This window comes from Streptomyces sp. NRRL F-5126 (genome assembly GCF_000721265.1).
Classification (GTDB): Bacteria; Actinomycetota; Actinomycetes; order Streptomycetales; family Streptomycetaceae; genus Streptomyces.
The window spans coordinates 170,334-226,722 of the sequence record NZ_JOFZ01000006.1 but is presented as its reverse complement, the minus strand read 5'-3'; the positions used below and the strand labels follow the sequence as shown (position 1 = coordinate 226,722).

At 72.4% G+C, this 56,389-nt stretch carries 48 protein-coding genes and 1 pseudogene (2 of these 49 only partly in view); 26 read left to right on the top strand and 23 right to left on the bottom strand.

The genetic code is table 11. The features are described 5' to 3' along the window. Both IH48_RS0113840 and IH48_RS0113835 read left to right on the top strand, forming a co-directional pair. A protein-coding gene (locus IH48_RS0113840; RefSeq protein WP_030903426.1) for an ABC transporter permease crosses the window boundary here: on the top strand, positions 1-448 show its 3' portion. Its footprint begins 398 nt before the window's first position; the window shows 448 of its 846 coding nt (coding positions 399-846); its start codon lies off the left edge, out of view; the stop codon is at positions 446-448. Continuing rightward, positions 448-1,005, top strand: coding sequence for a helix-turn-helix domain-containing protein (locus IH48_RS0113835; protein WP_030903424.1), 558 nt, complete (start codon positions 448-450; stop codon positions 1,003-1,005). Before IH48_RS0113840 ends, IH48_RS0113835 begins: the two co-directional genes overlap by 1 nt. A 412-nt stretch (positions 1,006-1,417) precedes the next feature. On the opposite strand, the gene IH48_RS0113830 is transcribed toward IH48_RS0113835, so the two are convergent. Then, entirely contained in the window at positions 1,418-2,410 is a 993-nt protein-coding gene (locus tag IH48_RS0113830) for an aldo/keto reductase (protein WP_030903423.1), read from the bottom strand. A gap of 252 nt (positions 2,411-2,662) precedes the next feature. Here IH48_RS0113830 and IH48_RS0113825 point away from each other — a divergent pair, with 252 nt between their 5' ends. After that, positions 2,663-4,216 (top strand): FMN-binding glutamate synthase family protein, encoded by a 1,554-nt coding sequence (locus tag IH48_RS0113825; RefSeq protein ID WP_030903422.1) that lies wholly within the window; start codon positions 2,663-2,665, stop codon positions 4,214-4,216. A gap of 76 nt (positions 4,217-4,292) precedes the next feature. On the opposite strand, the gene IH48_RS0113820 is transcribed toward IH48_RS0113825, so the two are convergent. The 3 genes from IH48_RS0113820 to IH48_RS0113810 all read right to left on the bottom strand — a co-directional run bounded on the left by IH48_RS0113820 (position 4,293) and on the right by IH48_RS0113810 (position 7,825). Beyond that, entirely contained in the window at positions 4,293-6,377 is a 2,085-nt protein-coding gene (locus IH48_RS0113820) for a putative Ig domain-containing protein (RefSeq protein ID WP_030903421.1), read from the bottom strand. Between the two features lie 345 nt (positions 6,378-6,722). Then, positions 6,723-7,220 carry a transcription elongation factor GreA gene (gene greA / locus IH48_RS0113815; RefSeq protein ID WP_030903420.1) on the bottom strand — a complete coding sequence of 166 codons (498 nt, stop codon included), beginning with the start codon at positions 7,218-7,220 and terminating at the stop codon, positions 6,723-6,725. Between the two features lie 203 nt (positions 7,221-7,423). Continuing rightward, on the bottom strand, positions 7,424-7,825 hold the full coding sequence (locus tag IH48_RS0113810) for a DUF4307 domain-containing protein (RefSeq protein WP_030903419.1): 402 nt from the start codon (positions 7,823-7,825) through the stop codon (positions 7,424-7,426). A gap of 105 nt (positions 7,826-7,930) precedes the next feature. Between IH48_RS0113810 and mca the strand changes: the two genes are divergently transcribed. Together mca and IH48_RS0113800 are read left to right on the top strand one after the other, a co-directional pair. Beyond that, positions 7,931-8,812, top strand: a complete 882-nt coding sequence (gene mca / locus IH48_RS0113805) for a mycothiol conjugate amidase Mca (protein ID WP_030903418.1) — start codon at positions 7,931-7,933, stop codon at positions 8,810-8,812. Position 8,813: 1 nt separating this feature from the next. Beyond that, positions 8,814-9,047, top strand: a complete 234-nt coding sequence (locus IH48_RS0113800; RefSeq protein WP_030903417.1) for a hypothetical protein — start codon at positions 8,814-8,816, stop codon at positions 9,045-9,047. Between the two features lie 749 nt (positions 9,048-9,796). Here the strand turns inward: IH48_RS0113800 and IH48_RS0113795 are convergent. Further along, positions 9,797-13,027, bottom strand: a complete 3,231-nt coding sequence (locus tag IH48_RS0113795; protein ID WP_030903416.1) for a tetratricopeptide repeat protein — start codon at positions 13,025-13,027, stop codon at positions 9,797-9,799. Between the two features lie 290 nt (positions 13,028-13,317). Here IH48_RS0113795 and IH48_RS0113790 point away from each other — a divergent pair, with 290 nt between their 5' ends. From IH48_RS0113790 to IH48_RS35785, 3 genes are all read left to right on the top strand, one after another. Beyond that, on the top strand, positions 13,318-15,027 hold the full coding sequence (locus IH48_RS0113790; protein WP_030903415.1) for a PucR family transcriptional regulator: 1,710 nt from the start codon (positions 13,318-13,320) through the stop codon (positions 15,025-15,027). A gap of 179 nt (positions 15,028-15,206) precedes the next feature. Then, positions 15,207-16,586 (top strand): diaminopimelate decarboxylase, encoded by a 1,380-nt coding sequence (locus IH48_RS0113785; protein ID WP_030903414.1) that lies wholly within the window; start codon positions 15,207-15,209, stop codon positions 16,584-16,586. A 102-nt stretch (positions 16,587-16,688) separates the two neighbouring features. Continuing rightward, entirely contained in the window at positions 16,689-17,480 is a 792-nt protein-coding gene (locus tag IH48_RS35785) for a hypothetical protein (RefSeq protein ID WP_158710293.1), read from the top strand. Positions 17,481-17,504: 24 nt separating this feature from the next. Here the strand turns inward: IH48_RS35785 and IH48_RS0113775 are convergent, their stop codons facing one another. Beyond that, positions 17,505-18,077 (bottom strand): TetR/AcrR family transcriptional regulator, encoded by a 573-nt coding sequence (locus IH48_RS0113775; RefSeq protein ID WP_030903413.1) that lies wholly within the window; start codon positions 18,075-18,077, stop codon positions 17,505-17,507. A gap of 93 nt (positions 18,078-18,170) precedes the next feature. Here IH48_RS0113775 and IH48_RS0113770 point away from each other — a divergent pair, with 93 nt between their 5' ends. The 4 genes from IH48_RS0113770 to gdhA all read left to right on the top strand — a co-directional run bounded on the left by IH48_RS0113770 (position 18,171) and on the right by gdhA (position 23,023). After that, entirely contained in the window at positions 18,171-19,655 is a 1,485-nt protein-coding gene (locus tag IH48_RS0113770; protein ID WP_030903412.1) for an MFS transporter, read from the top strand. 89 nt (positions 19,656-19,744) lie between these two features. Beyond that, entirely contained in the window at positions 19,745-20,638 is an 894-nt protein-coding gene (locus tag IH48_RS0113765) for an SDR family oxidoreductase (RefSeq protein WP_030903410.1), read from the top strand. 73 nt (positions 20,639-20,711) lie between these two features. Next, on the top strand, positions 20,712-21,377 hold the full coding sequence (locus IH48_RS0113760; protein ID WP_030903408.1) for an O-methyltransferase: 666 nt from the start codon (positions 20,712-20,714) through the stop codon (positions 21,375-21,377). Positions 21,378-21,685: 308 nt separating this feature from the next. Continuing rightward, a complete protein-coding gene (gene gdhA / locus IH48_RS0113755) occupies positions 21,686-23,023 on the top strand; it encodes an NADP-specific glutamate dehydrogenase (protein ID WP_051839737.1) in 1,338 nt (445 codons plus the stop codon). A 90-nt stretch (positions 23,024-23,113) separates the two neighbouring features. Here the strand turns inward: gdhA and IH48_RS0113750 are convergent, their stop codons facing one another. Next, positions 23,114-23,509 (bottom strand): Rid family hydrolase, encoded by a 396-nt coding sequence (locus IH48_RS0113750; protein ID WP_030903405.1) that lies wholly within the window; start codon positions 23,507-23,509, stop codon positions 23,114-23,116. Positions 23,510-23,632: 123 nt separating this feature from the next. On the opposite strand from IH48_RS0113750, the gene IH48_RS0113745 reads away from it, so the two are divergent. Beyond that, positions 23,633-25,705, top strand: coding sequence for a thioredoxin domain-containing protein (locus IH48_RS0113745; protein WP_051839736.1), 2,073 nt, complete (start codon positions 23,633-23,635; stop codon positions 25,703-25,705). Here IH48_RS0113745 and IH48_RS0113740 read toward each other — a convergent pair. Beyond that, on the bottom strand, positions 25,671-26,300 hold the full coding sequence (locus IH48_RS0113740) for a TetR/AcrR family transcriptional regulator (RefSeq protein ID WP_037841889.1): 630 nt from the start codon (positions 26,298-26,300) through the stop codon (positions 25,671-25,673). The two genes, IH48_RS0113745 and IH48_RS0113740, sit on opposite strands and share 35 nt — an antisense overlap. A 5-nt stretch (positions 26,301-26,305) precedes the next feature. Continuing rightward, on the bottom strand, positions 26,306-27,952 hold the full coding sequence (locus tag IH48_RS0113735; RefSeq protein ID WP_107059297.1) for an MFS transporter: 1,647 nt from the start codon (positions 27,950-27,952) through the stop codon (positions 26,306-26,308). Between the two features lie 256 nt (positions 27,953-28,208). Here IH48_RS0113735 and IH48_RS0113730 point away from each other — a divergent pair, with 256 nt between their 5' ends. Then, entirely contained in the window at positions 28,209-30,068 is a 1,860-nt protein-coding gene (locus IH48_RS0113730; RefSeq protein ID WP_420705481.1) for a phosphoenolpyruvate carboxykinase (GTP), read from the top strand. A gap of 271 nt (positions 30,069-30,339) precedes the next feature. On the opposite strand, the gene IH48_RS0113725 is transcribed toward IH48_RS0113730, so the two are convergent. Genes IH48_RS0113725 through IH48_RS0113710 form a run of 4 tightly spaced genes read right to left on the bottom strand, consistent with a single transcriptional unit; the run spans position 30,340 to position 35,424 of the window. Further along, positions 30,340-31,806 (bottom strand): dihydroorotase, encoded by a 1,467-nt coding sequence (locus IH48_RS0113725; RefSeq protein ID WP_030903400.1) that lies wholly within the window; start codon positions 31,804-31,806, stop codon positions 30,340-30,342. Further along, positions 31,803-33,290, bottom strand: coding sequence for an FAD-binding protein (locus IH48_RS0113720; RefSeq protein WP_051839860.1), 1,488 nt, complete (start codon positions 33,288-33,290; stop codon positions 31,803-31,805). The genes IH48_RS0113725 and IH48_RS0113720 overlap by 4 nt, the downstream gene beginning before the upstream one ends. An 8-nt stretch (positions 33,291-33,298) precedes the next feature. Further along, positions 33,299-34,003, bottom strand: coding sequence for an aspartate/glutamate racemase family protein (locus tag IH48_RS0113715; RefSeq protein WP_051839732.1), 705 nt, complete (start codon positions 34,001-34,003; stop codon positions 33,299-33,301). Continuing rightward, complete coding sequence (locus IH48_RS0113710; protein ID WP_051839859.1) at positions 34,000-35,424, bottom strand: MmgE/PrpD family protein; 1,425 nt, start codon at positions 35,422-35,424, stop codon at positions 34,000-34,002. The genes IH48_RS0113715 and IH48_RS0113710 overlap by 4 nt, the downstream gene beginning before the upstream one ends. Before the next feature lie 252 nt (positions 35,425-35,676). Here IH48_RS0113710 and IH48_RS0113705 point away from each other — a divergent pair, with 252 nt between their 5' ends. The 6 genes from IH48_RS0113705 (at position 35,677) to IH48_RS0113680 (ending at position 42,452) form a co-directional block, all read left to right on the top strand. Further along, positions 35,677-36,552 carry an IclR family transcriptional regulator gene (locus tag IH48_RS0113705; RefSeq protein WP_078849702.1) on the top strand — a complete coding sequence of 292 codons (876 nt, stop codon included), beginning with the start codon at positions 35,677-35,679 and terminating at the stop codon, positions 36,550-36,552. Continuing rightward, entirely contained in the window at positions 36,545-37,819 is a 1,275-nt protein-coding gene (locus tag IH48_RS0113700; RefSeq protein ID WP_030903395.1) for a CaiB/BaiF CoA transferase family protein, read from the top strand. The genes IH48_RS0113705 and IH48_RS0113700 overlap by 8 nt, the downstream gene beginning before the upstream one ends. Beyond that, positions 37,816-38,625, top strand: a complete 810-nt coding sequence (locus IH48_RS0113695) for an HpcH/HpaI aldolase/citrate lyase family protein (protein WP_030903394.1) — start codon at positions 37,816-37,818, stop codon at positions 38,623-38,625. The genes IH48_RS0113700 and IH48_RS0113695 overlap by 4 nt, the downstream gene beginning before the upstream one ends. Before the next feature lie 161 nt (positions 38,626-38,786). After that, positions 38,787-39,614, top strand: coding sequence for a cyclase family protein (locus tag IH48_RS0113690; protein WP_030903393.1), 828 nt, complete (start codon positions 38,787-38,789; stop codon positions 39,612-39,614). Continuing rightward, a complete protein-coding gene (locus tag IH48_RS0113685) occupies positions 39,614-41,080 on the top strand; it encodes an MmgE/PrpD family protein (protein ID WP_030903392.1) in 1,467 nt (488 codons plus the stop codon). The genes IH48_RS0113690 and IH48_RS0113685 overlap by 1 nt, the downstream gene beginning before the upstream one ends. A 43-nt stretch (positions 41,081-41,123) precedes the next feature. Then, the gene (locus IH48_RS0113680) at positions 41,124-42,452 is read left to right on the top strand and encodes an MFS transporter (protein WP_030903391.1); all 1,329 of its coding nucleotides are present in this window, start codon (positions 41,124-41,126) and stop codon (positions 42,450-42,452) included. 47 nt (positions 42,453-42,499) lie between these two features. Here IH48_RS0113680 and IH48_RS0113675 read toward each other — a convergent pair whose 3' ends face one another. From IH48_RS0113675 to IH48_RS0113665, 3 genes are read right to left on the bottom strand one after another with little or no spacing between them, the layout of a single operon-like run. Then, positions 42,500-42,961, bottom strand: coding sequence for a MarR family winged helix-turn-helix transcriptional regulator (locus IH48_RS0113675; RefSeq protein ID WP_030903389.1), 462 nt, complete (start codon positions 42,959-42,961; stop codon positions 42,500-42,502). A gap of 8 nt (positions 42,962-42,969) precedes the next feature. After that, the gene (locus IH48_RS0113670; protein WP_420705479.1) at positions 42,970-44,073 is read right to left on the bottom strand and encodes an alkene reductase; all 1,104 of its coding nucleotides are present in this window, start codon (positions 44,071-44,073) and stop codon (positions 42,970-42,972) included. A gap of 42 nt (positions 44,074-44,115) precedes the next feature. Then, on the bottom strand, positions 44,116-45,030 hold the full coding sequence (locus tag IH48_RS0113665) for an NADP-dependent oxidoreductase (protein ID WP_030903385.1): 915 nt from the start codon (positions 45,028-45,030) through the stop codon (positions 44,116-44,118). Positions 45,031-45,207: 177 nt separating this feature from the next. On the opposite strand from IH48_RS0113665, the gene IH48_RS0113660 reads away from it, so the two are divergent. Together IH48_RS0113660 and IH48_RS0113655 are read left to right on the top strand one after the other, a co-directional pair. After that, entirely contained in the window at positions 45,208-45,915 is a 708-nt protein-coding gene (locus IH48_RS0113660; RefSeq protein ID WP_030903384.1) for an ABC transporter ATP-binding protein, read from the top strand. A 13-nt stretch (positions 45,916-45,928) separates the two neighbouring features. Beyond that, the gene (locus tag IH48_RS0113655; protein WP_030903382.1) at positions 45,929-47,590 is read left to right on the top strand and encodes a hypothetical protein; all 1,662 of its coding nucleotides are present in this window, start codon (positions 45,929-45,931) and stop codon (positions 47,588-47,590) included. 21 nt (positions 47,591-47,611) lie between these two features. Here IH48_RS0113655 and IH48_RS0113650 read toward each other — a convergent pair whose 3' ends face one another. The 3 genes and pseudogenes from IH48_RS0113650 to IH48_RS0113635 all read right to left on the bottom strand — a co-directional run bounded on the left by IH48_RS0113650 (position 47,612) and on the right by IH48_RS0113635 (position 49,504). After that, entirely contained in the window at positions 47,612-47,878 is a 267-nt protein-coding gene (locus IH48_RS0113650) for a hypothetical protein (protein WP_420705478.1), read from the bottom strand. A 151-nt stretch (positions 47,879-48,029) separates the two neighbouring features. Continuing rightward, positions 48,030-48,916, bottom strand: a pseudogene (locus tag IH48_RS34990) (hypothetical protein). Positions 48,917-48,970: 54 nt separating this feature from the next. After that, the gene (locus IH48_RS0113635; protein ID WP_234434241.1) at positions 48,971-49,504 is read right to left on the bottom strand and encodes an ATP-binding protein; all 534 of its coding nucleotides are present in this window, start codon (positions 49,502-49,504) and stop codon (positions 48,971-48,973) included. Positions 49,505-49,656: 152 nt separating this feature from the next. Here IH48_RS0113635 and IH48_RS0113630 point away from each other — a divergent pair, with 152 nt between their 5' ends. The 3 genes from IH48_RS0113630 to IH48_RS0113620 are packed head-to-tail and all read left to right on the top strand — an operon-like array spanning position 49,657 to position 50,992. Further along, entirely contained in the window at positions 49,657-50,532 is an 876-nt protein-coding gene (locus IH48_RS0113630; RefSeq protein ID WP_030903370.1) for a helix-turn-helix domain-containing protein, read from the top strand. After that, positions 50,529-50,738, top strand: coding sequence for a DUF397 domain-containing protein (locus IH48_RS0113625; protein WP_030903368.1), 210 nt, complete (start codon positions 50,529-50,531; stop codon positions 50,736-50,738). Before IH48_RS0113630 ends, IH48_RS0113625 begins: the two co-directional genes overlap by 4 nt. Before the next feature lie 44 nt (positions 50,739-50,782). Continuing rightward, on the top strand, positions 50,783-50,992 hold the full coding sequence (locus IH48_RS0113620; protein ID WP_030903367.1) for a DUF397 domain-containing protein: 210 nt from the start codon (positions 50,783-50,785) through the stop codon (positions 50,990-50,992). A gap of 25 nt (positions 50,993-51,017) precedes the next feature. Here the strand turns inward: IH48_RS0113620 and IH48_RS0113615 are convergent, their stop codons facing one another. The 3 genes from IH48_RS0113615 to IH48_RS0113605 all read right to left on the bottom strand — a co-directional run bounded on the left by IH48_RS0113615 (position 51,018) and on the right by IH48_RS0113605 (position 53,695). After that, positions 51,018-51,410: a hypothetical protein gene (locus IH48_RS0113615; RefSeq protein WP_030903366.1), complete on the bottom strand. Its 393-nt coding sequence runs from the start codon at positions 51,408-51,410 to the stop codon at positions 51,018-51,020. Positions 51,411-51,512: 102 nt separating this feature from the next. Further along, positions 51,513-52,724, bottom strand: coding sequence for a pyridoxal phosphate-dependent aminotransferase (locus IH48_RS0113610; protein WP_030903365.1), 1,212 nt, complete (start codon positions 52,722-52,724; stop codon positions 51,513-51,515). Positions 52,725-52,849: 125 nt separating this feature from the next. After that, the gene (locus IH48_RS0113605) at positions 52,850-53,695 is read right to left on the bottom strand and encodes a polysaccharide deacetylase family protein (protein ID WP_078849700.1); all 846 of its coding nucleotides are present in this window, start codon (positions 53,693-53,695) and stop codon (positions 52,850-52,852) included. A 293-nt stretch (positions 53,696-53,988) separates the two neighbouring features. Here IH48_RS0113605 and IH48_RS0113600 point away from each other — a divergent pair, with 293 nt between their 5' ends. Continuing rightward, on the top strand, positions 53,989-54,579 hold the full coding sequence (locus IH48_RS0113600; RefSeq protein WP_158710292.1) for a hypothetical protein: 591 nt from the start codon (positions 53,989-53,991) through the stop codon (positions 54,577-54,579). 298 nt (positions 54,580-54,877) lie between these two features. Here the strand turns inward: IH48_RS0113600 and IH48_RS0113595 are convergent, their stop codons facing one another. Beyond that, positions 54,878-56,389, bottom strand: the 3' portion of a protein-coding gene (locus tag IH48_RS0113595; protein ID WP_030903362.1) for a glycoside hydrolase family 2 protein. 1,302 nt of this gene lie beyond the right edge of the window; the window shows 1,512 of its 2,814 coding nt (coding positions 1,303-2,814); the start codon falls outside the window, past its right edge; its stop codon occupies positions 54,878-54,880.

The window sequence follows — 56,389 nt, the reverse complement described above, 5'->3', positions numbered from 1 at the left end:
CGCGCTGACGGTCGTGGTCCTCGCGATCGTGGCCGTCCTGGTCGGCTGGCGGATCCACGAGGGTGTCGGCAAGATGTTCGCCGCGTTCGGGCTGCTGCTCCTGCTCGGCTACGCGTTCTCGTGGATCGGCGCCCTGATCGGCCTGTCCGTCCGCACGCCCGAGGCGGCCACGTCCGGCGGGCTGATCTGGCTCTTCCCCGTCACGTTCATCTCCAACGCGTTCGTGGACTCCAGCAGGATGCCGGGCTGGCTGCAGCCCATCGCGGAGTGGAACCCGTTCAGCGCGACGGTCCAGGCGAGCCGCGAACTCTTCGGCAACCCGGGCGTCTCGGCGTCCACGGCGTGGCCCATGGAGCACCCGGTGTGGGCGTCGCTGATCTGGTCGGCGCTGATCATCGCGGTCTTCCGCACGCTGGCGGTACGCAAGTACCGCCGTGCGGCGGGCTGATGGGTGTGAACCCCCACCTCATGCGGGTGGGGGTTCCGCGCGTTCCGCCCGCCGTGCGGACATCCTCCCCGTTTGCCCGGGCGGCGGGATTGACTCAGGAACAACTCGCCGAGGATGCCAGCCTCTCACTCAGCACCATCCGCAAGGTGGAGCAGGGCGGAAGCGTCTCCGTGGAGACGATCCACACGCTGGCCCGAGCCCTCGGCACCACGACATCGAGCCTGTTCGCGTCCGGGGTGCCGGCCCCCACGCCGGAGCCCGAGGGCGACGGCCCCAAGCTGATGGCGCTGCGACGCGCACTCATGCCTCCGGCCGGTCTGTCCGCCGTGCTCGCGGAGCCTGCCGAGGCACGGGACCTGACCGCCATTCAGCGTGACATTGATGATCAGCACGCCCCGTACCGCACGGACCGCTACGACAGTGTGGCGAAGGCCCTGCCCGGCATCCTGCGGTCCGCCGACGCGGCGGTCGCTCTCAGCGATGGGGACGCGTCTCGCGGCGCTCGGGAGGCCGACGACACCCAGTTGGCCACCAACCGGGCAGTCACGGGGCGGTAAACTCAACTCGTCCGCGAATGACAGTAGTTCGTACCACAAGAGATCGGCTTGGCAGGCGTAACCGCGAGGGGCCCTTCAGGGGCGGGCCACTCGGGTCTGCGTCGGTCTCTGTGGGAAGGAGCTATATGGAGTTGGCGGGTTGGGTGACTGTCGGAACAGCGGCAATCGTTGGGGGTTTCACGCTGGTGGGACATCTCTTCGACCAAGTTCCGACACTTGCCCAGAAGATGATCACTGCGATTCGATCCATTCGTGCCGTGTGTGACGAAGTGAAGGTCAGTCGCAAATGATCAACCGGCCCCGCCGTGGCTCCCCCTGGCTCCGGCGGGCCCGGGCCTGACGGGGACGAGGACGTCCCGCCAACCCGGGCCCGCGCTCGCAGCAGGCTGGTCGTGACCGGCGAGTCACCGGGCTAACCCCGAGCGACCTCGGCGGTGTGCGCGGGGGCGTAGCGCTCGCCCCTCACCTGGTCGCTCAGCGGATCCAGTGCGGCCAGCGCCTCGGCGTCCAGGGTGAGCTCCAGCGCGGCCGCGTTCTGCTCGAGCCGGGCCGGGCTGCGGGTGCCCGGAATGGCCGCCAACGCCACCCCGAGCCGCTCGGCCTGCGCGTACACCCAGGCCAGCGCCACCTGGGCCGGGGTGGCATCCAGCCGGTCGGCCACCTCGCGCACGGTCCGCGCGATCTTCTCGTTGGCCTCGCCCGCCTCGCCGGCGAAGCGCGGGTTGGTGCGCCTGAAGTCCTTCTCGCCCAGTGCGGAGCGGTCCAGGGTGCCGGTCAGGAACCCCCGCCCCAGCGGCGAGTACGGCACGAGGCCGACGCCCAGCTCGGCCATCACCGGGGTGACCGCCTCGACGTCGCGGGTCCACAGCGAGTACTCGCTCTGCACCGCCGTGATCGGGTGCACCGCGTGCGCCCGGCGCAGCAGCTCGCCGTCGACCTCGGACAGGCCCAGATGGCGAACCTTACCCGCCTCGACCAACTCGGCCATCGCCCCCACGGTCTCCTCGATCTCCACGTCCTGGGGCGGGCGGTGGGCGTAGTACAGGTCGATCACCTCGACGCCGAGCCGCAGCAGCGAGGCGTCGCAGGAGCGCAGCACGTAGTCCCGGGCACCGCGGATGCGGCGTGCCCGGTCACCTGCGCTGCGGTCGATGCCGAACTTGGTGGCCAGCTGCACCTGGTCCCGGCGGCCGTGGACGGCCCGGCCCACCAGCACCTCGTTGTGCCCGGTGCCGTAGGCGTCGGCGGTGTCCAGGAACGTGATGCCAAGATCAAGGGCCCGGCCGATGGTGGCCAGGCCGCCGTCCCAGTCGGCGGCGCCGTAGCTCTCGCTCATCCCCATGCACCCCAGGCCCATCGCGCTGACGGCGAGACCGGGCGGGCCGAGCGTGGTTCGGGTGATCATGCGCGGATACTCCTCCTGCCCGGCGGACCGGGCGGTACCTCGGGGGCTGACGAACGCCTCCGACGCTAGGAATTGGAGCGCGCTCCAAGTCAAGCCGGAGGACCGGCCCCCCGCCCTGTCAGGGCGGAACGGTACCCTTTGGGCCTCTTCGGCGGTCATCGACGCCTGCCCGGGCGCGGCCGCCGTTCGACTTGACACGGCGGCGTCCACCGCGTGGGCGGTGGCGTCGCGCACCCGAGGAAAGGAGCGTTCATGCGCGTCCGGAGCATAGGCGTGGCCGCCGCGGCCGCATTGGCGGTGGTGGTCGCACGCGATCTCGTCCAGAAGAAGCACGCGCTGCTCCGGACGTTCCCGCTGATCGGGCACGCCCGGTATCTGCTGGAGACGATCGGCCCCGAGCTGCGGCAGTACATCGTGACCTCCAACGACGAGGAGCGCCCCTTCACCCGCGACCAGCGGTCCTGGATCTACGCGTCGGCGAAGTCGGAGAACAACTACTTCGGGTTCGGCACCGACAACGACGTCGAGCACATGCAGGGCCACGCGTACCTGAAGCAGCGCACGTTCGCCGAGGCGCTGTCCGAGGCCCAGGGGCCGCACGACCCGCAGGCCCCGCTGCCCTGCGCGAAGGTGCTCGGCGGGCCGCGCGGACGTGCCAAGGCGTTCCGGCCGGCCAGTGTGGTCAACATCTCGGCGATGAGCTTCGGGTCGCTGTCGGGGGCGGCGATCACGGCCCTCAACAAGGGCGCCGAGCAGGCGGGCGCCATGCACAACACCGGCGAGGGCGGGCTCTCGCCGTACCACCGCAACGGCGGCGACCTCATCCTGCAGATCGGCACGGCGTACTTCGGCTGCCGCAACGAGGACGGCAGCTTCAACCTCGACAAGCTCAAGGCCGTGGTCGCGAGCGCCCCGGTCAAGGCGCTGGAGATCAAGCTCTCGCAGGGTGCCAAGCCGGGTCTCGGCGGGATGCTGCCCGGCGCGAAGGTGACCCAGGAGATCGCGGACATCCGCGGCATCCCGGTCGGCCAGGACTGCGCGTCCCCGTCGCGGCACACCGCGTTCGGCGACGTCGACTCGATGCTCGATTTCGTCGAGCTGCTCGCCGCCGAGACCGGTCTGCCGGTCGGGATCAAGAGCGCGGTGGGGGAGATGGGCTTCTGGCGCGAGCTGGCCAAGCTGATGGCGCGCGGCGACCGGGGTGTCGACTTCATCACCGTCGACGGCGGTGAGGGCGGCACCGGTGCCGCGCCGCTGACGTTCGCGGACTCGGTGTCGCTGCCGTTCCGGATGGGCTTCTCCCGCGTGTACGGCACCTTCGCCGAGCTGGGGCTGACCGATGATGTCGTGTTCATCGGGTCGGGCAAGCTGGGGCTGCCCGAGAACGCGGCGGTCGCGTTCGCCCTGGGCGCCGACATGATCAACGTGGCGCGTGAGGCGATGCTGTCGATCGGCTGCATCCAGTCGCAGAAGTGCCACACCGACAAGTGCCCGACCGGCGTCGCCACGCAGAACCAGTGGCTCGCCCGCGGCGTCGACCCGGCATCGAAGTCGACGAGGACCGCCACGTACCTGCGCACCCTGCGCAAGGAGCTGACGAAGCTGTCGTCGGCGGTCGGCGTCGCCCACCCGTCGCTGATCACGGCCACCGACATCGAGATACTCAACGGCGACTACGACGCCCGCACCCTGGCCGCCGCCTACGGCTACAAGGACGGCTGGGGCGAGCTGGGCCCGCACCTCGCCGAGGAGATCACCGCGCTGCTCGCCGCCAAGCCCGCCGCCGTGCGGGAGCCGGTCGTCTGACATCCGCCGGCAAGGCGGGAAGGGTCCCGCACGCGGACGTTCTCCGCGTGCGGGACCCGTTTTTGGGTGCCGGTACTCAGCTGATCGTCAGGGCCGTGTCGTCCACGACGAAGCTGGTGTACAGCGAGACGTCCTCGACGCCGGTGAACTTCAGCGTGACCGTCTGGCCCGCCAGCGAGGACAGGTCGAACGACTTCTTGCTGTAGCCGGAGTTCGCGTTCAGGTTCGAGTACGTCGCCAGGGTCTTCGAGCCCGCGGTCACCTTCAGGTTGTCGTACGCCGCGCCCGAGGTGGACTCGTTGGTGTCGATGTGCAGGTAGAAGGTGAGCTCGGCCGAGCAGCCCGCCGGGATCGTCACCGACTGGGACACGTTGTCGGTGTGCGAGGTGCCGTAGCCGTCCAGCCACGCCTTGTAGGAGCCGCTGTGCGCGGGCTCACCGCTCTGCGTGGTGATGACGCCGCTGGACGCGTTCCAGCCGGTGTTGCCCGACTCGAACCCCGGGTTGGCGAGCAGCTGCTGCGTGGAGCAGCCCTGGGAGCTGCCGACCGTCCAGGTGAAGGACGTCGAGCCGGTGGCGCCGGTGGAGTCCTTGGCGGTGACGGTCACCTGGTACGTGCCCGCGGTGGACGCCGTGCCCGAGACGAGGCCGCTGGAGCTGTTGATGGACAGGCCGGTGGGCAGGCCCGCGGCCGTGTAGGTCAGCGCGGCACCCGAGCTGTCGGTCGCGCGTATCTGCAGGCTGACGGAGCCGCCGGTCGTGGTGGACTGGTTGCCGGGGTCGGTGACGCTCACCGTGTTGCCGGTGGAGGATCCGGCGGTGAAGGCGGCGGTGCCGTTGGGGGTGCCCCAGCCGGTCGGCCCGTCGTAGCCGGTGCGCGCGGTGCAGAAGTACGACGTGGAGCAGGAGCCGTTGTTGCCGCTGGTGACGTCGAACAGGTTGCCGGTGTGGGCGTACGGGTACTTCGCCGGGTAGTCGCTGCCGCCCGGGTTGCCCGCGAGCGCGTAGACGCCGGCGATGAGCGGGGACGAGGCGCTGGTGCCGCCGTAGACGCCCCAGCCGGAGCCGCCGTAGGTGTCGTAGACCGCGACGCCCGTGGCCGGGTCGGCGACCGCCGAGACGTCGGCCTCCATGCGCTTCGAGCAGCCGCTGTCGGTCTGCCAGCTGGGCTTGGGGTCGTACGCGGAGCAGCCGGATCCCGTGCCCTCGGTGGAGTTGGTGTGCCACACCGACTCCGACCAGCCGCGTGAGTTGGAGGCGCTGTTGAGCGCGGTGCCGCCGACGGCGGTCACGTACTGCGAGGTCGCCGGGTACTCGGCGCCGTAGGCGGAGTCACCCGCGGAGACGGTGATCGCGACGCCCGGGTGGTCGAAGTAGGCGGCGTCGCTCGACGTGTCGGACGAGTCCTCGCCCCCGCCGTAGCTGTTGGAGACGGCCTGCGCGCCCAGTGCGACGGCCTCGTTCTCCGCGGTGCCGAGGTCGGCCATGCTCGCGGAGTCCGCCTCGACCAGGATGATGTGGCAGTTCGGGCACGCCGCGCTGACCATGTCGATGTCCAGCGCCTCCTCGCCGGCCCAACCCGAGTCGTTGGTGGGGAGGTTGGTGGTGGAGCCGGTCTGGCTGACCTGCTTGAAGCAGCCGTTGGCCTTGGTGCACGAGGACAGGCCGTACGTGGAGCGGTACGTCGCGAGGTCGGACGCGGCGTTGGGGTCGTTGTACGCGTCGACCAGGGCGACCGTCATGCCGGAACCGCCCGTCGAGGGCAGCTTGTACGCGTCGTGCAGGTTGGCCGGGGAGAGGCCGGAGGGGGTGGCGGCCGCGGCGGCGAGCGCCGAGGCGAGGTGCTGCTTGATGTCGGTGCGGCGCAGGGCGAGGCAGGACGCGTGACCGGGCTCGGCGGTGGCGCACAGGCGCTGGGTGGGCACCTTCTCGCCGGCCTTGCCGGTGGGGTGGACCGCCTGGCGCGCCGGGGCCGTCAGGGCCTTGGCGTTCTGTGCCGCGTGCGAGGTCGAGGGGGAGGTTTGGTGCGCGGTGGTGGCGGGCGAGGCGCCTGCGACCGGTGCCGCGGCGAGGCCTGCGACGGCGAGGCCGAGCGCCGGGATCGCGACGGAGACGAGCCTGCGCAGACTGGGTCTGCGCCCGCTCGTGCGTGACTCACGCATGGGTACTGCCTCCATGGAGGTGGGGAAACCGGGCGTGCATGTCATGCATGTCAGGCACATGACATACAGGGATGTGCGCTGTGTGAGCGCGACATGACAGGATGCGGGGGGAACCTACTCCCCGGTACCCGGCCCTGCGCCAGCCCGCGGAAGACTTCTTTGCCGTTGCCCGGTACGGGTTGACCACCGCATGGGGATTTACGTGCGCAGCCTTGGATCCGCCGGAGGATTGGTTCCCGCGCGGCGTGTTCGGCGGCGCTTTTCGCACGCGAAGGGGCGGGGCCGGAGAATCCTCCGGCCCCGCCCCTGGGCGGCCCCGCGGCCGCTACGCGGTGCTGACGACGGTCAGCCGGTGTACGGCTTGGCGGCGAGGATCTTCACCGTCGCCTTCTTGCCGTTCGGCAGCTCGTACTCCGCGTCGTCGCCGACCTTCTTGCCGTTCACCCCGGAGCCGAGCGGCGACTGCGGCGAGTAGGTCTCGATGTCGGCGCTCGCGTACTCGCGGGACGCCATCAGGAACGTCAGGGTGTCGTCCTCGTCGCCGTCGAAGGCGATCGTGACGACCATGCCGGGCTCCACCACGCCGTCGTCCGCGGGCGCCTCGCCGACCTTCGCGTGTTCGAGGAGCTGGGTCAGCTGGCGCACGCGGAGCTCCTGCTTGCCCTGCTCCTCCTTGGCCGCGTGGTACCCGCCGTTCTCGCGCAGGTCCCCCTCCTCGCGCGCAGCCTCGATCTTCTTGGCGATCTCGGTGCGCGCGGGACCAGACAGGTACTCCAGCTCGGCCTTCAGCTGGTTGTACGCCTCCTGGGTGAGCCAGGTGACGTTGTCGCTGGTCTGGGTCACAGGTGCTCCTCGTAGGTACTGGGAAAATACAAAGCATCGCCCTACCAGTAAGGATGTGGCCTTCCCGGTCGGGCGAAACCACGAGCCTAACAATTCCGTGGCGAAAGGGGGAGCACAAAAGCCGCCAGGATTGTGCCGTCCCAGGTCAGCGGCGTGACGTGTGCGTCCGAGAGGGCAGATCCTCGCGGCGCCGCCGTGCGCGGTCAGTCGTCCGAGCAGCCGACGAGCTCGGCCGCGACCGCGTCACCGGTCGTGCGCAACGAGATGACCTGGTCGATCTGCGACTTCGACTGGTCGTAGCGGACCGTCTTGCGGCCGACCTCCTGGTGGTCGGCGTCGACGGCGCGGACCGTGCAGGTGCCCGTCGTCGACTTCCCCTTGTTCACCTGGAGGTGGATCTGCACCTCGGAGGAGTTGACCTTCTCGTACGTGACGACCTGGCCCGATACGCTCTGGTCGGCGATCGTGTGGAACCCGTAGTAGCCGAGGCCGATCACCGCGAGGCCGCCGACGACGGCGCCGATGATCTTGAGCTTGCGGTCCGCGCGCTCGTCCGCCGAGCGTCCGTAGCGGCCCACTGGGGCCTGCGTACGCGCCTGGGCCATGGTCAGTCCTCTCGCGGCGAGCGTCGCCGGGTGCCGGAATAATCGCCCCCCGGTATCCGTCACTATAGAAGCCGCCCTTTGCGACGAATCACTGAGGATCGAGCCTTGACTGAGCAGCTGCGACTGATGGCCGTTCACGCCCACCCCGACGACGAGTCGAGCAAGGGCGCCGCCACGATGGCCAAGTACGTCTCCGAGGAGGTGGACGTGGTCGTCGTGACGTGCACGGGAGGCGAGCGCGGTGACATCCTCAACCCCAGGCTCCAGGGGGACCCGGAGATCCTTGAGCACATCCACGAGGTGCGCAAGAGGGAGATGGACCAGGCCCGGGAGATCCTCGGCGTCAAGCAGGAGTGGCTCGGCTATGTCGACTCGGGGCTGCCCGAGGGCGACCCGCTGCCGCCCCTCCCGCAGGGCTGCTTCGCCCTCGCCGACGTCGACGAGGCGGCGGGCCGGCTCGTCCGCCTGATCCGCTCGTTCAGGCCGCAGGTCGTCACGACGTACGACGAGAACGGCGGCTACCCGCACCCCGACCACATCATGACGCACAAGATCACCATGGTGGCGTTCGAGCACGCGACGGATACGGAGAAGTACCCCGAGGCGGAGTTCGGCCCGGCCTGGCAGCCGCAGAAGCTCTACTACAACCAGGGCTTCAACCGCGCGCGCACGCTCGCGCTGCACGAGGCGCTGCTTGCGCGCGGCATGGAGTCCCCGTACGCGGAGTGGCTTGAGCGGTGGAAGGACAGCAACCGCCCGGAGCGCACGCTGACGACGCATGTGCCGTGCGCGGAGTACTTCGAGACCCGCGACAAGGCGCTGCTCGCGCACGCGACGCAGATCGACCCGGACGGCGGCTGGTTCCGCGTCCCACTCGACCTCCAGAAGGAGGTCTGGCCGACCGAGGAGTACGAGCTCGCGCGCTCTCTCGTCGATACGTCCCTCCCCGAGGACGACCTCTTCGCGGGCATCCGCGACAATGCATGACATGGATGCGACTCACGCAGTGACGAACATGGTCACGCTCGCCGAGGTCAACCAGGACAAGGTGACCCCGGGCCTGCTGGGATTCGTCGTCTTCGCGGTGCTCGCGGTCGGCGTCTGGCAGCTCATGAAGTCGATGAACCGGCACATGGCCCGGGTCGACTTCACGGAGAAGCCGTCGACGACGGCGACGCGCACGGAAGCGGCGGCGAACGACGGGGAACACCCCAAGGAGTAGCCCCCGACGCGGGCCGGCTCTGCCACGGGCCCCGTGGCGGGGGCGTCGCGCCGCGTCCGACGTCGCGACGGGGCGCCTGCGCGTCGTGACCCGCGGCGGGGCCATGCTGTGCTGTCCGGGGTGGACGGCCCCGCTGCCGGGGACAGCGTCCTGCCTCATGCCGCCGGTGGCGGGCACCATGCCGCACGTCCAGCGCGGACAGTTCACGTCGTGCGGCCCGGTACCGACAGACCGCCGGATGCGCGGCGCCTCGCGGCGGCGGGGCCGGCCCGTCCGCCGCGCCGCGTGCTTGGCGCCCGCCTCTGGCGGTGGTCGGCGGTACAGGCGGCGTCCGTCATGTGCGTCCGGCCCGGTCCGGCCGTTGTGCCCGGGCCATCGCTGCACGGGTAGGTACTGGCTCCGCCGCCGAGGGGCGGGCCCGCCGCCCCGGCCCACCGGCCACTCGCGGCGCCGCGCGCTCCTGTGAGCCGGCTCTCAGGGCCCCCGGGCCGCAGGCCCGGTGTGGCTCTTCCGCGATGCCACACGGGGACAGGGTCGGCCGGGCGCCCCCGTAGGCCGGCTCACACGGGGCCCGGGCCGCAGGCCCGGTGGTGGCGTTCGCGGGTCCGGAGGGGCCGACCGCCCCGGCCACCCGAGACCCGGCCCGACGGCCACTCGCCGCGCCGCGTGCCCCCGTGGGTCGGCTCACAGTGCGGGCCCGGGCCGCAGGTCCGGCGTGGCGTTTTCGGCGATGCCATGCGGGGGCCGCGTCAGCCGCGGGCCGGTGCTGCCGTCACCCCCATGATCTCCTGCGCGTGCCTGCTCGGGACCATGCCGAGGTTCCAGGCCTGCCAGCCGTCCTCCAGCGTCACGCCGCGCGCCAGCATCACCGACAGCGCCTCCACGCAGTCGTCGAGACGCGGGTCCCGCATCGCGTGGCCCGACGACGCCAGCTCCGCGAGTTCCTGCTCCGCGACCGCCGCGCCCACGTCCGTGCCGCCCGCCGAGGCGTACGGCAGCAGCGTGCAGCGCAGGAAGCGCGACCAGTCGGCGCCGCGCTCGTCGCCGTACGAGGCGAACAGCTCCGTCGCCTCGTCGCACAGCGCGAGCGCCTGACCCGCCCGGTTGTTGCCCGCGTCGATGATCGCCAGCTCCACGCACGTCCACGCCTCGCCGAACGGGTCGCCCGCGCGGCGGAAGTCGGCGCGTGCGTCGACGAGCAGCTGGCGGGCGAAGCCCGAGTTGCGGAGGTTGCCGGTGCGGGCGGCCCGCTGGTCGCGGGTGACGCGGCCCGAGTGGTGGCGGGCGCAGGCCAGCCCGTACACGTCCCGCATGCGCGAGAACATCGTCCGGGCGCGCTCCAACTCGCGTACCGCCTGGTCGCGGTCGCCGTCGTCCTCAAGCGCCTGGCCGAGGTAGTACAGCGTCCACGCCTCGCCGCGCGCGTCCTCGTTGTCCCGGTGGCGCGTCAGCGCCTCCCGCAGGCCGTCCGCCGCCTGACCGGGCTCGCCCACGACGAGGCGCGTGCGGGCCAGCTGCGTCATCGCCCACGCCTCGCCGCGCCCGTCGCGCGTCGAGCCGTACAGGTCGAGGGCCTCGCGCAGTTCGTCCTCCGCGCGCGCCGGGTCGTTCGTGCGCAGGCACACCTGGCCGAGCTGGAAGTGCGCCCACGCCTCGCCGTGCACCGAGCCGTTCGCCTCGTGCAGTGCGAGCGCCGTCGTCAGCATGGACCGCGCCTCGGCGACACGGCCGCGGTCGCGCTCGACGGCGGCCAGCGCGTGCAGCGTCCACGCGCGGTCGCCCGCGAGCGCCTCGGGCTCCTGGAGCGCGAGTGCCTGCCCGAGCTTGTCCGCCGCGCCCGTCAGATTGCCCTGGTGGTGCAGCGTGATGCCGAGCGAGCACAGGGCCAGCGCCTCGCCCGCGACCTGACGCGCCTCGTGGTACAGCTCCACCACGGATGTGAGCGTGGTGTGCGCCTTGTCGAGCTCGCCGAGCTGCCTGGCCGCGATGCCCGTACGCCACTGCACGGACCGCACAAGCAGCCCCTGGCCCACCGCGTTCGCCAGCTCGTTGATCTCGCCGAGCCGGTAGAGGTCGCCGCGCAGCAGGCAGTAGTCGCACAGCGCGCCGAGCAGGCCGAGCACCGTGTCCTGGTCCACGCCCTCCGCGTGCCGCAGCGCGGCCGTGATGAAGCTCGACTCGTCGTCCAGCCAGCGCAGCGCCGCGTCGGGCGACGAGAAGCCGTGTGCGCCCGCCGTGGTGCGGAACAGGTCGGCGCGCGTCGACATGTTGCCGTCGACCAGCCGGATCACCGTGTCGGCGAGCTCGCTGTAGTCGCGTACGAGCCGTTCCTGCGCGGCCGTGCGCTCCTCGGCGGGCTCCTCGTCGAGGAGCCGTGCAAGCGCGAACACCCGCACCTCGTCGTGGAGCCGGTAACGGCGGCCGCGCACATGGTCGATGAGGCCCGCACCCGCGAGCGCCGTCAGCAGACCCTGCGCCTCCTGCTCCTCGGACGCGAGCAGCGCGGCCGCGGCGGACGCGCCGAGCGAGGCGCGGCCCGCGAGCGCGAGGCGCCGCAGCAGCCTGCGGGCCTGCTCGTCCTGGTCGGTGTAGCGCAGCCACAGCGCGCGGTCCACCGGCGCGACGGGACCGTACGCGCCGAGGTCGGCGGCGAGCGCCTGCGCGGAGCGCACGCCGAGCGACGAGCCCGCGATGCGCAGCGCGAGCGGCAGCCCGCCGCACAGCTCCGCGACGAGGTCCACCGCCTGCGCGTCGTAGGGCTCCTCGGCGGGCCCGGCCGCGGCCTCCCGGAGCAACTCCTCGGCCCCCGCGCTGTCGAGGGGGCCGACGGGCAGCTGGTGCACCCACGCCGCCAGGTCCTCGGGCAGGTCGAGCGGTTCGCGCGATGTGACGAGGACGAGGCTGTCGGAGCGCTCGGGGACGAGGGCGCGCACCTGCTCGGCGTCCCTCGCGTCGTCCAGCACGATCGTCACGGGGAACCCCGTGAGGTGCTCGTTGTACAGCTGGCTCAACCGTTTGACCTGCTGGTCATGGGACGGCGTCTCCCGGAAAAGCAGCTGCTCGCGCGGCGCGCCCAGCCGGTTCAGCAGGTGCAGCAGCGCGTCGCGCGTCGACAGCGGCGCCTGGCCCCCGCCACCGCCGCCGCGCATGTCCACCACGCACGCGCCCCTGAACTGGTCGCGCAGCGCGTGCGTCGCACGCACCGCGAGCGTCGTGCGCCCCGAGCCGGGATCGCCGTGCAGCACCACCACGGTCGGCCGCGTATCCGTCGACGCGCGCGCCGCGTGCACCCACTGGGTGATCTGCGCCGTGTCCTGCCTGCGGCCCGCGAACGGCCCCTCCGGGTCGGGGAGATGGCCGAACGACTGCTGCAGCACGGTGCGCTTGCGCGCCGCCGCGCTGCGGTCCTGGCCGCGCAGCTGCGAGATCACGCCCGCGCGCTTGCGCGTCTCGCGGCGCGTGGACGAGACGATCACGCGCTGCTGGTCGAGGAAGGGCCGGATGCCCCGCACGTCGAGAGCCGTCAGCCACGCGAGCCGCGCCTGCTCGACCCGTTCGGGATCCATCCTCGGGCCGGGCGCGGGCCGGTGCGTGCCCGTCACCCGCGCGACCGTCGTGGCCGCGCCCGCGACGGCGACGACCGCGCCCGTGCCGGCGGCCGTTCCCACGCCCGTGCCGAACGCGCCGTCGGCGCAGGCCGCCGCGACGGCCGCGACGACGGTGACGAGCGCAGGGGTCGCCACCGTCCCCCTGCTGAGGCCGCCGGTCAGCCGCGAACCGCCGGCCTCCAGCGCGTCGAGGGCCGCCGTGTACCCGGCGTACTCCTCGGCGGCGGCCCCCGTGATCTGGTCGAACTGCGCGTGCGCACGCGCCAGGAGCGCCGCCCCGTCGACGCCGCCCCCCGCGCCGGCGCGCCGCACCTCCGCGTCCACCGCCCGCTCCAACAGCCGCTCGGCCTCGTCCCGATGGCTGCTCCGCATACGCGTCCCCCTCCGCATTCGCCCCTGCGCGGGCGGGCGCCCGCCCGTACCCGTCCGTCCTCGCCCGCCTGTCCGGTCCCCGGGGCGTGGTCCTGTGTCCCCGGGACGTGCCAGTGTCCTGCCCGGCCGCCGCGCCTGTGAAGCCGGACACGGAACACCCGTACGAAACCGGCACGGGACCGGGACGAGCAGGATGGCGCGCCGCGCGCCGCACGGCAAGGCGCGGGGCGGAGCCGCCAGGCACAGGGGCGGTAAGGGCCGCTGTCACAGGCACGCGGCATCATGGGCGGATGAACACGCACGAACCGGACCAGGACGGCGCGGCCGCCGGGCCGTCGCTGGCGCAGGTCCTGCGGCTGGCAGGCGCCGGGCTGCTCGACGTGGCCGCGGCGCCGCGCGGCACCGGCGTGCCCGTCGCCGATGTCGTGCTGCACGACCCGGGCGACGCGCGCGACGGCGCCTGGACCGCGCCCGGCCTCGTGCTGCTCGGCGTCGGCCTCGACGCCGGCTCGCCCGACGCCCGCGAGGTGCTGCGCGCCGCCGACCGGGCCGGTGCGACGGCGGTCGTGATGCGATGCGGCACGAAGGAGGTGCCGCAGGCCCTCGCCGACGCCGCGCGGAAGGGGCGTACCGCGCTGCTGACGCGTGCCCCGTCCGCGAGCTGGACGCAAGTGCACGCGCGGCTGCGTACCGCGCTCCTGCAGTGCACCCCGTCCGGCTCGGACGCGGGGGACGGGCTGCGCCTCGGCGACCTGCCGGGCCTCGCCAACACGGTGGCCGACCTGGTCGGCGGCGCGGTCACCATCGAGGACCCGCAGTCGCGCGTCCTTGCGTACTCGCGCGTCGAGCACGAGCCCGACCCGATGCGCAGGCTCACCATCCTGGGCCGGCAGGTGCCGCGCTGGCGCGTCGACGAGCTGCGCGAGAGCGGGTTCTTCCGCGCCCTGTGGTCCACCGACGGCGTGGTGCGGCGGCCCGCGGAGGGCCCGTACGCGGAGCGCCTGGCCATCGCGGTGCGGCACGGCGGCGAGATCTTCGGGTCGATCTGGGCAGCGGCGGACAAGGCCCCGCTCCCCGAGTACGCCGAGGCCGGGCTGCGCTCAGCCGCGCGGGCCGCCGTGCCGCACCTCGCGCACCACAACGCCTGGGGACGCCGGACGGCGAGGCGGCGGGAGGAGGCGGTGCGTGCGGTGCTGACGGGGGGCGCGGACGCCGAGCAGGCCGCGAGGCTCCTCGATCTCGCGCAGGACCAGCCGTACACGGTCGCCGTGGTCGAGGCCCACGACACGCGGACGCGGGACGCGGCGGCCCCCGACGCCCCGGCCGCCTCGGACGCCGCCGCCGCGGCCCTGCCCGCCGCGGCCCTGCCCGCCGCGGCCGAGCAGCGGGTGCTCGACGTGCTGGCGCTCCAGGCCGCGTCCTACCGTCCCGGCTGTGTGACGGCTCGCTCGGGGCGGCGGCTGTTCGTCCTGATACCGGGCGGCGCCGGCACCGCCGCGGAACGGGCGCGCAGGCTCGTGGCGACGGCGCGCTCGGTGCCGCACACCGTCGTCTTCGCGGGCGTCGGCTCGGTGGCCGACGGGCCGGCCGGGCTGCCCGCGTCCCGGGAGACCGCCGCGCTGGTGGTGCGGGTACTGCGGGAGCGCGCCGAGGACGTACCGTCGGCGCCGGCCTGGGCGGTGTACGACGACGTCGCGCCGATGGCGGGGCTGCTGCGCGTACTCGACCACGTGGAGCCGCTCTGGCCCGAGCTGCGGGGGCCCGTGCACGCGATGGTCGCCCACGACCGGGCGCACGGCTCGGCGTACGGCGAGTCGGCCGCCGCCTACCTGCGGGCCTTCGGCGACACCACGGCGGCCGCGGCACGCCTCAACATCCACCCCAACACCCTGCGCTACCGGCTGCGCCGTGCACGCGAACTGTTCGGCGTGGACCTCACGGACCCCGACGGCAGGCTGCTGGCGGACATCGGCCTGCGACTCGCCCGCCGCACCGCCTGACGGCCCACACGTGATCGTTTACCTGTTTGTCTGCACAATCAAGCAGGTCAGGCATGGTCGCGTGCGATGAAGACGTGCGCCACCGCGACGTCGAGACTGTTGCGTGCGGCACGCGCCGCGACGCAGACGTCCCGAGACTCTTCGAGACTTCCCGACGCAGGTAACGAGGTGTGTTCCAGGTGACTTCCGGTCTGGCCGAGCGGCGGCGAACGGCTCGCGAGGCGGCGCTGCGCGGCGCCGTCGCCGAGGGGCTGATCGGGCCGGCGTCCCCCGTGATCGGCCTGCTCGACGTGGACGGCGTGCTGGACGCGGCAGCGTCCCTGCACAGCGCGTTCGCCGGGCCCGCCACCGTGCAGCACACCTTCGCGGCCAAGGCGTGCGGCCTGGTCCCCGTGCTGCGGCTGCTCGCCCGGGCGGGCATGGGCTGCGAGGTGGCCTCGCCCGGCGAACTGCGGCAGGCGCTGGCCGCCGGGTTCACGTACGGCCAACTGGTCTTCGACAGCCCGGCCAAGACCGTCGAGGAGCTGGAACTCGCCCTCGGACACGGCATCGCGATCAACCTGGACAACTGGCAGGAACTCGCCCGCGTCGACCGCATCCTGGCCGGGCGCCCCGCACCCGGCCCGGTGGGGCTGCGCGTCAACCCGCAGGTCGGCGCGGGAGCCATCGGCGCCATGAGCACCGCCACCGCGACGTCCAAGTTCGGCATCCCGCTGCGCGACCCCGGCGCCGTCGAGGCCGTCGTCGACGCGTTCGCGGGTAGGCCGTGGCTGAACCGGCTGCACGCCCACGTGGGCTCCCAGGGCTGCCCGCTGCCGCTCATCGCGCAGGGTGTCCGCGCGGCGTACGAGCTGGCCGAGCGGATCAACGAGACCCTGGGGCGCCGCCAGGTGACCGGCCTCGACATCGGCGGCGGCCTGCCGGTCGACTTCACCACCGACGAGGACCGGCCGGGCTACGCCGACTACGTGGCCGAACTGCGCGCCGCCGTACCGGAGTTGCTCGACGGCCGCTACACCCTGGTCACCGAGTTCGGCCGGTCCCTGCTCGCCAAGAGCGGCACGATCGCCTCGCTCGTGGAGTACACCAAGTCGGCCGGCGGCCGCCGCATCGCGGTCACCCACGCCGGCGCTCAAGTGGCCACCCGCACCGTCTTCATGCCGGACGCCTGGCCCCTGCGGGTCGGGGTCTTCGACGCGGACGGATCCCCCAAGCAGGGGCCGGTGGAGACCGTGGACATCGCGGGCCCCTGCTGCTTCGCGGGCGACCTGACCGCCGTCGAACGCGAACTGCCCGCCGTCGACCAGGGCGACCTCGTGGCCCTGTACGACACCGGCGCCTACTACTTCTCCTCGCACTTCGCCTACAACTCGCTGCCCCGGCCCGCCGTCCACGGCTACCGGGCCGACGAGGCCGGGCACGTGCGGTTCGCGCCGATCCGCTCGGCCCAGAGCCTGCGCGAGGTGGTCGAGGAGAGCGGGGCGGCGCACGCCGACGCGCTGTCGGCCCTGACGGGGGACACCGCAGGCGTGCCCGTGCAGGTACGCGGCGGAGCCTGACCGTCGCGGTCGGCGCCCGCAATCGGCCCCGCGCTCCCGCGAGGCTGCGTCATGATGGCCCTGTCACGACAGGAGGAGGGGCCGGTGGCCGAGGACTCACGAGTGCGCGCAGCGCAGGGGGACATCGAGGCGATCGCCGCTCTGCTGCACGCGCTCGGCTACCCGGACCTGGCGTCACCGGCCGACCGCGCCGTGGCGGCGGAGGCGACGCCCCGGGCCCTGTGGGCCTGGCTGGACGCGGCGCAGGCACACCGGCCGCGCTCCGACCGGCACGAGGAGCGCATGTTCGCCATCCAACTCGCCGGCGCCGCAGGACAGCTCGTCCCCCTCGCCGCGAAGACGGGCGAGCCGTGGAACGCCCTGCTCGCCCACCCGCTGTTCACGTCGGACGTCATCACCGCCCCCGAGCCGCCGCCGCTGCCGCCCGCGCCCGCGGCGCCCTTCACGCCCGGACCGCCGGCTCCGGTCCCGCCCGTTCCGGCTCCGGTCCCGGCACCGTGGCCGCCCCCTTCCCCGGCCCTGGACGGGCAGCCCGGCGCAATCCCCCACGAGGTGTTCGAGGCGGCGGCGTTCGCGGTCACCGTCGGGGTCGTACCGTTCCTCCAGACACTCGCCACGCAGGCCGCTCAACGCACGTTCGAGGCCGCACGCGCCACGATCCGGGAACGGCTCCGCCGCGGCGAGGGCCGGATCGCCGGGCCGAACCTGCTGATCGAGGAGCGCGACGGCCGCCTGGCGTTCCGCGTCCCGAGCGAGGTCCCCGACGCGGCACTCGAAGCGCTCGTCGCCCTCGGCGACGAGGGCCTCGAAAGCCTCGCGGCCCCCGACCCGCGCGGCCGCGCCGTCACCGTGACCTGGAACGCGGCGGCCGGACGCTGGGAACGGCTCGTCTAGACCGGTACGGCCGCTCGACGCCGCTCAGGCGGCTTCCAGGCCGCGCAGGAACTGTTCGGCGAGCCTGCCGGTGTCGATGCCGTCCGCGCTCCGTCCGGACAGGACATGGAAGAACGGGGGGCCGATCAGGAGCGCGGTCGCCTGATCCAGCGGCAGGGTGTCGCCGCCGCCTGCGCGTAGCGGCTCCACGACGCGTGCGGCGCTCTCGCCGAGGATGTCGCGGGAGGCGAGCAGCGTGGCGACGTCAGCGTCGTGCTGCGCCTCCCCGACGAGCGCGCGGTAGGCAGCCCCGGCGTGAGAGCGGGTCAGGAAGCCGACGAGTGCGTCGAGGTAGGCCTTGACGTCCTCGCGCGGCTTGCCGGTACGGACCACCGACAGCTCTTGCAGGGCGTCGATGACGCTGGCCTCGTAGAGGACCTCCGCCTTGTTCGACCACCAGCGGTACACGGTCTGGCGGCCCACACCGGCGCGCTCGGCGATGCCCTTCATGGTCAGCGCCGCGTATCCGACCTCGACGAGGAGGTCGTCGACGGCGTGCAGCACGGCGACCCGCGCACTTTCACTGCGAGGCCGTCCGCGGCCGCTCCCATCCACCATGGCACCACTATAAAACGAGGCACCGTGCCTCGTATGTGTTACCTTTACGGTGCACGGTGACTCGAAATACTGTCCTGGGAAGGAACGGGAGCAATGGTGTCCACGCAGGAGTCCCCCGCGCGTCCCGCGCAGGGGACCGGCCCGGTGCTCGCCTGCATGAGCGTCTGCACCGCACTGGTCGTCGGATTCGTCGCGGCGATCAACCTGGCAGTACCGAAACTGGCGGCGAGTTCGCTGCAGCCGACCTCGTCGGGCGTGCTGTGGATCGTCGACGCCTACGTCGTGATCTTCGCCTGCCTTGTCATCCCCGCCGGTGCGGCCGGTGACAAGCTCGGCCGTAAGGGAACGCTCGTGACCGGGCTGGGCGTATTCGCGGCCGGAGCCGTCATCTCGGCGCTCGCGCCGAACGTGCCGATCATGCTGGCCGGCCGTGCCGTCACCGGTCTCGGCGCCGCGTGCGTGCTGCCCAATTGCGTCGGCGTCCTCCTGCACGCCACCGCCCCCCAGCGCCGTCCGCACGCGCTGGCGGTCTGGGCGGCGGCCTCCGGCATCGGCGGCGTCGTCGGCAACGTCGGCGGCGGCGCAGTGCTGACCGTGGGCTCCTGGCGCACGCTGTTCGCGGCAGTCGCATTCGTCGCGGCTTGCTGCCTCGTGTGGGTGTCGCGGTCCGCGCCGAGCAGCGCCCGACACGACCGCACCCTCGACGTGCCCGGCACCCTGCTGTCCGTCACCGCTGTCGTGGCGTTGCTGATCGGAATCATCGAAGGCCCTGAACGAGGCTGGGGCAGCCCAGCCGTCATCACCGCCTTCGCCTGCGGCATCCTGCTCAGCCTGTGCTGGGTCCTCGTCGAACTGCGCGTCGCGCACCCCATGCTCGATCCGCGGCTGTTTCGCGACCCGGCGCTCAGCAGCGCCGGCCTCGGCATGGCCATCACGTTCTTCGGCAACTTCGGGCTCTTCTACGTCAACGCCTCGCTCCTTCAGTACGGCCGCGGGTTCTCCGTCCTCCAGGCGGGACTCGGCATCATCCCGCTGACCGTGCCACTCCTCGTCGGCACCCGCTACGTCCCCGCACTCATCCGGCGCGTCGGCGTGCCCGCGACACTCTGCGCGGCCTTCCTGCTCACCAGCGCCGGCCTGGTCGCGCTCTCGTACGCCTCGTCCCTGGCCTACCCCGCGTACGCCGCGGGCCTGGTCGTCATCGGGCTCGGCATCATGCTGGCCGCGCCATGCCTGACGGCCGAGATCGCCGCCGCCCTGCCCGTGGAAAGGGCGGGCATCGCCGGTGGTCTGCAGTCGGCGACCCGCGAGTTGGGCAGCGCCCTGGGTGTGGCTGTCGTCGGCACGGTCCTCACCGCCGGGTTCACCCACCGCCTGCCCGGCGGCCTGAGCGAGCACACGCCGGCCCCGCACACGGTCAAGGAAGCATTCGCTCTGGCCCCGTCGGAACAGGCCGCCATAACCGATGCCTTCACCCAGGGCGCCGACACCGCGCTGCGCGCCGCCGCCCTGGTCGTACTGCTCGCCGGAGCCCTCGTTGTCGCTGGTGCCAGGCGGGGCCGCCGAGTCCCTCGGTAGCAGTGGGCCGCCGGCCCCTCTCCATCATTCGCCGCCCCCGTCGCGGGGCGAAACAGACCCCCTCTGTGGGGTGTAAGGAGGCCACGCTCATGCGTGCGTTCATTACCGGTGCGACAGGCTGGATCGGCTCAGCCGTCGTCGACGACCTCGTCTCGGCGGGCCACCAGGTGATCGGCCTGGCACGGTCGGACCGGGCCGAAGCGGCCCTCGCGGCCAAGGGCGTCGCCGCTCTCCGTGGCGACCTGGACGACCTCGACTCGCTGCGGCGCGGCGCCGCCGAGGCGGACGCGGTCATCCACATGGCCAACAAGCACGACTGGGGCGACCCTGCCGAGTCCGACCGCTCGGAGCGCGCCGCGGTGCAGGCCCTCGGCGACGCCCTGGCCGGCAGCGGCCGTCCGTTCGTGGTGGCCGCACCCCTGTCGGGACTGGTCGAGGGTCGCTCCGCCACGGAGGCCGACGTCTCACCGGCCGTCGGTCCTGACTCCAACAGGGGCGGCAGCGAGAACCTCGCTCTCGACCACGCGGAGCGGGGAGTGCGGACCGTGATCGTCAGGTTCGCGCCGAGCGTCCACGGCGTGGGCGACTGGGGGTTCGTGAACTTCCTGACCGCCGCAGCCCGCAAGCACGGGGTCTCCGCCTGCATCGGCGACGGGTCCACCCGCTGGTCCGCGGTGCATCGCGCCGACGCGGCCCGCCTCGTCCGCCTCGGCATGGAGAAGGCGCCCGCGGGCACGCGCCTGCACGCCACGGCCGAGGAGGCGGTCACCACCAAGGCGATCGCCGAGGCGATCGGGCGTGTTCTCGGCGTGCCGACCGTCTCCGTCGCCCCGGAGAACGCCGAGGCCCACTTCGGCTTCGTCGGCGGCTTCTTCGCCACGACGATGACCGCGTCCAGCCAAGTGACCAGGCAGCTCCTGTCCTGGCAGCCCACCGGGCCGACCCTGGTCGAGGACATCGATGCGGGCGCCTACACATCCTGACCGGAAACACCTGTACCAGTGCCGCCATCAGCAACCAGACCGATGCCAACAACTCTCCGGAGGAGCCCGCACCATGACCACTCACACGCACACCCTCGCCGAACCGCGCGTCTCCGCGGCCCTGGCCCGGATGTTCGACGCAGCCTCGCGTGACGACCAGGCCGAGGCCCGCCTGGGAAGCGCCCTGCCCTTCGACCGCGAGACGATGACCGCGCAGGAACTGGCCGACGCGGCACACGAGATATACATGCCGGTCTCCGCCGACGGCGGCAGGCTGCTCTACAACCTCGTCCGCGCCGTCAGGCCGGCCACCGTCGTCGAGTTCGGCACCTCGTACGGCATCTCCACTCTGCATCTGGCCGCCGCCGTCCGCGACAACGGCTCGGGCCGGGTCATCACCACGGAGATGAACCGCGCCAAGGCGGCCGAGGCCCGCCGCACCTTCGCGACCACCGGCCTCGATGACGTGATCAGCCTGCTGGAGGGCGACGCCCTGGAGACACTCGCAGAGCTGGACGAGCCAGTCGGCCTCCTGTTCCTCGACGGCTGGAAGGACCTGTGCCTGCCGGTCCTGCGGCTGCTCGAACCCCGACTGGCCCCGGGCACTCTCGTCGTCGCCGACGACGTCGACCTGCCTCACCTCGGCACCTACCTCGACCACGTCCGTGACACGGCCCATGGCTACCAGAGCGTCACGTTCCCCGTGGAGGACGGCCTGGAAATCAGCTGCCGCCTCTGATCGGGCCGCCTCGCCCCCAAGCCGGTGGCGCACCAGCCCCCTGAAACAGGGCAAACGTCGCGAAATCGGCTCTGGGGCGGGGTTGCGCCGGTCACATGCGTGTCCGCGATGCGGACGGGGCGGTTGGTTCCTGGGACGTTGGAAAAGCATGTAGGTCGCAGGTTCTGTGCGTCGCTTTCGTGAGCCTCAGGGTTTTGCCGTCCGAGCGACGTCCTCAACGAGGAGGGGGACCGCCGGGCGCCCCCGCGAGGGGCCGCCCCGCACGCGATCACGACTCACGGAAGTCCGACATACGGAAGGTCGTCCATATGCGCGTCATCGAGCCGCTGTACGCGGAGATCCTTCGCCGCAACCAGGGCGAGGGAGAGTTCCATCAGGCCGTGAGGGAGGTCCTCGAGACCCTCGACCCGGTGCTGCGGCAGCGGCCCGAATTCGTGGACGCGCGCATCATCGAGCGCCTCTGCGAGCCCGAACGGCAGCTCATCTTCCGCGTGCCGTGGGCGGACGACTCCGGCGACGTCCACGTCAACCGCGGCTTCCGCGTCGAGTTCAGCAGCGTGCTCGGGCCGTACAAGGGCGGGCTGCGCTTCCACCCCTCGGTGAACCTCGGCATCGTGAAGTTCCTGGGCTTCGAGCAGATCTTCAAGAACGCGCTCACCGGCATGCCCATCGGCGGCGGCAAGGGCGGCTCCGACTTCGACCCGAAGCGCCGCTCCGACGCCGAGATCATGCGATTCTGCCAGTCGTTCATGACGGAACTGCACCGTCACCTCGGCGAGTACACCGACGTCCCCGCGGGCGACATCGGCGTCGGCGGACGGGAGATCGGCTACCTCTTCGGCCAGTACAAGCGGATCACCAACCGCCACGAGTCCGGCGTCCTGACGGGCAAGGGCGTGAACTGGGGCGGCTCCCAGGCGCGCACCGAGGCCACCGGGTACGGCTGCGTGCTGTTCACCGCCGAGATGCTGCGCAGCCGCGGCGAATCCCTCGACGGCCAGCGCGTCGCCGTCTCGGGCTCCGGCAACGTCGCCATCTACGCCATAGAGAAGGCCCAGCAGCTCGGCGCGACCGTGGTGACCTGCTCCGACTCGGACGGCTACGTCGTCGACGAGAAGGGCATCGACCTAGTCCTGCTCAAGGAGATCAAGGAGGTCGGCCGCGGCCGGATCTCCGAGTACGCCGAGCGGCGCGGCGAGAACGTCAAGTTCGTGCCGGGCGCGGGCGTGTGGAACGTCCCGTGCGACGTCGCCCTCCCGTGCGCGACACAGAACGAACTGCACGAGGAGGATGCGCGGACCCTGGTGCGCGGCGGCGTGAAGGCGGTCGCCGAAGGCGCCAACATGCCCACCACGCCAGAGGCCGTACGCGTCTTCCAGGAGGCCGGCGTCGCCTTCGCGCCGGGCAAGGCGGCCAACGCGGGCGGCGTGGCCACCAGCGCGCTGGAGATGCAGCAGAACGCCTCACGCGACTCGTGGACGTTCGCGCACACGGAGGAACGCCTCGCGGAGATCATGCGCCACATCCACGACTCCTGCTACACCACAGCGGAGCGCTACGGCAGCCCGGGCAACTACGTCGTGGGCGCGAACATCGCGGGCTTCGAACTGGTCGCGGACGCGATGCTCGCACAGGGCCTCATCTGACGCGACGCTCACGGCGCTGATGCCCCGTCACCCCGGTGGGGAGCCGGCCATGCGGCTCCCCACCGGCACCCGAGCGCGCCGGTTCGGTCGTCAGCGTGCCGCGACGGCCTCGATCTCAATGAGCATGTCAGGGTCGGACAGGGCGCTGACCTCGGCGAGGAGGCTCGCCGGCCGGCAACGCTGTGCCGCGAGTTCGTCGAGGAGTACGCCGTACTGAGCCTTGCACGTGGGCAGATCCGTAGTGACGATCCGGATCTGTACAACGTCCGCCAGAGTCATGCCGCCCTCTTCAACGGTCTCCCTGAGCCGCCGCAGTGTCAGCCTCATCTGGCCGGCCATGTCCCCCTGGTGCGTGATATTGCCCTCGTCGTCACGCGCTTCATGCCCGGAGACGAACAGCCGGCTGCGCGGCTCGTCCACCCTGACGGCACGGTTGTACATGAGCTTTCCGCCCATCATCCGTGGGCCGATCTCCTCGATGCTCATGTTTCTCCGTTCCGGACGTCGGGACCACAGGCGTACCCGTATGGCCGTCGCCGGTGCACCGCCGACGAGCAGACATATCAAGTGCTCCACCGATAGCGCCGGTGCGTGCGCAAGGATGGGGGCATGCCCAACCGACTCGCGCAGGCCACGTCCCCCTACCTCCTCCAGCACGCGGACAACCCCGTCGACTGGTGGTCGTGGGAGGCCGGCGCGTTCGAGGAGGCGCGGCGGCGCGGTGTGCCCGTGCTGCTGTCCGTGGGGTACTCGGCGTGCCACTGGTGCCACGTCATGGCACACGAAAGCTTTGAGGACGACGCCACCGCCGCGTACATGAACGAGCACTTCGTCAGCGTCAAGGTCGACCGCGAGGAGCGGCCCGACGTCGACGCCGTGTACATGGAGGCCGTGCAGGCCGCCACCGGGCACGGGGGGTGGCCCATGACGGTGTTCCTCGACGCCGACGCGCGGCCCTTCTACTTCGGTACGTACTTCCCGCCCGAGCCACGCTCCGGCATGCCGTCGTTCTCGCAGGTGCTTGAGGGCGTGACCGCCGCGTGGCGTGACCGGCGTGAGGAGGTCGCCGAGGTCGCGGGGCGCATCGTCACCGAGCTCGCGGGCCGCTCCCTCGCCTCCGGCGACGCCACCCCGCCCGGCGAGGCGGAGCTCGCGCAGGCGCTGCTCGGGCTCACCCGGGACTACGACGCGCAAGCCGGCGGGTTCGGGGGCGCGCCGAAGTTCCCGCCGTCGATGGCGCTGGAGTTCCTGCTGCGCCACCATGCGCGCACCGGCGCCGAGGGCGCGCTCCGGATGGCCGCCGACACGTGCGAGGCCATGGCCAGGGGCGGGCTCTACGACCAGCTCGGCGGGGGCTTCGCGCGCTACTCCGTCGACCGCGCGTGGGTCGTGCCGCACTTCGAGAAGATGCTGTACGACAATGCGCTCCTCTGCCGCGTGTACGCGCACCTGTGGCGCGCCACAGGGTCCGAGCTCGCGCGCCGCATCGCCGTCGAGACCGCCGACTTCATGGTGCGCGAACTGCGCACCCCCGAGGGCGGGTTCGCCTCCGCGCTCGACGCCGACAGTGACGACGGCAGCGGCGCGCACGCGGAGGGCGCGTACTACGTGTGGTCGCCCGCGCAGCTCGCCGAGGTGCTCGGCGAGGACGACGCCGAGTTCGCCGGCCGGCTCTTCGGCGTCACCCCCGAGGGCACCTTCGAGCACGGGACCTCCGTGCTCCGGCTCCCGAAGCCTGAGGGTGAAGCGGCGACGGATTCCGAACGGGTCGCCCGCGTGCGGGAGCGGCTCCTCGGGGCCCGCGAGCGGCGGCCGCGTCCCGGGCGCGACGACAAGGTGGTCGCGGCGTGGAACGGCCTGGCGATCGCCGCGCTCGCCGAGACGGGCGTGTATTTCGACCGGCCCGACCTCGTCGAACGGGCGACGGAGGCCGCCGACCTGCTCGTACGCGTCCACCTTGACGAGACGGCCAGGTTGCACCGGACGTCGAAGGACGGCAGGCCCGGCGCGAGCGCGGGCGTCCTCGAGGACTACGGCGACGTCGCCGAGGGGTTCATCGCGCTCGCCTCGGTGACTGGCGAGGGCGTGTGGCTGGAGTTCGCCGGCCTCCTGCTCGACGGCGTACTCGACCGGTTCGCGGGGGAGGACGGCGCGCTCTACGACACCGCCGATGACGGCGAGCGGCTGATCCGCCGCCCGCAGGACCCCACTGACAACGCGACCCCGTCCGGGTGGACGGCCGCCGCCGGCGCGCTCCTTTCGTACGCGGCGCACACCGCCTCCGCACGCCACCGTGCGGCCGCCGAGGCGGCGTTGGGCGTCGTGCGTTCGCTCGGCCCGCGCGTGCCGCGGTTCGTCGGCTGGGGCCTGGCGGTCGCGGAGGCCGCGCTCGACGGGCCGCGCGAGGTGGCCGTCGTGGGGGAGGGCCCGACCGCCGGCGAGCTGCGCCGCGCCGCCCTGCTCGCCACCGCGCCCGGGGCGGTCGTCGCGGCCGGTGCGGCGGGCAGCGACGAGTTCCCGCTGCTCGTGGACCGGCCGCTGGTGTCGGGGGAGCCCGCCGCCTACGTGTGCCGTCACTTCGTCTGCGAGGCGCCGACGCCCGATCCGGGCGCGCTGGCCGCCGCGCTCGGCTCCGGGCAGTGGGAGGTCAGTCGCGCAGGTCGAGGTTCCGCAGGAGGGTGATGGCGCGGTCGACGAGGGCGAACAGGTCGTCCTTGAAGTCGTGTTCGGCCCAGTACAGCGTGACTTCGCGCAGGGCGCCGATCACCGTGGAGACGAACAGGCGCAGTTCGAGCTCCGCCGGGTCGCGGCCCGTGCGCTCCGCCAGGATGCTCGTCATGAGCTGCGTCGTCACGGACATCGTCTCCGTCAAGCGGGCACGGATCGACGGGACCTCCACCATCAGCCTGGTGCGCGCGTACAGCTCCTCCGGCTGGTCGCGCACCATGCTGCGCAGGCTCTCGATGATCACGTACCGCAGGGATTCGAGCATCGGCTCGTCCCCGGGCCTTGACCGCAGGACCTCCGCCATCACCGGGTCGTACTCGTCGGTGAGGACGATGTCCTCCTTGACGGGGAAGTAGCGGAAGACGGTGGACGGGGAGACCTCGGCCGCCTCCGCGATCTGCTCGACGGTCGTCGCCTCGTAACCATCCTGCGCGACCAGACGGTACGTGGCGCGGCGGATCGCGTTCCTCGTCCTGAGCTTCTTGCGCTCGCGCAGGCTGAGTCCCGCGGCGTGTTCCGCGAGGTAGGAGCTGTTCGGGGTGACGTCCATGCCTCTCATTGTCGGGCACGGCCGGGCGAGTGCACCGCATCCGGAACTGAAGCGTCCGCAGCGCGGGCGCCAGGGCCGGGGGCGTCCGCTAGGCCGGTGTCCATCGAGCCGGAGCCCGCGGCGCCGACGTCCGCGCGGACGCGCGGCATGAGCACCATGACGAGGACCGCGGTGGCCAGCGCCGTCGCCGCACAGACCAGCAGCGCCATGTCGAGGCCGTGCACGTACGCCGCGTTCGCGTCGGAGGCGAGGCCGGGCAGCCCGGCGCGGTGGGCTACCCCGTGCGCGCCGACGACCGACTCGCGCGCCGCGTGCGCGGCCGCGGCGGGCAGCGCCGACGTGTCGAGGCGGCTGCCGTACGTGGTGGCCAGCAGTGTGCCGAGCAGCGCGATGCCGATAGCGGAGCCCGCCTGACGTACGGTCATCAGCAGCCCGGATCCGGAGCCCGCGCGGTCCTTGCTGAGCGCGCCGAGCGCCGCGTCCATCGCGGGGATCATCGCGAAGCCCGTGCCGATCCCGGCGACGGACAGCCACAATGCCGTGAAGCCGTAGCCGTCGCCGACGCCGGTGCGGCTGCCGAGCAGCGTCGCGAACGCGACGACGACGAGCCCTCCGCCGATGACTCCCCGCGCCCCGAACCGGCTGACGAGTGGCCCGCTGCCACGCGCCGCGATGAGCAGCCCGCCCATCAGGGGCAGCATTCGCACACCCGTGCCCAGGGTGCTGTTGCCGAGGACGGTCTGGAGGTAGCCGGGCAGCAGGAAGAGCAGGCCGGACATCACGAACATCACCAGCGTCGCGGCCACCGCGTTGAGCAGGAACGCGCGGTGCCGCAGCAGGGCGGTGTCCAGCAGCGGCCGCTGCTGGCGGCGCCCACGCAGCACGAGCACGGCGATGAACGCCACCCCGGCGGCGAGCGTCGCGAGCACGAGGGGGTCGCCCCAGCCGCGGCCCGACGCCTCGTTGACGCCGTAGACGAACGAGCCGAAGCCGATGGCCGTGCACGCCGCGGAGACCAGGTCGATGCGGGGCGCGGCCGGATCGGTCGTCTCCGGGAGCAGGATCAGGCAGGACGCGATCCCGATGACCACCATCGGGACGTTCAGCACGAAGATCGAGCCCCACCAGAAGTGCCCGAGCAGCCAGCCGCCGACGATGGGGCCGAGCGGCACGCCGAGCGCGGAGGACGCGGAGATGATGCCGACGGCCTTCGCGCGGTCCGCGGGCTCGTGGAACAGCGATGGCAGGATCGCCATCGCGAGCGGCATGACGAGGGCGGCGCCGACGCCCATGACGCCGCGCGCCACGATGACCAGCGCGACGCTGTGCACCAGCGCACCCATCACGGATCCCGCGAGGAAGATCCCGAGCCCGGCCACGAGCATCCTGCGCCGGCCGAACCGGTCGCCGAGCAGGCCGGCGGGCAGCATCAGCGCGGCGAACACGACGATGTAGACGTCGGCCATCCACTGCTGCTGCCCGGTGCTCGCGCCCAGGTCATGCGCCATCGTCGGCAACGCCACGTTCAGGATCGTCATGTCGAAGCCGAGTACGAGCATGCTCGCGACCATGGCGCCGAGCGCCCACCACTTTCGCCAGGAGCCGCCGCCGGTTCCGGCCGCCCCCGTTCCTCCGTACCGCAGAACTGTCATGGCCTTCAACGCCTCTCCCGTCTCGGGGCTCATTAATGAAAGTAACTCTCAAAAGAAGTTGTATGTCAAATAGTAGGAGCATCCATGAGTGGTGAACCCCGTCGTGGTGATGCTCACGTGTGAGGCCCTCTGGACATATGGGCGCTATGGCCGGATGATCAAATGAGTGCGGTCGGCACCGGATGAGCATGCTGCGAAGCGTCCGGGTCGCAGCCCCCAAGGGGCCTCAACACAAAACCCTCATCAAGGAGCACTCGTGGCAAGCGACATGGCAGCTCCCGTCGTCACGTCCGAACCCGTCGTCACGTCCGATCCGGCACAGGCGCCCACCGGGCACCAGGGGCTGATCGCCTGGGTCGACGAGATCGCGTCGATCACCCAGCCCGTCCGCGTCGTGTGGTGCGACGGATCGGAGTCCGAGTACGAGCGCCTGTGCGGGGAGCTCGTCGCCAAGGGCACGTTCGTCAAGCTCGACCCGGCCAAACGCCCGAACTCGTACTACGCGGCGTCCGACCCCTCGGACGTGGCGCGCGTCGAGGACCGTACGTTCATCTGCTCGGCGGAGGAGAAGGACGCGGGCCCCACCAACAACTGGATGGACCCCGCGCGCATGCGGGAGGTCTTCACCGGCGAGCAGGGCGTCTTCCGCGGTGCGATGCGCGGCAGGACCATGTACGTCGTCCCGTTCTGCATGGGGCCGCTGGGCTCCCCGCTCTCCGCCATCGGCGTCGAGATCACCGACTCTGCGTACGTGGCCGCCTCCATGCGCACCATGACGCGCATGGGCCGTCCCGTACTCGACGAGCTCGGCACGGACGGCTTCTTCGTCAAGGCCGTGCACACCGTGGGCGCGCCCCTCGCGCCCGGCGAGGCCGACGTGCCGTGGCCCTGCAACCCGACCAAGTACATCTCGCACTTCCCCGACGACCGCGAGATCTGGTCGTACGGCTCCGGCTACGGCGGCAACGCGCTGCTCGGCAAGAAGTGCTACGCGCTGCGCATCGCCTCCGTCATGGCGCGCGACGAGGGCTGGCTCGCCGAGCACATGCTCGTGCTCAAGCTGACGCCGCCGCGCGGCGAGGCGAAATACGTGACGGCCGCGTTCCCCTCGGCATGCGGCAAGACCAACCTCGCCATGCTGGAGCCGACGATCCCCGGCTGGACCGTCGAGACCATCGGCGACGACATCGCCTGGATGCGGTTCGGCGAGGACGGCCGCCTCTACGCCATCAACCCGGAGGCCGGCTTCTTCGGCGTCGCCCCCGGCACCGGCGACAAGACCAACGCCAACGCGATGAAGGCCATGTGGGGCAACTCCGTCTTCACCAACGTCGCGCTCACCGACGACGGTGACGTCTGGTGGGAGGGCATGACCGAGGAGCCGCCCGCGCACCTCACCGACTGGAAGGGCAACGACTGGACGCCCGGGTCCGCCACGCCCGCCTCCCACCCCAACGCACGCTTCACCGTCCCGGCCGGGCAGTGCCCGACCATCGCGCCCGAGTGGGAGGACCCGAAGGGCGTGCCGATCTCAGCGATCCTCTTCGGCGGGCGCCGAGCGAGCGCGGTGCCGCTGGTGACGGAGTCGTTCGACTGGCAGCACGGCGTGTTCCTCGGCGCGAACGTCGCGTCGGAGAAGACGGCCGCCGCCGAGGGCAAGGTCGGCGAGCTGCGCCGCGACCCGTTCGCCATGCTGCCGTTCTGCGGCTACAACATGGGCGACTACATGGCCCACTGGCTGGAGGTCGGCGCGGACCACGACCCGGCGAAGCTGCCGCGGATCTACTACGTCAACTGGTTCCGCAAGGACGGCGAGGGCTCGTTCGTGTGGCCGGGCTTCGGTGAGAACAGCCGCGTCCTGAAGTGGATCGTCGAGCGCCTCGACGGCACGGCGGACGGCGTCGAGTCGCCCATCGGCATCCTGCCGACGCGGGACGCGCTCGACACGGAGGGTCTCGGCCTGACGGACGCCGACCTCGACCTGCTGCTCAGCGTCGACCGCGAGGCATGGCGCGAGGAGGCCGGGCTCATCCCCGCGCACCTCGGCACGTTCGGCGAGCACGCGCCGACCGAGCTGTGGGACGAGTACAGGGCGCTGGTCAAGCGCCTGGGGTGACGGCGGAATGTCGCCACCCCGGTAGCCGCCGGGGCGGGGCCGGTGCGTCCACGTCCGCGGCGCCGGCGCCCCGGTCCGCCCGGCCGGTCCGCGCGCCGGGCGCGGGCGGCCGCCGGCGCGGGCGGCCGGGCTGCCGACCGCCCGCGGCCGGTGCCCGCCCGCTGAGGTCGCCGCCGCGCGGGCGCAGGGCCGCTCGCCCCGGCGGGCGGCCCGACCGCCGGGGCCCGTGCCCGGGCGCGGCGCGGTGCGACGCAAGCCGCGCCGCGCGGAGTCAGCGCGTCGTCGGGCGGGACAGGTAGCGGCCCTGCGGGTCGCCCGCCACCTTGCCGTCCGCGTAGATCGCCCTGCCGCGCAGGAACGTCGACTCGACGCGCGCGCCGATCTCCAGGCCCTGCAACGGCGTGTACTCCTGGGCCGATTCGGAGTCCGCCGCGTCCACCGTCCACGACCGGGACGGGTCGACGAGCGCCAGGTCCGCGTCGTAGCCCTCCGCGATCCGGCCCTTCGTGTGCAGGCCGAAGCGCCGCGCCGGCGCCCACGCCGTCAGTTCCGCGACCTTGCTCAGCGGCAGGCCGTGCGAGGGCGCCGCGCCGACGAGGCCCGGCAGCAGGTACTCCGTGCCGCCGAAGCCCGACTTGGCCTGGAACACGTCGCTCGCGGGGTCGCCGAACTTCGTCTCCTCCTTGCAGCACGCGTGGTCGCTGACCACCCAGCTGACGTTGCCCGCCACCAGGTGCTCCCACAGCGCGTCCACGTCGGCCTGCGGCCGCAGCGGCGGGTTGACCTTGCCGCCGATCCCGGACGCCGTGTCGATGTTCGCCAGCAGATGACCGATCGTCACCTCGCGCCTGAAGTCGACCTGCGGGAACGCCTTGGCCATCAGCATCGCCGCGTCGATCGCCTTGCGCGACGACAGGTGCAGGAGGTTGATGTTGGGCAGCTCCGTCTCGGCCGCGAGGTAGCTCGCGATCGTCACGGCGAGCCCCTCCGAGTGCGGTGGGCGGGACGCGCTGTACGCGGCCAGCCCGTCGAGCGTGCCCGCCTCCTCGACCAGCTTCGTGTACGCCGTCATGATCTCGGCTGTCTCGCAGTGCAGCGACAGCGAGATGGACTCGGCCAGCTCCGGGTACGCCTCGCGCGCCGCCTGCACGCCGCGCATCACGAACTCGAAGTGCGCGAGGTCGTAGCGCTCGCCGGGCGGCGTCATCAGGAACGAGGACTGGTCGGCCGAGCGGCCGTGCAGGCCGTGGCTGCCGTAGAACATGAAGATCTTGAACGAGGTGACGCCGAAGCGGGCGATCAGCTCGGGAATCTCCTCGATGTGCGACTTCTGCATGGGCGCCAGGTGGAAGGCGTAGTCCACGTGGGAGCGGCCCTGCGCGCCTTCGAGGACGAGGGGGAACACCTCGTTGTAGCTGCCGCCCCTGTTCATGTAGTACTGGCCGGTCCGCATGTACGTGAGCGCCGAGGTGACGCCGCCCTGCGCGCAGGCACGCGACTCGGTCGCGGTGTCGTCGGACAGCGGGTTGTAGATCCCCCAGTGCTGGTGCGCGTCGACGACGCCGGGGAAGGCGAGCAGCCCCTTGCCGTCGACGACCTCGCGGGCGAGGGACGGTTCGATGCCGGGCGCGACGCGGTGGAACTTCCCGTCCTTGATGCCGATGTCCGTCGCCGGGACGGTGTCGCGGTCGTGGCTCACCAGGCGCACGTTCTTGATCAGCAGGTCCAGTTCGGTCATGGTGCGGTGCCTTCCTCAGGTGTGCCGGTGTGCTGGTGTGCCGGATTCAGTGTGTGGGCGCGGGCCACGTCGTTCGCCGCCTGCCAGGCCAGGCCGAGCGCGGGCAGCAGGCCGTTGCCCGCCAGATAGCCGGCGGCGCCGTGCCCGGAGATGCCGTGCGCCGCGCCGCCTGACGCGTACAGGCCGGGGATCGGGCCGCCGTCGCCGCCGCGTACACGCGCGTCGCCGTCGACCGTGAGGCCTCCCTGGGTGTGGAACAGCGCCGGCACCACCTCGACGGCGGCGTACGGCGCGCGCAGCGGCGCCTCGAAGAACGTACGGCCGAACGGGTCGCCCTCGCCCCCCGCTCCCGCCCCGGCGGCCTGGTCCGCGAGCGACTCGGCGAGCGCGCCGGCCGGCATCCCCGTGCGCGCGGCGAGCTGCTCGACGTCGTCCGCCCACACCAGCGCGCCCGCGTCCGCGGTCTCCCGGAAGTCCGTGAACGAACGGCACAGGTCGTGGATGCGGCGGTCGAGGACGATCCAGCCGTGCGCGCCCGGCCGGGCGGCGAGCGCCGCCGCGTACTCCGAGTAGCCCGTGGTCTCGTCGCCGAACCTGGCGCCGCCGGCATCGACCATGATCGCGCCGTGCATGATCGTCGCCCAGCCGACCAGCGTCCTCGACCTGCGGGCGAGCGCGGCGTGGCCCTGGTAGGCGTCGAGGAACGCGGAGCGCGCGCCGAGCCGCGCCCCGATCCCCAGGGCGTCGCCGCGCGAGAACTGGCCGCCGTGGTAGTCGGCCGCCGCGATCTCGGGCAGGTGGGTCGCGACGCGTACGCGGTCGGCGCCGTAGCCGTTGGTGGCCAGCAGGACGGCGCGCGTGGTGATCGTCTCGCGCCGGCCGCCCGGGTACTCGACGACGGCGGCGGTCACCGCGCCCGGGTCATTCGTTCCGGTCCTGTCGCTCGTGACGACGTCGACCAGGCGCGCGGGGACGAGCATGTCGACCGTCGGCGCCCGCCGCACCCGTTCGTACAGGTGGCGCAGGAGCACGGAGCCGTGCCGCCCCTCCACCGTGTGCAGCCGGTCCGCCGAGTGGCCCGGGTAGCTGAAGTCCCGTACGAGCTGGAGCGGCAGGCCCGCGCCGTCCGCGAGCCACTCCACCAGCGGCGCGCTCAGCCGTGCGAGCGCGTCGGCCAGGACGGGATCCGCGGTGCCGTGGGTCTTGGCGGAGATGTCGGAGAGGAAGCGCTCGGGGCTGTCCTCGACACCCGCCTCGCGCTGCCAGCGCGAGCCCGCGCCGGGGATCATCGCGGTGGACATCGAGGTGTTGTTGCCGCGCAGGAAGTGCTCGTCGGGGTCGACGACGAGCACGCCGAGACCGGCCTCGGCGGCGCGCAGCGCGCCCGCCAGACCGCCGCCCGCGCCCGCCACCACCAGGTCGACGACGGGCTCGTCCACCGCCGCGTGCCCGGCCCGCCGCTGCCCCGTCTCGTCACGTGCCATGGCGTCCTTCATACCTCCGTCCCCGTCCCTGTCCCCGCATCCGCCCCGGTCCGCGCCCCTGCCGCAAGCAGGCGCAGGGCCAGCTCGGCGGGGTCCACGAGCGGTACGCGGTGCGCCGTCGCACCCTCGTCCACGGTCACGGCCGAGCACCCGTTGACGACGGCGTCGGCGCCGCGCGCGGCGAGGCCGTCGAGCGCTCCGTGCACCGCGTCGTTCCATCGCCCGGTGTCGGCGATGGCGTCGAAGTCCAGGTCGAGCACGGCCACCCCGGCGAACCAGGGGCCGTATCCGTACTCCTCGACGCGCTCGGCCAGCGCGTCGCCGATCGCGCGGTTGCGGGTCACGGCGCCGAAGCGGCGGCCCGTCGCGACCAGGTGCGCGGCGGTGAGCCGCAGCATGCCGACGGCCGGCGCCCGCTCGTGCGCCACCCGCCCCTCAGGGGCGGCGTCCGGTGTGACGGGCACGGCCGGGTCCAGTACGCAGTCCGGCATCCGGTAGGCGAAGCCGTCGCGGGGTGCGGCGGCCAGCGTGCGCGTGACGGACGCCGTCGACGCGGCGATGTCGTCGCGCGTGGCGAACTGGGCGGGGGCCGTCGCGTCCGCGGGTTCGAGGACGAACTCGACGCCGGGCGGCGACAGCCGGCGGTAGCGGTCGCGCCTGCGCGCGAGTTCGCCCGCGTCGACCCGTACCGGTGTGACGGACAGGATCCTCATGCTGTGCCTCCCGAGGCCGCGGACGCGGCGTGTGCGGTGGTGGGGCCCGCCAGCGCGCGCAGTGCCGGGCCGACGTCGTCCGCGTCCGGCAGGCCGTCGGCGAGCCGGGCCAGTGTGTCCACCAGGGGCCGGTCGCCGAGCAGTCCGGCGAGGAACGACGCCAATGTCCCGGCCGTGAACGGATGGTGCTCGCTGTCCCCGACGGGGTGCGGCGCGGTGAGCTCCACGGTGCCGAGGCCGCCCGTGAAGTGTGCCGTCAGGCGTGTGGGGCGCTCACGCGGCAGCCGCGCCGTCAGCTCCGGGTCCTCGCGTACGGTCACCTTCCGTGCCAGCGCGAAGAGTTCGGGGCGCTCGTGCTCGGTGGAGTCGGCCGTCGCGGGGGCGACCTCGCCGTCCAGCAGGGCGGCGGCCACCGCGTACGGTACCGAGAACATCGCGCCGAGCCCGCTGTCCCAGTGGGTGCGGTCGAGGGGCGCGGCCAGCCGGTGCGTCGCCACGTCGAGTGTGTCGACGCACTCCACGGCCTGGTGGGGCGTCAGTGCCCCGAGGCGGCGGTCGGCGCGCAGTGTGAGCGCCAGGTCGGCGGCCGGGTGCGTGTAGGAGCACGAGGCGTGCCGCTTGAAGTAGTTGTGGCCGATCTGCCAGTCGGAGCCGAGGCCTTCGGTGAGGGCGGGGGCGTCGAAGCGGCCGAGCAGGGTGCCGAGCGAGAGGGCCGCCGTGCCCGTGTTGCGCACGACACCGGCGCGTGCGAGCCGTGCGGCGGCGAGCCCCGACACGGCCGCCGCGCCCATCCAGGCGTCGCGCACCCGGTGCCCGTCGAGCGCCGAGTCGAAGTGGCCTGCGACCGGCAGCCCGGCCGCCGTGTCGATCGCGGCCGCCACCTGCGGTGCCGGCAGGCCGAGCAGGACGGCGCAGCCCGCGGCGGCCCCCGTGACACCCCAGTTGCCGTGCGGGTGCACGCCCGCGCCGAGCGCGGTGGCGCGGCCGAAGCGCGCGGCCACCTCGTACCCGGCGAGCAGCGCGCGTGCGGTCGTCCCGCCCGAGCTGCCCAGGGACGCGGCGAGGGCGAGCACCGCGGGGAACGCGTGCCCCGCCGGGTGGCCCTTCGCGTACTTGCCGCCCTCGTCGAGCTCGCAGCACACCAGCGCCGTCGCGTTGAGGTACGCCGCCGTGTCGGTGGCCGTCACCGCGCCTCCGCCGAGCACCGGGGCGTCGCCGGGCGGCAGGGGCCAGACCTCTCTCAGTGCGCGCTGGCCGCGCGTGCGCGATCCCGCCAGTGTCACGGCGAGGGTGTCGAGCAGCACGAGCGAGAGGCGCCGGCGCACCGGTTCCGGCACGTCGCGCCAGGAGAGTCCGGCGGCCCAGTGGGCGAGGTCGTCCGTGTGGCGCGCGGCCGACCCGCCCGGCCCGGCGGCTTCCATCCGCACGGTGGCCACCTCCTTCCGACTGTTCCATTCAGCGGAACGCTCTGGTGATTCAATGATTCCAACGCGTTCGGGAAAACGTCAATACCCCTTCGCGAGGGCGGGAAAATTTCAAAGATTCCCTGCGTATTCGGTCTTGACCTCGCGGGAATCCGGTGTTTCTCTGATGTTCCATTGAGCGGTACGCGGCATCCGCAACACGCGATGGCCGGCCGCCATCCCGAAAAGGGGGCAGGCGAGAATGGGCCCATGACGACTCGACCCGGAACAGCAACCCACCCCGGAACGACGGCACAGCCAGGAACCGAGACAGCGGGCCGGGTGATCGACGTCCTCCTGCTGTTCACCGACGGACCCGACGAACTCGGCGTCTCGGGGATCGCACGGGAACTCGGCCTCAGCAAGGCCGTCGTCCACCGCATCCTCCAGACACTCGTCGGCCGCGGGATGGTGGCGCTCGACCAGGAGAGCCGGCTCTACCGGCTCGGCCCCAGCGCGGCCGCGCTCGGTGCCCGCGCCCTGCGTGAGTTCGACCTCCGCGCGGCGGCGGCCGCCACACTGCGGCGGCTCCAGGCGGACACGGGCGAGACCGTCACACTCAGCGCCCTCGTGCCCGGCGGGCGCGCGTACGTCGACCAGATCGTGAGCACCCACGAGGTGAAGATGACCGTGGAACTGGGCCGCAGGTTCCCGCTGCACGCGGGCAGTTCGGGCAAGTGCTGCCTCGCGTACCTGCCCGAGCCGTGGCGCGAGGAGATCCTGGCGGCCTCGCTGCCCGCGCTCACCGACACCACGCCGACCGACCCGGGCGACCTGCGCGCGGAACTGGCCGGGATCAGGGAACTCGGCTACGCCAGCTCGCACGGAGAGCGCCAGTCCGACGCCGGTTCCGTCGCCTCGCCGCTGTTCGGACTCGACGGCGCCGTGCGCGGCGCGGTCTCCGTCTGCGGCCCGCGCTCCCGCGTCACCCCGGCGTTCATCCGCGACTGCGCGCCCCGCGTGGTCGAGGCGGCGCGCGACATCTCCGCCGCGCTCGGCCTGCCCGGCGCATGGCCGGCCGGACGGCCCGGCAGGGCATCCGCCTCTCCCACGCGACCACGAAAGGATCCGGCTCCCCATGACTGACACCGACCGCGACGCCGCCGGCCCCGCCGCCCGCCCCGACGGCAGCGCCGGGACGGGCACGGGCGGCACCGGCGGCCCCACGGCAGGCGCGGCGCTCGACGGCGTCAAGGTGCTCGACATAGCCACCCTCTTCGCCGGGCCTCTCGCCGCCACCCTCCTCGCCGACTACGGCGCCGACGTCACCAAGATCGAGCACCCCAAGGGCGACCCGGTGCGCAGCCACGGCGCGAGCAAGGACGGCGTGGGCCTCTGGTGGAAGATGCTCTCCCGCAACAAGAAGGCCATCACGCTCTACCTCGGCAGCCCCGAGGGCCAGGACGTCTTCCGCCGCATGGTCGCGGACGCCGACGTGGTGATCGAGAACTTCCGCCCCGGCACGCTGGAGCGCTGGGGCCTCGGCTACGACGAGCTCAGCGCGATCAACCCCGGCCTCGTGCTCGCCCGCATCACGGGCTTCGGCCAACTCGGCCCGTACGCCAAGCGCCCCGGCTTCGGCACACTCGCCGAGGCCATGAGCGGCTTCGCCGCCATCACCGGCCGGCCGGAAGGACCGCCCACGCTCCCGCCGTTCGGGCTCGCCGACGGGGTCTCCGCGCTGACCGCCGCGTTCGGCATCATGACCGCGCTGCGCGCCCGCGACCGCACGGGCCGGGGCCAGGTGCTCGACCTCGCCATCATCGAGCCGATGATCACGCTGCTCGGCCCGCAGGCCATCGCCTACGACCAGCTCGGCCAACTCCAGCCGCGCACGGGCAACCGGTCGGCGAACAACGCACCGCGCAACACCTACCGCACCAAGGACGGCAGTTGGGTCGCCGTCTCCACCAGCGCCCAGTCCATCGCGGAGCGTGTGATGCGGCTGGTGGGACGGCCCGAGTACGTGGACGAGCCGTGGTTCGCCTCGGGCGCCGAGCGCGCGGAACACGCGGACGAGCTGGACGAGGCCGTCGGCGGCTGGATCGCCGAACGCACCCGCGCCGAGGTCATCGAGGCGTTCGAGCAGGCGCAGGCCGCCGTCGCGCCCATCTACGACATGAGTGACATCTTCGAGGACCCGCAGTTCCGCGCGCTCGACACGATCACCACCGTCGAGGACGAGGAACTCGGCACGGTCAGGTTCCAGAACGTGCCGTTCCGGCTCAGCGACACACCGGGCGCCGTCCGCTGGTCCGGCCCGCGCAAGGGACGCGACACGGCGGAGGTGCTGGCCGCGTACGGGGTGGACGCGCAGGCGCTCGCGGCCCTCGCGGAACGGGGGATCGTGTGAACGCCCGGTCGTGGCTCTACGTCCCCGCCACCCGCCCCGACCTGCTGGCCAAGGCCATGCGCGGCGACGCCGACGCCGTCGTGCTCGACCTGGAGGACTCCGTGCCGCACGCCCGCAAGGCCGAGGCGCGCGCATGGGCGGCGGAGGCGGCGCGCCAACCGTGGCCGAAGCCGCTGTGGGTCAGGGTCAACGACGTGGCGGGCCGCTACGGAACGGCCGACCTGGAGGCGCTCGCCGGCACCCCCGTGGCCGGTCTGCGGCTGCCCAAGTGCGAGACGCGGGAGCAGATCGCGCTGGTCCTCGGCCATGTCGACGTGCCGCTGCACCTGCTCTTCGAGACCGCGCTCGGTGTCGAGCGCGCCTACGAACTGGCCTGCGCGGCACCGCAGGTGGCGCTCTTGTCGCTCGGCGAGGCCGACCTGCGCGCCGACCTGCGGGTACGTTCGGACGACGCGCTCGACTGGGCACGTGGCGGCATCGTGGTCGCCGCGCGCGCGGCGGGACTTGCACCGCCCGTGCAGAGCGTGTGGACCGACGTGGCCGACCTTGACGGGCTCGTCAGCAGCACCCAACACGCACTTGAGCAGGGCTACTTCGGGCGCTCCGTCGTCCACCCGAGGCAGATCGGGCCGGTCAACGCGGCCTTCACACCCGCGCCCGACGAGGTGGCGCGGGCGCGCCACCTCGTCGACTCCCTGCGGGAGGCGGCGGACGCGGGCAGCGCGGCCTGGCTCGACGACGACGGCCGGCTCGTCGATCCGGCCGTCGTCGCGCAGGCGCGCTGGGTCCTCGAACGCACCGGCTGACCACACCCCCGAGGCGCGCGCCTCGCCACCACACCCGCACCAGCACACACGTAGCCAACCCACACGTAGCCAACCCGCACCGGCCGTCCCACCGGCCCACCGCACCGCACCCACCGCGCGGCACGCGGCCCCCACACCACCACACCGAGGCAAGGCAGGCCATGACCTCACCACAACAATCCACCAATCCGCTGCTCGACGCCCTGCCGGCGGACCCGCGCATCGTCGAGCTCGGCCAGCCGCTGTTCACCGGCATGCCGTGCTCGCCGAACCACCCCGGTTTCCGCATGACACTGGCCCGCAGGCACGGTGACATGGTCAGGCCCGACGGTGGCTCCGCGTCCAACGAGGTCATCATCACCGGCGGACACGTCGGCACGCACATCGACGCGCTCTCCCACGTCAGCCACGACGGCAAGCTGCACGGCGGCGCGGACGCCGCAGAGGCGCAGGCCGGCGGAGCCTTCTCCGTGCACGGCGCGGAACACACGCCCGCCATGGTCACCCGCGGTGTGCTCCTCGACGTGGCCGCCGCGCACGGCACCGGCACGCTGCCCGGCGGATACGGAGTGAGCGCGGACGACCTGGAGCGCGCGGCGAAACTCGGCGGCGCGGAGCCCGGCCGCGGCGACGTCGCCCTCGTACGGACAGGCTGGGCAAGGAAGTTCGACGACGCCGTGGCCTACCTCGGCAAGGAGTCCGGGGTGCCCGGCATCACCGAGGACGCGGGACGGTGGCTGGCCGAGCGCGGGGTGCGGGCCGTCGGCTGCGACACCACCGCGTGCGAGCGGATACCACCGGGCGCCGGCCACAGTGTGCTGCCCGTGCACCGGCTGCTGCTCGTCGACAACGGCATCTACATCATGGAGCACCTCGCACTGGAGGACCTGGCGGCCACCGGGCAGCACGCGTTCCTCTTCGTGGTCGCGCCGCTCAGGATCGTCGGCGGCACAGGCTCCCCGATCCGCCCGATCGCGGTGATGGCCTGATGACCCCTGCCACCAGCGAGACCCCGACACCGGCCCAGACCCTCGCGCGCTTCGCCGTCGACGTACGCGGCGGAACGCTCCGCGCCGACCTCGCGGAGAAGACCACGGGCCACCTGCTCGACCTGCTGGGCAACAGCATCGCCGCCCTCGGCGAGCGCCCCGGCGCGGCCGTGCGCGAACTGGCCGACGAGTGGGGCGGCGCGCCCGCCGCCACCGTCATCGGCTCGCCCGTGCGGCTGCCCGCGCCGTCCGCCGCCCTCGTCAACGGCACACTCGCGCACAGCCTCGACTTCGACGACACGCACCTGCCGTCCGTCCTGCACCCGTCGTCGCCCGTGCTGCCCGCCGCCCTCGCCACCGCGGAGGCCGTCGGCGCGTCGGGGGCCGACCTGCTCGCGGCCGCCGCCGTCGGTGTGGAGGTGACCTGCCGCCTCGGCATGGCCCAGTACGACGAGGAGTTGGGCAACTCGGTCTTCTTCGACCGCGGCCTGCACGCCACCGCCATCTGCGGCGCGATCGGCGCTGCCGTCGCCGCCGCGATGCTGCGCGGGCTCGACGCCGACGGCATCTGCTCCGCCATCGGCATCGCCGCCAGCATGGGCTCCGGCATCATCGAGGCCAACCGCACCGGCGGCACCGTCAAGCGCGTGCACTGCGGCTGGGCCGCACACGCGGGCGTCGTGGCCGCCGACATGGCGCGGCTCGGCCTCACGGGCCCGCCGACGGTGCTGGAAGGCCGCTTCGGGTTCTTCCAGGCCTTCTGCGGCGAACGCTTCGACCCCGACCTGGTCGCCGCCGCAGTCACGGACGGGCTCGGCGAACGGTGGGAGCTCTCCCGGCTGTTCATCAAGCCGTACCCGTGCAACCACTTCACCCACGCGGGCGTGGACGCCGCGATGCGGCTGCGCCGCCGCGGCGTCGACCCCGGCAGCATCACCGCCCTGACACTCGGCGTCCCCGCGCCCGTCCTGCGCACCATCGCGGAGCCGGCCACCGAGAAGGCACACCCGCGCTCCGGCTACCACGCGGCGTTCAGCGGCCCCTACACCGTGGCCGCGGGACTCCTCGCCGACCCCACGGCGCCGGGCGCCGGACTCGGCGTGTTCCACAAGGACTTCACCGACGAGGCGGCGGCCGATCCCGCCCGCCTCGCCCTCGCGGCGCGCGTGACATGCGTCGCCGACGAGGAGTGCACGGCCGCCTTCCCGCACCAGTTCCCCGCGGTGCTGACGGCCCGGGCGGACGACGGATCGACCGTGACCGAACGGGTCATGGTCAACAGGGGCAGCCCACAGGACCCACTGGACGCCGGGGAGCTCACCGCCAAGTTCCTTGCGAACGCCGCCGCGGCGGCCGTCCCTGACGCCTCCGCCCGCGAACTGGCAGACGAGGTATGGAAGATCGGCAGCGCCCAGGACACCGCGGGCCTCACCCGCGCGCTGTCCGCGGTGGTGACCGGCACATGACGCACCACAGCCTTTCCGACCCACCCGTGTGAGGTGAGAACCCATGAGCAGTGTGCGTTCCGCACGCCCCGAGCGGTCCCGTGCGCGCTGGCTGACGCTCGGCCTGATCGTCGCCCTCATCGTCATCAACTACATCGACAGGAGCGCGGTCAGCTACGCGGTCGACCCGCTGACCAAGGCGTTCGGTATCAGCAAGTCCCAGTACGGCTATGTCAGCAGCGCCTTCTCCATCGGCTACATGGTGTTCGCGTTCCTCGCCGGGCCGCTCGTCGACCGGTACGGGGCGCGGCGCGTGCTGCTGCTCGGCGTGGCCCTGTGGTCCGTGGTCACCGCGGTCACCCCCGTGTCCGGCACGTTCATCGGCCTGTTCGTGGCGAGGATCGTCCTCGGCGCCGGCGAGGGGCCCGGCTTCCCGGCCGCGACCCGTACGGTCAGCCGCTGGCTGCCGCAGAAGGAACGCGGCCGGGCACTCGCCATGGTCGGCGGCGTGGCCGTCGCCGGATCGCTGCTCATCGGCGGCCCCGTCGTGACGCAGCTGATCGCCGGCCTGGGCTGGCGCGGCATGTTCTGGGTCCTCGCGGGCCTGGGCGCGCTGTGGTTCGTCGTCGCCTACGCACTGCTGCGCAACACACCGGACGAGCACCCGCGGGTCTCGGCGGCGGAGCGCGCCCACATCGCGGAGGGCCAGCTTGAGGAGGAACGTTCCGCCAGGGTGCGCGTCCAGTGGCGCCCGGTGCTCACCAGCAGGAACCTGTGGATCATCGCGGTGGGCTACTTCGCGTGGGGCTTCATGTTCTGGGGCTTCATGTACTGGCTGCCCGAGTACCTGTCGTCGCAGTACGACCTCAGCATCACCGCGGTCGGCCTCTTCACGGTCGCGCCATGGGCGGCGGGCGTGGCCGGCGCGCTGGCCGGCGGCGTCATCACGGACCGCGTCTTCTCCCGCACGGGCAGCCCCCGCACCCGCTTCACCATCATGGGCGTGGCACTGCTGCTCTCGGGCGCGGCCCTGATCCCGATCTTCACGGCGCCGTCCCTGACGGTGTCGGTCACGTTCATCTCGATCGGCGTCGGGCTCGGCTTCGTCACGGGCGGCATCTGGTGGGTCGCCGCGATCGACGCGGTACCCGCCCAGCCGGGCGTCGCGGCCGGCTTCGCGGACGCGTCGTTCGCACTGTCCGGCGTGGTCGCGCCGTCGGTGATGGGCTTCATCGTCACCTCGACGGGGAGCTTCTCCAGCGGATTCGTGGTGATGACGGTCCTGGCGGTGATCGGCGCGGGCTCGCTGCTGATCCTCCCGAAGCGGGAGCACCACCGGGAGCTCCCGCCGACGCGGCGGGAGCCCGACCTGGCGGCACCGAACCCGCAGTGACCGCCCGGTCGGGCTGCCGCCCGCTCGCCGAGCCCGGCGCGGCAGCCCTACCTGGCGTGGTCCCTGACGGCCTGCTCGATGGTGTAGGCGGTCGCGGTGAACGCATCGGCCTGCTCTGCCGTCAGGTCCCGGACCGTGATCTCCTCCAGGCTCCGCCACATGTCCGCGATGGGCCTTCGCATGGCGCGGCCCTTGTCGGTGAGGTGGACGATCATGACGCGCCGGTCGTGCTCGGCCGGCTCCCGGGTGAGCAGTCCTGCCTCCTGCATGCGGCGCAGCGACTTGGAGACCGTGGAGTGGTCGAGGCCCGCGCTGTCCAGCAGCTCCGACTGGGTCTGGCCGTCACGGTCGAAGAGCTGCATCAGCAGCAGCTCCTGCCCCGGGTGAAGGTTCATGTCGCGGAGCATGGCGGCGGCATGGCCGCGGTGGGTGCGGGCGAGCTGGAAGATGGCGTAGCTGAGACGGCCGTCGCGCGCCGTGCCGGGGGTCCTGGACGCGGGGTCGGTCATGGTGCTCCTCATGCGTCGCCGAGGGTGGGGTAGTCGGTGTAGCCGCTCGCACCGCCACTGTAGAAGGTGGCCGGGTCAGGGGTGTTCAGCGGCTTTCCCGCGCGTATCCTGCCGACGAGGTCGGGGTTGGCCAGCGCCATCGCGCCGACGGTGACGACGTCGGCACGGCCGTCCGCTATGTCCTTGGCTCGCTCGGCCAGGTCGGCGCCGGCGCGGTTGAGCACCAGCGTGCCGGGCCACAGCGACCGCAGTGTGCCGAGGAGTTCCTCGTCGCCGGCGTGGATCAGGTGCAGGTAGGCCAGGTCCAGCGGGGCGAGGGCGCGTACCAGGGCCGGGTACAGCTCGTGCGTGTCGTCCTCGCGGACGTCGTTGAAGGGGTTGCCGGGGGACAGGCGGATGCCGGTGCGCCCGGCGCCGATCTCGCCGGCGACGGCGGTGGCGACCTCGGCGGCGAAGCGGATGCGGTGCTCGACGGAGCCGCCGTAGCGGTCGGTGCGCTGGTTGGTGTTGCCCGCAAGGAACTGGTGGACGAGGTAGCCGTTGGCGCCGTGGATCTCCACTCCGTCCGCGCCCGCTTCGACGGCGTACGCGGCCGCGCGGCGGAAGTCCTCGACGGTCGCGGCGACTTCGCCGGCGGACAGCGCGCGGGGCACGGGCATCTCCCGCGGCCCGGCCGCGGTGAACATCGCGCCGGCGGGCCGGATGGCGGAGGGTGCCACCGGCCGGCGGCCGTGCGGTGTGTTGTCGGGGTGCGCGATGCGCCCGGTGTGCATCAGCTGGATGACGATCCGGCCCCCGGCGGTGTGCACGGCGTCGGTGACCTTGCGCCAGCCGGCCACCTGCTCGCGGGAGTGGATGCCGGGCGTGAGCAGGTAGCCCTGGCCGTCGGGGGAGGGCTGGGTGCCCTCGGTGATGATGAGCGCCGTCGAGGCTCGCTGGGCGTAGTACTCCGCGTTCAGCTCGGTCGGCACGCCCTCGGGGGTGGACCGGTCGCGGGTCATCGGCGCCATGGCCAGGCGGTGCGGGAGCGGGATGTCCCCGGCGCGGGCGGGCTGCCACAGGGCGTCGAGGCCGGTGGTGTGTGTGGTGTCTGTGGTGTCGGCGATGGACACGGTGATTCTCCTCGGTACTGGTTGGTCGGGTGGAGCCGGTGATCAGTCGACGGTGATGACGAGCTTTCCGCGGCTGTGACCGGCGTCGCTGGCCTGCTGGGCCCTGGCCGCGTCGGCGAGCGGGTGCGTCGCACCGACGGTGGTGGCGAGGTCGCCGTCGGCGGCCAGTTGGGCGAGTTCGGCCAGGCGGGCGGCTGAGCGGCGCTGGGGCCCGTCGGAGAAGACGACGCCGAGCTCGCGGGCGCGGAAGTCGGCTGTGGTGATGATCCGGTCGGTGCCTCCGCGCAGGGTGATCGAGTCCTCGAGCGCGCCCTTGCCGGCGACGTCGAGCACGGCGTCGACACCGTCGGGGGCGACTGCGCGGACCCGTTCGACCAGGTGGTCGCCGTAGACCAGCGCGGTGGCTCCGAGCGAGGCCACGTACTCCTGGTTGGCGGGCCCCGCGGTGCCGATGACGCGGGCACCGCGTGCGACGGCGAACTGGACGGCCATGGTGCCGAGCGCGCCGGATGCACCGTGGATGAGCAGGGTCTCGCCGGCCTTGACGTCGAGCAGGTCCAGGGCACGGTCGGCACCGTCACCGGCCACCGGCAGCGCGGCGGCGTGCGTCCAGCCGAGGCCGGCCGGCTTGAGGGCGAGAACGGACGCGTCGGCCAGCGCGTACTGCGCGTAGGCGCCGGTGTCGGACCAGCCGAGCACCTCGTCGCCCACCGCGAACGAGTCGACGCCTTCGCCGAGGGCGTCGACCACCCCGGCGATCTCGCCGCCGGGGACGGCCGGCAGCGTGGTGGGGAAGATGCTCTCCATGGCCCCGGAACGGATCTTCCCGTCCACCGGGTTGACACCGACCGCCCGCAGGCGGACCCGGACCTGCCCGGGGCCGGGCCGCGGGGTCTCGATCTCCGCCTCGTGCAGGACCTCGGTGCCGCCGAACGTGTCGAAAACGATGGCCTTCATGACTGCTGTCTCCTTCGCGGGACGATCCACCGATGCCAATTACGTGGCTGGACACATAAAACGTAGCACCGATTAGGTGGCTAGCCAAGTAATTGGATCGCCCAGCAGGTGCGGACCCGGCGTACGGACCCGGCGGGTACCGTGTCGTACCGACGCGCTCCAGGAGGCCACCGCACGATGAAGGAACCAGCGGGCAGGCAACGGACCGCGCCTTTGCTGGAACTGACCGGGATCAAGCGCCAGTACGGCGACCGAGCCGTGCTCGACGGTGTGAGCCTGCGCCTGGACCGCGGCGAATGCGTCTCCCTGGTCGGGGAGAACGGGTCGGGGAAGAGCACGCTCCTGCGTATCGCCGCAGGCCGGGACCGTCCCACCGAGGGAACGGTCCTCTTCGGCGGACACCACATCGACGAGGACGCGCCCGACGTCCGCGCGCGCGTGGCGTCGGTCATGGATCCCGGGGCCTTCTACCCGGACCTGACCGTGCGCGAGCACCTGCGGTTGGTGGCCCTCTCCCACGGCATGGGCGGCGACACCGAGGGCGCCGTCGAGCGGGTGCTGCGGGCCCACCGGCTCACGGACCGAGCCGACCACGTGCCCTCCGCACTCTCCTCCGGCCAGACGCAGGCGCTGCTGCTGGCCGCCGCCTTCGTCAGACCGCACGACCTGCTCATCCTCGACGAACCCGAACAGCGCCTCGACTCCGGCGCCCGCCGGCGTCTCGCCGAGCTCATCGCCTCGCACCGGGACAGCGGCAAGGCGGTCCTGATGGCAACTCACCACCAGGTGCTGAACGACACGGCCGACCGCGTCGTCCGGCTCGGACCCGATGCCATGGCGGCGGGCTCCGGCGACTTCGCGCCGGAGGAGGAGCAGGACCGGTGAGCGGGCTCGGGCGGTGACGCCGTCGCGAACGTGCCGGGACGTCGGCGGACCCGGGGACCCGGCCGAGGCGCTGCGCTTCCTGCGCGAGGCCCGGACCTCCTCGCGCGCCGACCGGCGGCGCGGTGCGTGGCTCTACCTCTACATCGCGGCCCTGTTCGGCGGCTTCTGGATCGTTCCGGCACTGGTCCGCTGGTCGCACGCGGCGCACGCGGACGGATCGGCTGGTGCGGGCCGCATGCCCGTGCACGCCTCCGAGCTGTCCCTGCTGCTCGCTCCCACGGTCCTCTTCCTCGTGCTGCTCCTCACGGCGCGTGCCGCGATGTGGCGGGGACCCGTGGTGCTGGACCGGGCGGCGACCCAGCTGCTCCTGCCGTCGCGGATCAGCCGCCGTGACCTGCTGTTGCCCCGACTGCGGGCGTCCGCCGCCCTGTCGGCCGCTGTCGGCGTTGTTCTCGGGGCAGTAGCGGGCGTGCTGCTGCAGGAAGTGTCGGACCGTCCATGGGCGCTGCTGACCGTGGCCGGAGCGGCCACCGGCCTCTCCGCCGCGCTGATGGCGTGCGCCCTTGGCGCGCTGGTCGAGCGCGGTGCCGCAGCCCTGACGCGACGAGCCGGCGCGCTCTTCGCCGCCGGGTGGGTCGTGGCCGCGGCGGCGGCCGCGGGAACGCTCCTGTGCCTGCGCGGGTGGGACGGCCACGTGCTCGCACAGGTACTGCTGTGGTCCGGCCCCTGGGGATGGGCCGCCCAGCCACTGCTGTGGGCGATGGGGGCCATGGGCACGCAGGCCGCCGCCGGTTCGGCGCTCGCTCTCGTAGCCCCGGCGCTCGGCCTGCTGCTGGGCGTGCGGGAGCTTCCCCGGATCCCGCAGTCCGCGCTGCGCCTGCGGGCGGCCGTCGAGGCGCGGGTGGGGGACTCCGTGCTCATGCTCGACCTGCGCCAGGCCAGGGCGGGCATACCCGCCTTGCGTGCGCGGCGTTCGTCACCGCTGGCGCGGCTGCCCCCGCCCCGGCACGGGAGCCTGCTGATTCCCTGGCGGGACGCCACCTGTCTCCTGCGCAATCCCCGCAGGCTCGGCTGGGCAGCCGCCTGGACCGCCGTGGCGCTCGGCGCGTCGAGCGGCGCCGGATCGCTCGCCGGGGCGCCGCGCCTGCTCGCCGTCGTCGGCTCCCTCGTGGCGCTCTACCTGGCAGCCGCGCAACTGACCGAGCCGGCGCGCCTGGAGAGCGACGACGTGCGCCGCTCGGCCAACCTGGTGTGGAGCTTCCGTTCGCTGGCGCTTCTGCACGCAGTGGTACCCGTGGCGCTGCTCCTGCCCGCCGCAGCCGCGGGCGCGGCGGCCGTGTGCGCCCTGTCCGCCGCCTCGGCAGGCCTGCTCATCCCCCTCGTCGCGTCCGTCCCCGCGCTCGTCGCGGCCGCGCTGGTGAGTTCGTACCGCGGCGTCATGCCCACGCACCTCACCATCGGCGTGGACACCCCCATGGGCAACACCGGCCCGTGGCAGACCGCCGCGTGGTACGCCCGCGGCCCGCTCGCGGCCATCGCCCTGCTGTCGCCGGTGTGCGAGGTCGCGGCACAGGGCCACGCCTACGCCGTGCCGCAACTGCTGTGGCAGCTGGCGCTGGCGGCTTGCGGCGCATGGTGGGTGCGCCGCACCGCGCATCGGCTGACGGCCGGGTAGCGGCTACCCGCCGCCGGGGCGTCAGCCCTCTTCGCCGAAGATGTCCTCCGCCGTGGCTGCTGTGAGGGCGCGGGCCAGCCACTGGCGGAGGGTCTCGGGGTCGCTGCAGTCGGTGACACGTGTGCGGACATCGTCGGAGACGTCGAGGCCCCGCTGCTCCAGCACGAGCAGGACGTCCTCAGCGCCGCGCTGGGCCGTGCCCTGCGCCCGGCCTTCGTCGCGTCCTTGAGCCCTGCCCTCGTCGCGGATTTCTTCCGAGAGGTACGACGTGTAGAAAGAGAGGTCCATAGTCACGAGTTCCCTCCAGAGGTCTTTTGCCGGCTCGGCGTCGGTGAGCGCGCGTTCCGTAGGGTGTTGTCGTTGTGATGGCGCCGGAGAAAGCCATCGCTATCGGACTCCCGTCGGAAGGTGTGAGGCTGCGGACGCCTCGCCAGAAGCGTCAGTCCTCTTCTTCGAAGATGGCCTCTGCCGTGGGTGCCGTGACGGCGCGGGTCAGCCACTGGCGGAGGGTCTCGGGGTCGTCGCAGTCCATGACGCGTGTGCGGGCGTCGTCGGAGACGTCGAGGCCCCGCTGCTCCAGCACCAGCAGGACGTCCTCAGCGCCGCGCTGGGCCGTGCCCTGCGCCCGGCCTTCGTCGCGGATTTCTTCCGAGAGGTACGACTTGTAGAAAGAGAGGTCCACGGCCACCAGTTTCCTCCAGAGGTCCTTGCCGGGCGCTTGCCCATGCCCTGCGCGGTGAATTCGATGATCGGATCTGCTTCGTCCTCGGGGACGTCTTTGAGAGCGGTGGACAAGGCCCTCAATACGGTACCAATGTCCGGGTTCGCGGCGTGGGTGATCGCTGCCAGGGTGGCGAGCGCCAGGTCGGCGCGGGCCTCCTCTGGATCGGTGATCACCGGCATGTTGTGCGGGCCCGCGACGACGGGCTGCACGGTGAGTGTGGGCAGTCCGGGTGGGCCGCTGGACACGGGCCGCTGGGCCCAGTGTGCGGTGCCGCGGTCCTGGCACACGACCAGCAGCGCGGTCGGCAGCCGGTACTTGCTCCACAGGAACGAGACGTAGTACGCCCAGCTCGCCGGTTTGTCGGCCGCAGGCCGTCCCTGTGCCTCGATGGCCAGCAGGAACGCGCCCTGCTCCGCGGTTTCCAGGCGCAGCAGTGTGTCCACACGGCGTTCCACTGGATTGGTCTCCGTGAGATCCGTCGGCAGCACCGCCACTTTCACCGGAGCGGCTATCGGGATGCCCAGCACACGGGAGACCCGGCTGAAGAGGCCCGGGTCGTGCTGGAAGATCCGGTGCATCGCTTCGTGTGACGACTTGACCATGGTTCCTGTCTCTAACGGGGCGCGTCGAGGGCTGTCGTGGTGAGAGTAAGGCGGTCAGGTGACCGGAAATCCCGATAAGCCGGATTCTTCACTCGCGCGAGCGAGCGTGCGAGGAACGTGCGTGCGCCGGGACTTCGTTCGGTTCCGTCCCCCTGTCGTGTGCACGAGGGGCAGTTCGGCCCAGACCGTCTTTCGAGGGAAAGCGTCGTGCGTGACGCCCCACCGGTGTGCGAGTGCGTCCACGAGGAGCAGGCCGCGCCCTGACTCCGCGTCCGCGCACGGAGGTTGAGCCTCGGGCAGGCTCTCGCCCCGAGTGTCCGTGACCTCGATCCGCAGGACGCCGTCGGCGTGCAGACGGAGGACGAGCCGAAAGTCGCGGCCCGGAACGCGGCCATGGGTGGCCGCGTTCGCAGCCAGCTCGGCCACGATCAGGAGCGCGGGGTCCGACGGGAGTCCCCATTCGCGCAGTTGGACGTCCGTGAGCAGCCGCGCGAGGCGCGCGCCGCGCGGTGTGGACGACAGCTGCACGCTGAGCGATGGGTCGGGGTGGGCCGGTGGGGTGGCGGGTTTCTGGAGCACGTCACTCACCGTGTCTGGCCGTGCCTACGCTGTGAAGGGTTCGGGCCGTTGCGTACGGTGACTGTCGGTTGCTTGTCCGGTGCTGTCCGGACTGTCGGCGCCGCTTCACGGGCAGGGCGCGACGGTACGAGGCGGTGTGGCGCCGGGACGGGAGGACGGGGATGACGGTGGACGGCGGGACGCAGCGGCCCGGGGACGAGGCGGACGGGCCCGGCTGGGAGGTGGACCCGGACGACGACTGGGGTGTCGCTGTGATCGCCACCGTGGGGCGGCAGTTGAGGCTCCGGCGGGAGGCGGCGGGGATGCGGGCCGGGGAGTTCGGGGTGGCGACCGGGTACGGCGAGGACCTGGTCTACAAGATCGAGGGCGGCAAGCGGATCCCCCGTCCCGAGTACCTGGACAAGGCCGACGAGGTGCTCGCGGCGGGCGGCCTGCTGGCGGCGATGAAGGAGGACGTCGCCAAGGTCCGGTACCCGAAGAAGGTGCGGGATCTGGCCCGTTCCGAGGCGCAAGCAGTAGAGCTGCAGCTCTACGATCCGCTGAACGTGCACGGTCTGCTGCAGACCCAGGAGTATGCGCGGGGGCTGCTCAGGATGCGGCGCCCGGCTTACGCCGAGGAGGAGATCGAGCGGTTCGCCTCGGCGCGCATGGCGCGCAAGGCCGTCTTCGAGCGGTGCCCGGCGCCGGAACTCAGCTTCGTGCTGGAGGAGTGGACGCTGCGGCGCCCGCTTGGCGGTAGGCCACTGCTGCGGGGACAGCTCGAAAAGCTGCTGGAGATCGGGCACTTGCGGAACGTCGAGCTTCAGGTGATGCCGATGGATCGCGAGGAGCACGCGGGAGTGGCGGGCGGCATCGAGATCCTGAAGTTCGAGACCGGGGCGGCTGTTGGCCGTTCGCCCGCGGTGGCCGGCGGGCGAACGGTCACCGAGCCGAGGCAGCTCCGTATTCTGGAGTTGCGGTATGGCATCATCCGGGCCCAGGCTCTCACGCCTCGTGAGTCGAAGGCCTTCATCGAGCGATTGCTGGGGGAGACATGAGTCGCGACACCTCTGCCGGAGATGCCTTCGACCTCCTGTGGTTCAAGAGCAGCCACAGCAGCAGCAGCGAGGGCGACTCGTGTGTCGAGATAGCCGCCGCCCCCGGGGCGGTCCACGTCCGGGACTCCAAGGACGCCGACGGCGCACGGCTCGCCCTCGCGTCCGGTGCCTGGGCCCGCTTCGTGGCGCATGTGTCTCGCGGCTGACGCGTGTCGCGGGCCGCCCTCATCGAGCGACCGCTTGGAGAACTATGAGCCGCATCTCGACGACCTTGAACCGCCACGCCTTTTCCTGGCTCAGAAGCAGCTACAGCAGCAGCGGCGACGGCAACGACTGCGTCGAGATAGCCGCCGCCCCGGGGGCGGTCCACGTGCGGGACTCCAAGGACGTGGCGGGCGCACACCTCGCGCTCGCGCCCCGCGCCTGGGCGCGGTTCGTCGCGCACGCGGCGCAGCGCTGAGCGCTGATCCGTCCGCGCGAGCGGATCAGTGCGACGTCGCGAGGCGCGCCTCGCTCATGGCGGCCCGGTGGGCGTCGAGGCGCTCCGTCAGCAGGCGGCTCGCCGCCGTGTCGCCGCGGGACTCCGCGACGACCAGCGCGCGGGCGGCCGCCGCGGCCGCGCGGCGGTGCAGGTCGGGGCGGTGCGACGAGGTGTCGTCCGCCGCCGCGCGGACGGGCGCGGCGCCCCGCAGCCGGACGATCTCCCGCAGGACGTGGTCCGCGGCCTCGTCGAGGCCGAGCTCGTCCGTCACCGTGAGGAGGGCCGTCAGGTAGCCGGCGAGCTGGCTGTCCAGCTCCTCCTCGCGGCTGCGGTGGGGGACGTCGGGGCGCGGGCCGGCCATCGAGTGGACCGACTTCGTGCGGATCGGCTCGTACATGGTGGCCTCCTGGCATGGTCAGGAAACCATCCTACATTGGAATCAGTCTAAAGTTGAGTGGTATCGCGTGACGAGGGCCATGCAGCGCCCTCGGCGTCGGCCTCAGTGCTGTGAGTAGCCGTCCAGGAACGTCCCGATGCGTGTCACGGCCTCCGCGAGGTCCGACGCGGGCGGCAGTGTCACGATGCGGAAGTGATCCGGCTCCGGCCAGTTGAAGCCCGTGCCGTGCACCACCATGATCTTCTCGGCCCGCAGCAGGTCGAGCACCATCTCCCGGTCGTCCTTGATCTTGTAGACCGCCGGGTCGAGCCGCGGGAACAGGTAGAGCGCCCCCTTCGGCTTGACGCACGTCACCCCCGGGATCTGCGTCAGCAGCTCGTACGCCGTGTCCCGCTGCTCCCTGATCCGGCCGCCCGGCAGCACCAGGTCGTCGATCGTCTGCCGGCCGCCGAGCGCCGCGGCCACCGCGTACTGCGACGGCATGTTCGCGCACAGCCGCATGTTCGCGAGGATCGTCAGTCCCTCGATGTAGGAGGTGGCGTGGCCCTTGGGGCCGCAGACGGCCAGCCAGCCCGAGCGGAAACCCGCCACCCGGTAGTTCTTGGACAGGCCGTTGAACGTCAGCGTCAGCAGGTCCGGCGCCACGGCGGCGGTCGCGGTGTGGGTGGCGCCGTCGTAGAGGATCCGGTCGTAGATCTCGTCCGAGCAGACGACCAGGCGGTGGCGGCGGGCGATGTCGGTCAGGGCGGTCAGCATCTCGGTGCCGTAGACCGCGCCGGTGGGGTTGTTCGGGTTGATGATCACGATCGCCTTGGTGCGGTCGGTGATCTTCCGCTCGATGTCCGCGAGGTCGGGCTGCCAGTCGGCCTGCTCGTCGCACCGGTAGTGCACCGCCGTGCCGCCCGCGAGGGACACGGACGCAGTCCACAGCGGGTAGTCGGGCGCGGGCACGAGCACCTCGTCGCCGTCGTCGAGCAGCGCCTGCATGGACATCTGGATCAGCTCGGACACGCCGTTGCCGAGGTAGATGTCCTCCACGCCGACGTGGACGCCCTTGGTCTGGTAGTGCTGCATCACGGCGCGGCGCGCCGACAGCAGCCCCTTCGCGTCGCCGTACCCGTGGGCCGTGGCGAGGTTGCGGAGCATGTCCTCGAGGATCTCCGGGGGGCACTCGAAACCGAATGCCGCCGGGTTGCCCGTGTTGAGCTTGAGGATGCGGTGGCCCGCCGCCTCCAGGCGCATCGCCTCGTCGAGAACCGGGCCACGGATCTCGTAACAGACGTTGGCGAGCTTGGTCGACTGGATCACCTGCATGCCGGCAACTTTACGGGCGACTGCCGGATGCCGCGCCGTGGTTTTCCCCACGTTCGGCCGGTCGTGGGACGGCGGTCGGTGGGACGGCGGTCGGTGGGACGGCGCCGGCCGCCGTCCCCCTTCCGTCAGCGCACCGGGAAGCTGAAGCTGTGGCCGTGCGCGCGCAGCCACGGCAGCAGGGCCTCCAACGCCTCAACAGTCTGGTGCCGGTCGCCGCCACCGTCGTGGAAGAGGATCGTCGGTCCGTTGGGCAGCTCGTCCTTGACCGTCGCCTCGATGGCCGGGACGCCGGGCCGCTCCCAGTCCTTCGCGTCGACGTTCCAGCCCAGCGGCCGCAGCCCGGCCGCGGCGGCGATCTGCCTGCTGTACGGGGTGAAGGCGCCGCCCGGCGCGCGGTAGTAGAGCGGACGTACGCCGCCGGACGCGCGCGTTATCTGGTCGGCGGCCGCGAGTATCTCGTGCTTCTGGTAGGCGCGGCTCTTGTGGTCCATGGTCTCGTCGTGGTGCACGGTGTGGTCGCACAGCCGGTGCCCGGCCGCGACGACGGCCTTCACCAGGTCGGGGTGGGCGGCGGCCTGTGGCCCGATCATGCAGAACGTCGCCTTGACGTGGTTGTCCGCCAGCGCTTCGAGCACCTTCGGCGTCCAGGTCGGGTCGGGGCCGTCGTCGATGGTGATGTTGACGGCCTTGCCGCCGTTCAGCGCCGCGTGCGCGATGTCCATCGACACGACGGGCGGCGGCAGCGCGGGGTCCGGCGTGGACGTCTCCTGCGGCAGCGGGGTGTGCGAGGGGGACGGGTGGTGCGCCGGCGCGGACGGCCTGTGGTGCCCGCCGGGATCCTTGCCGTCGGCGCCCGCGCCCGCCCGCACGTGGTCGGCCCCGCACCCGGCGAGCAGCACGGCGAACGCCGCGACGGCCGCCGCCGGGCCCGCGGCGCCCCGCCGCGGTATTCGCCCGCGCGCCGCCCCCATACCCCGCCGGCCCCTCGCGGCCCACTGCCCCCACGCGCCCCGCTGCCTCATCCTGTCCCAGCTCCCCACCCGGTCCCGCCCCGTCAACGTGTCAAGGAGGGAGACGAGCGAACGGCCGCTGGGGATCCGTCGCGCACAGGAATCCCACAAGGATGTGCGACGATATGCGACGCGAATCTGGCATACGGGCGATTACGGGACGGCGGTGGCGCCCAGGGACACACTCGCTGTCACCATGACGGCGCGGCTCGGGCAGGATGGCGGTGGGGACGGGGACGGGGGATGGGGGCGCGATGATCGGCATCGGGCGGGCCGCACCGCTGCGGACGTCGGAGGACGACAGTGGCGCGGTGACTCGCAGGGACCAGGCTCTGACGGCGGTGCTGGCGCTCGCTTTGGAGGCGTTGATCGCGGGGGCGGTGGGCACGTTCGTCCGGGTGGCCGAGGTGAATGTGGACTCGGGCGCCTACGCCTCGCTCATTGTCCTCGCTGTGGTGTTGTTCCCCTTCACGTTCGTCGGGCTGTGCCTCGTCGCGTGGTGCATCGTGGTGCCGCTCGTCGGTCTGGTGGGGCAGCTCGCGCGGCGCAGGACCGGCCGGTTCGGTGGCTGGTGGGTTCCCGGGTTCGCCGTGGCGACGGGCTGTGCGACGGGGGTCGGTTGCGTGCTGTCAGGGGCCGGGCCCGCGACGGCCGGTTGGACGGCCCTCGCCGTCGCGGGGGCGCTCACGGGCACGGGTGTGCCGGTGTGGTGGACCTGCCGGGACGAAGACCCTGTGCCTGTGCGTGACGCCAGGGAGCGGTTGTGGCTCTCCGGCGGTCTGGGTTTCGTAGCCGTGATCGGGGTCGGCGTACTGCTGTCCACCGTCGGCCCGTTCGACGTCTGACGGCCACCGGTGCTGACCGCCCGGTCCCAGGTCGCCTACACCTGGACGGACGGTCACGGCGGTCGGCCTGCACCATGGCGCGGAGGATGACGCCGACGGGCTCGACCTGGGCCGGGCCGCACCGCGCCGCCTCGTGACGCTCGAACCAGTGGTACGCCCACGGCGCCGCCCGCGTTCCCCAGCTCTACATCCACGTCGACGACCCGGACACCGGGGCGATCTACGCCCTGACGAAGCAGCGCTGATCGCATCCCGGTTCCGGTCGCTGCGTTCCGGTCGACCCACGGTCGACCCGCGGCTACCCTCCGAACGTCTTCGTCGGCGGATGGACCGACAGCGCCTCCTGGTTGAAGGTGACGGCCACGCCGTGGCCCCGCAGACGCGAGGCGCGCTGGTCGATGCCCCAGCTGTCGACGCGCACCCCGATGTCCTTGCGCTTGCGTGCCTGGTCGGCGTCCAGCCGGACCCGGACCGTGCTCGACTCGCCGTCGACCAGGTTCAGGTAGTTGTCGTCGAACGTCGCCGGCAGGATGCGCTCGCCCGTGCGCGTGTCGTACACCTGGAGGTGCACCATCAGCGCCACGGCCCTGCCGATGTTCTCGACCTCCACCGCCAGCTCCAGGCCGTCCCGCCCGTGCTTCGCGTCGGCCACGACCGAAAGCGCTGCCGGGGCCATCTCGTTCAGGCTCAGGAACCCCGCGGCCCGGGCGGGATTCTCGACCCAGTAAAAATTGCGGACCCGTTCGGCGCCGTGCGCCTGCCTGAACGAGAGCCGGACGAAGGCGACGTCGGACGGCGCGCTCTTCAGCCGCGTGGCGAGGTTGCCGATCACGGTGTGGTCGGACGGCGCCGCCCCGCCGACGCGCAAGGACGTACGGCCGAACGCCTTCCCGTCCAGGTCGTGGAGCGTGACGTCGACGGTTCCCCGCACGGCGGCTCCCGTGTGGTTGGCCACCACCACGTCGTACGTCTGGCTGTCGAGGATCACGTTGACCCGCCGGCACGCGTGCTGCACCGCGTAGAACGACGAGTGCGCCTCCAGGTCGTGGGTGTACATCTGCCACACGAAGCTCGGCTGTGCGGGGTTGGTCATCCACATGATGACGCCGGTGCGCGGGTACGGCTTGCCCGGTGCGGCGCTCTCCATGTTCGCGGCGGACGCCTCGTAGATCGCCTTGATGCACTCGTAGTTCATCAGCTGGGACTTGCGGGCGAAGTCCGGGAGGTTCTGCAGCTCGCCGTAGCGCTGGGCGGTGAGCCGGAGATACCCCGCGCCGCCGCCGTTGCCGCCGTTGCCGTTGACGTCCCGGTCGGCCCAGGAGTCGTCCGGGTGTTCCCACGACGCCTCGGGGATCATCTTCCGGATGAATTCCAGCGTCGGTATCGAGTACGAGCCGATCTCGTTGTGGAACGGCGGCCAGTGCGTGCCGTCCGCGAGGCCGAAGTGGGTGCTGGGGGTGACCCAGTGGTACGGCCCTCCGGAGCTGTAGCCGCCGATGGCGTTCTTGCCGGTGTCGCCGGCCGAGCTGGTCAGCGAGGCGCGCTTGGGGTCGAGCTCGGCGACCAGCGCGTCGAGGCCGTCGACGAGCGGCTGCGGCGGCGGGCCCTCGTTGCCGCCGCACCACAGCAGGATCGAGGGGTGGTTGCGGAACCGCACGATGCAGTCGCGGATGTTGTCCAGGTCGCGGGCGGTGTTCCCCGGCGGAGGACCCTCGGTCGAGCAGAAGAAGTCCTGCCAGACGAGGATGCCGAACTCGTCGCACGCCTCGTAGAAGTCCTCGGTGCTGCTCTGGCCGTTCCAGTTGCGGAT

What these genes read in the sequence shown, in the direction of transcription:
- IH48_RS0113790 (WP_030903415.1), top strand. Translation starts at nt 13,318, where the DNA reads ATGAACACGCACGAACCGGACCAGGACGGCGCGGCCGCCGGGCCGTCG.
- IH48_RS0113800 (WP_030903417.1), top strand. Translation starts at nt 8,814, where the DNA reads ATGGATGCGACTCACGCAGTGACGAACATGGTCACGCTCGCCGAGGTC.
- IH48_RS0113605 (WP_078849700.1), bottom strand. Translation starts at nt 53,695, where the DNA reads ATGGGGGCGGCGCGCGGGCGAATACCGCGGCGGGGCGCCGCGGGCCCG.
- IH48_RS0113675 (WP_030903389.1), bottom strand. Translation starts at nt 42,961, where the DNA reads ATGACCGACCCCGCGTCCAGGACCCCCGGCACGGCGCGCGACGGCCGT.
- IH48_RS0113835 (WP_030903424.1), top strand. Translation starts at nt 448, where the DNA reads ATGGGTGTGAACCCCCACCTCATGCGGGTGGGGGTTCCGCGCGTTCCG.
- IH48_RS0113660 (WP_030903384.1), top strand. Translation starts at nt 45,208, where the DNA reads ATGAAGGAACCAGCGGGCAGGCAACGGACCGCGCCTTTGCTGGAACTG.
- IH48_RS0113685 (WP_030903392.1), top strand. Translation starts at nt 39,614, where the DNA reads ATGACCCCTGCCACCAGCGAGACCCCGACACCGGCCCAGACCCTCGCG.
- IH48_RS0113770 (WP_030903412.1), top strand. Translation starts at nt 18,171, where the DNA reads ATGGTGTCCACGCAGGAGTCCCCCGCGCGTCCCGCGCAGGGGACCGGC.
- IH48_RS0113735 (WP_107059297.1), bottom strand. Translation starts at nt 27,952, where the DNA reads ATGACAGTTCTGCGGTACGGAGGAACGGGGGCGGCCGGAACCGGCGGC.
- IH48_RS0113775 (WP_030903413.1), bottom strand. Translation starts at nt 18,077, where the DNA reads ATGGTGGATGGGAGCGGCCGCGGACGGCCTCGCAGTGAAAGTGCGCGG.
- IH48_RS0113725 (WP_030903400.1), bottom strand. Translation starts at nt 31,806, where the DNA reads ATGACCGAACTGGACCTGCTGATCAAGAACGTGCGCCTGGTGAGCCAC.
- IH48_RS0113795 (WP_030903416.1), bottom strand. Translation starts at nt 13,027, where the DNA reads ATGCGGAGCAGCCATCGGGACGAGGCCGAGCGGCTGTTGGAGCGGGCG.
- IH48_RS0113825 (WP_030903422.1), top strand. Translation starts at nt 2,663, where the DNA reads ATGCGCGTCCGGAGCATAGGCGTGGCCGCCGCGGCCGCATTGGCGGTG.
- IH48_RS0113830 (WP_030903423.1), bottom strand. Translation starts at nt 2,410, where the DNA reads ATGATCACCCGAACCACGCTCGGCCCGCCCGGTCTCGCCGTCAGCGCG.
- IH48_RS0113650 (WP_420705478.1), bottom strand. Translation starts at nt 47,878, where the DNA reads ATGGACCTCTCTTTCTACACGTCGTACCTCTCGGAAGAAATCCGCGAC.
- IH48_RS0113820 (WP_030903421.1), bottom strand. Translation starts at nt 6,377, where the DNA reads ATGCGTGAGTCACGCACGAGCGGGCGCAGACCCAGTCTGCGCAGGCTC.
- IH48_RS0113745 (WP_051839736.1), top strand. Translation starts at nt 23,633, where the DNA reads ATGCCCAACCGACTCGCGCAGGCCACGTCCCCCTACCTCCTCCAGCAC.
- IH48_RS0113765 (WP_030903410.1), top strand. Translation starts at nt 19,745, where the DNA reads ATGCGTGCGTTCATTACCGGTGCGACAGGCTGGATCGGCTCAGCCGTC.
- IH48_RS0113700 (WP_030903395.1), top strand. Translation starts at nt 36,545, where the DNA reads ATGACTGACACCGACCGCGACGCCGCCGGCCCCGCCGCCCGCCCCGAC.
- IH48_RS0113720 (WP_051839860.1), bottom strand. Translation starts at nt 33,290, where the DNA reads ATGGCACGTGACGAGACGGGGCAGCGGCGGGCCGGGCACGCGGCGGTG.
- IH48_RS0113665 (WP_030903385.1), bottom strand. Translation starts at nt 45,030, where the DNA reads ATGAAGGCCATCGTTTTCGACACGTTCGGCGGCACCGAGGTCCTGCAC.
- IH48_RS0113750 (WP_030903405.1), bottom strand. Translation starts at nt 23,509, where the DNA reads ATGAGCATCGAGGAGATCGGCCCACGGATGATGGGCGGAAAGCTCATG.
- IH48_RS0113810 (WP_030903419.1), bottom strand. Translation starts at nt 7,825, where the DNA reads ATGGCCCAGGCGCGTACGCAGGCCCCAGTGGGCCGCTACGGACGCTCG.
- IH48_RS0113615 (WP_030903366.1), bottom strand. Translation starts at nt 51,410, where the DNA reads ATGTACGAGCCGATCCGCACGAAGTCGGTCCACTCGATGGCCGGCCCG.
- IH48_RS0113610 (WP_030903365.1), bottom strand. Translation starts at nt 52,724, where the DNA reads ATGCAGGTGATCCAGTCGACCAAGCTCGCCAACGTCTGTTACGAGATC.
- IH48_RS0113740 (WP_037841889.1), bottom strand. Translation starts at nt 26,300, where the DNA reads ATGGACGTCACCCCGAACAGCTCCTACCTCGCGGAACACGCCGCGGGA.
- IH48_RS0113630 (WP_030903370.1), top strand. Translation starts at nt 49,657, where the DNA reads ATGACGGTGGACGGCGGGACGCAGCGGCCCGGGGACGAGGCGGACGGG.
- IH48_RS0113715 (WP_051839732.1), bottom strand. Translation starts at nt 34,003, where the DNA reads ATGAGGATCCTGTCCGTCACACCGGTACGGGTCGACGCGGGCGAACTC.
- IH48_RS0113690 (WP_030903393.1), top strand. Translation starts at nt 38,787, where the DNA reads ATGACCTCACCACAACAATCCACCAATCCGCTGCTCGACGCCCTGCCG.
- IH48_RS0113600 (WP_158710292.1), top strand. Translation starts at nt 53,989, where the DNA reads ATGATCGGCATCGGGCGGGCCGCACCGCTGCGGACGTCGGAGGACGAC.
- IH48_RS0113710 (WP_051839859.1), bottom strand. Translation starts at nt 35,424, where the DNA reads ATGGAAGCCGCCGGGCCGGGCGGGTCGGCCGCGCGCCACACGGACGAC.
- IH48_RS0113680 (WP_030903391.1), top strand. Translation starts at nt 41,124, where the DNA reads ATGAGCAGTGTGCGTTCCGCACGCCCCGAGCGGTCCCGTGCGCGCTGG.
- IH48_RS0113760 (WP_030903408.1), top strand. Translation starts at nt 20,712, where the DNA reads ATGACCACTCACACGCACACCCTCGCCGAACCGCGCGTCTCCGCGGCC.
- gdhA (WP_051839737.1), top strand. Translation starts at nt 21,686, where the DNA reads ATGCGCGTCATCGAGCCGCTGTACGCGGAGATCCTTCGCCGCAACCAG.
- IH48_RS0113620 (WP_030903367.1), top strand. Translation starts at nt 50,783, where the DNA reads ATGAGCCGCATCTCGACGACCTTGAACCGCCACGCCTTTTCCTGGCTC.
- IH48_RS0113625 (WP_030903368.1), top strand. Translation starts at nt 50,529, where the DNA reads ATGAGTCGCGACACCTCTGCCGGAGATGCCTTCGACCTCCTGTGGTTC.
- IH48_RS0113705 (WP_078849702.1), top strand. Translation starts at nt 35,677, where the DNA reads ATGACGACTCGACCCGGAACAGCAACCCACCCCGGAACGACGGCACAG.